The sequence below is a fragment of the Telluria sp. BA11 genome, from assembly GCF_056680305.1.
In genome coordinates this window covers 115,344-173,014 of the sequence record NZ_JBWXQA010000002.1, presented here as the reverse complement: position 1 = coordinate 173,014, position 57,671 = coordinate 115,344, and the positions used below count along the sequence as shown (strand labels likewise).

Sequence of the window (57,671 nt, the reverse complement as noted above, 5' to 3'; positions counted from 1 at the left end):
CTTAATCGACCGAACATTGGACTGAAAAGGCGCATTAGAGCGCATGCTCCCGAGACTGATCACGCGACCTTGCAGCCAACCCTACTGCCAACGAAAACGCATACCAGAACGTCATGACCAAATCAAAAAAGAAACACGTTGCTAACGCAGTCAGAGCCATGACTGCCCAAGAACTTGCAGAGTGTGTAAAAGAGGTAATCACCTGGCAGGACAAAGGGATGTTATCCGAAGGCGCACTTTACAAGCTGGCATCCCAGTTTATGACTGCGATGGGTATCGTAAAAATTTCGTCTATAGAAAAGGCTGGTTCAGCGGTTCTCCGAGAAGCGTCGCTTCGATTTACCGAGGTCCAGACCGGTCATCGCGTTGACTAGAACCGCCCCAGAAAACCTACACAGCCGCATCCCCGGCCCGCGTGTCGGGCCTGGCGCAGTAAGATCCGGCACGGTGCCAGCGGTCGAGGAGCGCCACGTGCGCCCGTTCGAGCTGGCGCGCCCGTGGGACTTACCTCCGGAGGTAAGTCCTATCATCAATCTGAGCCACGCCACGAAGAGTGACACGATTGCCGTCGCCATGTCGGCCATGGAGTGCGAACTTGACATGGTTATGCGCTAAAAAGCAAAAGCCCGCTATTTAGCGGGCGTTCTTCAAACGAGCAAAAGCGCAAAAGGCTGCCAGTGCAGTACGTTACGTCGACGCCATCGATTGTTCAAAGGCGTAAAGATAGCGGCCTGCCGTTGGCTTCATCCAGGCTCGGTCATGCCCAAGGTCCCCCGGTGTCAGAATAGTTGTCGCGTCACCTGATTAAGTGAAGTCATACCGGGGACGGGCAAGAGAGAATGTGTGAAGCAGTATCCAGCAGAACGAAAAGAGGCGATGTTGCGGCAGATGATGCCGCCCCAGAACCGGTTGGTGTCGGAATTGGCGCGGGAGAGCGGGATCACCGAGCAGACGCTTTATACTTGGCGCCGTCAACTTCGTGATCAAGGAACACCGGTGCCAGGTAGTGGGAAAAATGCTGAGGAATGGACCTCGGAGGACAAGTTCGCGGTGGTGCTGGAAACGGCAGCGTTAAACGAGAGCGAACTGTCGGAGTATTGTCGCCGGAAGGGACTATTTGCAGAGCAGATCGCCACGTGGCGAGCCGCATGCATGGCCGCCAACGTGAGCATGGTGCAGCAGACGCGGGCGCAACAGGTCCAGTCGAAGGAAGACAAGAAGCGGATTCGGCAGTTGGAGAAAGACTTGCAGCGCAAGGAGAAGGCGCTGGCTGAAGCCGCAGCGTTGCTGATCCTGCGAAAAAAAGCCCAGGCGATCTGGGGGGACAAAGAGGAAGACTGATCAGCGTCCCAGATCGCCTGTCATGTGTAGGGTTGATCCGTGAAGCCGAAGCTGCAGGCAGCCGGTTGTCACCGGCCTGCCGCGAGCTCGGCATCACCCTACGGACGTTTCAACGCTGGGTGCGGGCTGGGGATGATGCTGTAGCCGTCGACAGCCGCCCGACCTGCATCAGGCCTGAGCCGGCCAACAAGCTCACTGACAACGAGCGTACCGAGATTCTGGCTGTCGCCAACAGCGAGGAATTCGCCAGTCTGCCACCGAGTCAGATCGTGCCGACGCTGGCTGATCGAGGCATCTATGTAGCCTCGGAATCGAGCTTCTACCGCGTCTTGAAGTCGGCCTCGCAACAGCACCATCGCGGCAAGGCAAAGAAGCCGAGTGAACGCGTCGTCACGAGCCATTGCGCCATGGCGCCGAACCAGGTTTGGAGTTGGGACATTACGTGGCTGCCGGCCGCGATCAAGGGCAAGTACCACTACTGGTACATGGTGCTCGACATCTACAGCCGCAAGATCATCGGTCACGAAGTTCATGAGGCCGAGTCGGCGGAATCGGCGTCACGGCTGATGCGGCGGGCCAGTCTGGCCGAGGGATTGGCAGGCAGGCCGCTCGTACTGCACTCGGATAACGGCAGTGCAATGAAAGGCTCGACCATGCTGGCCACATTGGAGCAACTCGGCGTTGCCCCGTCGTTCAGCAGGCCGCGTGTGAGCAACGACAATGCCTACGCTGAGTCCTTGTTCAGGACCTGCAAATATCGGCCGGATTACCCAAGTAAGCCGTTCGCGACGCTCGAACAAGCGCGGGCATGGACGCAGAAATTTGTGCGCTGGTACAACCAGGATCACAAACACAGCGGCCTGAAATTCGTGACGCCGGCACAGCGCCATGGCGGCCAGGCTGAAGCGATTCTCGAGCATCGCGAACAGGTATATCGAGAAGCGAAAAGCCGCAATCCTCGGCGCTGGTCGCGCAATGTCAGGAACTGGACTTTGGATGGTCAAGTCTGGTTGAATCCGGAACGGATTCGACCAGAGAAACTACAGCAGGTCGTGTGAGGTGACGCGACAACTACGTTGACAAACACCGAGGTTGATACTCGAAACCGTTCCCGATAATCGTTGCGACCTGCGCTTGGTTTTCTGGACTCTCGCTAAATTCAACCACAATAGCCTCGATCAGTGATGGATTCGCTTTGAGGTGATTATTCCAGAAATCGAAACCGGATTGATCTGGTTGACGGTGCAACACATTTTCGTACAACCTAGTTACTACGGCCTCGCTGCTTGGCGCAGAACCGTAGATGGTCCGAAACTCATTCGACTTGGCAAATTCGTCAGCGACGGCTTCGAGGCTAGTTCCCTTGTCCATTGCATTCATCCAGAAGCCAAGGCCCTGCTTATCTGGAGTGCGGCCAAAGACTGCTTGATAGAGACGGTACACTTGGCCGCCATTGCCTTCGATGTCCACGGCAAGCGCCGAATCGGAGAACTTAACGCGTTCGATGCTGTCCAGGGTATGCGAAATTCCCTTGGCGCCGTCGGTGAGCACAAATTTTCCACCTACCCAGCTTGCCGACATGGAACTGCGAGACTGGTCGATAAAGAGGCTGTCCAAACCTGCCGTCCCCTGTATTTGATCAAAACCAACTTTGCCGCTACCAGCGATGAACGTATGACCATCAGCGGAGACCAGTACGGGCTTCGTTGTCCAGCCAATGTCCTTGAGCATCGCGATATCGAGCTGCGAGTAGGGCGCATATGGGCTGGTAGCGTCGTAGTCTGGGTTGTCGAGCCAAACTCCTCCTGACCCCATCAAGTCATGATTTCCGACGAGGTGCGAAAGGCTGCTATCGAGGGGGACAGCCCCACCATTAAGCATGACGGAGTTTGGACCGACAAAGTAAACCTTGTCGCCTTCGACTTTTACGTATTTCTGGAAATTCGGGACATAATAATTAAAGCCCAACACGTGCATCATCTCGTGCGCGAACAGGTAGGGGCCCGAATAGTCTGTCTTCGTGTACGAGTCCGCATACTGTGACCCCAGATTCAACAACGCAGAATCGATCCGCGGCGTGCCGTGCGAGTCGACGCCTAGCCACCTCGCAGCTGCAGAACCAGATGCTCCGCCCAAATCTTTTACGCTGACAGTCAGGCCAATTGTAAGGTCAGCATCAACGAACTCACTGAGCCGAGCGCCCGTATCGTCCAGCATATTTTGGAGATACGTTCTGTCTGCGCTGACCCCGTCAGCGAACAATGATGCGATGGAGAACTTCAATCCGCCGCTGGAAACGTTCACAGCGGCTTTGACGGTCTCACTCATCAAGGTACCGGCCGAGTTTTCCTGCGATACGGAGAAAGAGTGAAGCCCGCTTGACAGCGTATCAGTAAGAATTGCCCAGTTCCCAACGTCGTCAACGCGTCCAGTCCCAACTACTTTGCCATCGGCAAAAACCGTTATTAAGCTTTTTGGCGCCCCTTGTCCGACGATAACGGGGTTGTCGACGCGCAAAAAGCTTTGACGGTCAACTGGCAGTACGAAAGTTGGTACGTTCGAGGTCTGGCTTACTTGGGCTGATGATTGTCCACTGTGGAAAATGGCAGAGTTGTAGTCGGGCGCGTAGGTGTTTTTCACTGGTTTGATCTCGTTCATGGTGAGGCGGAATGTCAGGATGTCTTTACAGTAACCGTGCGACATTTCATTTCTAGGTTGAAACTATCGCAGCTTTGTTTATTAGGGACAACAGTTTATTATTGGCACGCAATTTGTTCGGCCAGATTCGCATCGGATTCGATACATAAAGGGTACCTCGACGTTGCATAGACGCAAGTCGATACTTCCCATGCCGCCAACCTACTAACTTTCGTCATGCAAAAAAGTCTAGCCAACGTCGTCCTCAACGGCATTCCATCACTCGTTCTCACGTCCTCCACAGATACCGGCGTTGTTGTCATCACTGACAAAAAGCGTACGGGAGCGCCGGAATCGATAGAGAAGGGCGTGCTTTTCACTGTGTATCCATTCGGGAAAGAGTGCGGCGTGATGATCAGCCATGCCGCCATCAACCGTAAGGCTGTGCAGTGCGCTGGCGCCCCGACCCTGGAGGCGCAAACCGAATGTCTGGCTGACGAAGAATTCCTATTGCGAGCCGCTCAGCATTATCTTGCGCAAGCTCGGGTTACCTGCGCTGAATTTGATCCCGATCTGATGGAAGGGGGAGGCGCGCAACAGCTGAACGGCGATGGGGATGATGGCGCTGCGCGGTTGGCGGGTGCTCGAGAGTTCAACCGCATGGCGGGAGAGAGGCTATACCAAGAAATGATTTCTGCAGAGGCGAGACACAAGGAAAGGGTTAGCGTAACTGCACAACGTAAGGCCGCGACGGCGACGTCACAAAGACTGAACCGCGAACGGAAGCTGGCCAGAGCAATCGCAGGGTTCCGACGGATGCCTGGTGGCCCTAGCTACCACAACTACCTGCGCCTGCAGGTGCGTGGCACAGGCGACATGTTTGCCATGATGGACGACGCAACCATCCTGCGGCGCTCAGGTCCTCTGCATGTGCTTGAAGTACGCCGCTGGCTTACCGAGCCTAGCTCGATCACTGAGGCGCTTCGCTGGATCCTTCGCGGCCTCTCACCAAATATGGCCATCCGGAAGGTCATCGCTGACATTCAAGAGCGAACCCTAGCCACAACTTTTGTGAACTTGCCGAGGCCGACGACGGCTACCTTCGCTTATGTACGAGTACGTTGATTACACGGACACACGGTTCGAGCTTGGGAGACGAAATTATCTCCCGACACGGTCGAAATTCGTTGAGTTAAGGTCCCGACCCTTCGATGATAAGTCGTATTATCATCGTTGGATTTATGCTTGTTTTCGCCGTGAAACACGATTAGGATGGGGTATTTCGGCGGTAATCATTGCCGACAATAAACTTCGACAAAACCAATACGGTCTGACACCGCCCATCTGAATGCACGCCACGATCGAACACGACACCACCGCAGGCGTACAGCCTCTGCACCGAGCCATCGCACACCAGGTGGCCAGATGACCCAACACACCGTCGTCGTCCGTTGCAGCAAAAATGCCCCACCTTACAAAGCTACTGTGGGAGCACCGCACTACGTTCCGGGCCCCCAACGTGGCATCCTTAGTCGTCCTGTTGAGTGAAGAAAAAACCCCACTTCGCGGAAGTGTGAAGCAATCATGCCACTTCACGGCTTTTGCGTATGAAAATCGATCCAGCTTAGCCCTTTCTCACAAAGGGACTTAATTTCGATGAGATGAAATGGTTCGGCTTCCATCCGCCAGACACCTTATCTGCAAGGAACACTGACGAGACGATTGAATTGGGGTGAAGTCTGTAGTGGTCTAATGTCTCCGGACACCTCGATAGGTGGATAATTCACCTTCGAAGGAGTTTACATGACCAGGCAGCGCCGCAATTTTGACCCTAGCTTCAAGCTTGAGGTCGTTCGAATGATCACAGAACAAGGCCTCAGCATTTCGCACGTCAGCCAGACGATGGACATTGGCGTTACCGCGATCCGTCGCTGGATGGAACAGTACGAGGCCGAGCAACAAGGCCAGCCAGGCATTGGCAAACCGTTGACGGCTGAGCAGCAGCGAATCTGTCAGTTGGAGCAGGAAAACCGTCAACTTCGTAGTGATGTGGACGTCTTAAAAAAGGCATCGGCCTTCTTTGCCCGCGAGCTCAAATGAGCTATCGGCTCATCGATGAGCTGCAAACGAAGGCCGTACCTGTCGCACAAACCTGTCGTCTCCTTGGTGTTAGCCGGGCTGGATTTTACGAAGCCAAGCGTCGTGCAACTGCGCCGATGTTTTGCAAAGCGAGCGTGCATTTGCGTGCCGCGTTCATGAGCAGCGGCCAAAGTTACGGCAGCCGTCGGCTTGTCACGGCACTGGCCAACAGAGGCCTGCAGGTCGGGCGTTACAAGGTGCGCCGCCTGATGCAACAGGCCTGCCTGAAGCCAGTCTGGAAGCGCAAATTCGTACACACAACCGACAGTAAGCATGCCCTGCCGGTTGCGCCGAACGTCCTTGCCCGACAGTTCAACCCGGCAGCGCCGAATCAGGCTTATGCCTCGGATATCACGTACATCCGTACTGGCGCAGGCTGGCTCTACTTGGCTGTCGTGCTCGACCTGTTCTCGCGCAGAGTCGTGGGCTGGGCAATGGCGCCGAGCATGCCAGCTGCCTTGGTTTGCGATGCCTTGCGTATGGCGATCCAAGCTCGGCGACCAGCGGCCGGACTGGTCGTCCACTCCGACCGCGGCAGCCAATATGCAAGCGACCAGTACCAAGCGTTGTTGACCGAGCATGGCTTCGTTTGCAGCATGAGCCGCAAAGGCAACTGCTGGGATACTCAGTTTAATATGGTCTAGAACGCCTGCCGAATCTGACCCGTGCTGGGATTGGCCAGTTTGCCTTTGCGTTGACCTGTCGATTTGGTCAGAGCGTTCCCCGAGCGTTGCCGGGCCCAGTGCTTGTGACCTAATAGGAGCTTTGTACTGCACCGTGAGTGTCCTGTCCGGCAAGTGGGGTTGGTGATGCGCCCACCTAGGAATGAGGAGCGCGAGATGGACGGTCATGCAAAACAAGACGAAGTAATCTTGGGTGTTGATACACATCTGGACACCCACGTCGGCGTGGCAATCAGCCAAAGCGGCAAGTTTCTTGGAACGTACGCGGCACCAACGACCCAGTCAGGATATTTATCGTTGCTAACATGGGCCCGATCATTCGGCTGCGTTTGTAGAGCCGGTGTTGAAGGAACTGGGACGTATGGTGCCGGCCTTGCTCGCGTTTTACGCGAGCAAGGGATAGAAGTGTTGGAGGTAAATCGCCCTGACCGTAGTAAGCGCAGATTGAAGGGAAAGTCCGATCCTACCGACGCCGAGAGCGCTGCGCGCTCTGTTCTCTCGGGAGTGGCAACTGCCATCCCAAAAATCCAGTCTGGTGCGGCTGAAGCCTTGCGGACCATTTCCGTCGCCAGGCGTAGTGCAGTCAAGGCCAAGACACAAGCAATTAACCAGCTGCGTGCGATTCTAATCAGTGCACCCCAGGATATCCGAGAACGTCTGTGGAAACCAAAAGCCGAACATTGCGTGGCGGCCTGCGCGCATTTGCGCAATCTGGGACCGACCTTACTTCTACAGACATTGACCACTGCGTTGCGACTTCTCGCAAAACGCTGGCTTGCACTGGCTGCTGAATTGAAGGAGCTCGATGCGAGCTTGGAGACTTTGACCAATGTTTCAGCGCCACATCTGAGAGCACAGTTTGGCATTGGCCCGCAAACTGCTGCTGTGTTGATTGCAACGGCCGGGGACAATCCAGAGCGCTTGCGTAGCGAGGCGGCGCTTGCAGCCCTTTGTGGCGTAAATCCTCTCCCCGCGTCGTCGGGTAAAACTGTACGACACCGGTTGAATCGCGGCGGAGATCGCCAGGCCAACAATGCGCTCTGGACCATCGCGATGGTTCGAATGAGAAGTGAACCAAGAACCCGCGCGTACGTTGCCCGGAGATCGGCAGAAGGCATGTCAAACAAGGAGATTCATCGCTGCTTGAAGCGCTACATTGTGCGGGAACTTTATCCGCTGATCATGGCGGATCTCGCCTCTGTAGCAGAGGTTTCTTGACATAGGAGCGTCAACGCCGTCGCTGAACGCTTCTTCTTAAATTTAAAGATGGAGCGTGTCTGGCAGCGCAATTATGCGAACCAAGCCGAAGCCAAGCTTGATGTGGCCAACTACATCGTCGGCTTCTACAACTGCGAGCGCTTGCATTCTGTATTGGGCAATCTGCCGCCCAGCGTCTATGAACGCGCAATGGCAGAGAAAGAACTTATCGTTGTGTCCGAAATTACTTGACCACTACATATATCTGCACACTTTTGATGAGAAGGTCTTGCGCTTCGGTGTGCCTTTCCTGCCTGTCGAGTAGACTCGCGTAGTCATTTAGGGCGCGCGCCACTTCGAGGTGAACAGGACCGTGGGCTCTCACGACCAGCTCATGCGCACGCTTTGATGCAAGCAAGGCTCCCTCATCGTCGCCCAGGTTAAAGCACACCTCGGCAAGATTCCTCAGGGTGTTTCCTAAATCATTGTGGACTTGCTCGCCAAGACGTTCGAAGATGCTGATCGATAGCGTTAGCAGCTCGTAAGCTTCCCGGTTGTTGCCGCTTGCCTCCGCGTGCATCGCCATATTGTTGATCACAAACGGGTCAATTACCGTTTCACTATCGTGTTCCCTGTAGATCCAGCGAATCTCGCGAAACAACTGACCTGCTTCATCGAGCTGATATTGTTCCAAGAGAGCGCCACCAAGATTCGATATACATTGAATCAGTAAATTGTAGTCCCGTATCGGGGCTTGTCGTAGCAGCGCTAGCGCTTTACGGTGATACTCAAGCGACTTGTCATGTTCGCCCAAGTAATCCCAGGTATGGCCGAGATTCGTGAACACACCCACAACGTATTCTGTCTCAGCCTGATTCGCGTCAAAAACTTCCTGCGCCGCGTTCCACAGTCCGATAGCCTCGCGGTACGCGCCCGTACGGACCAGGAAGTATGCCAGCTTGGATTTGACGAGTGCCGCTTCGATACTGGCTTCCCCGGTTGCACAAATTTTCAACGCAAGCTGCTGGCGTGCCAAGTACGCGGCGTTGTCGAACAAAAGATGGTTGGCATACCACGCTGCGAGCTCGCTCAGAGCAGGCAGCGAGTGCCATTCTGACGTGTACGGTAAAAGAGCAGGCAGCCAGTGACGCACTTCATGTTTCCACGGGGTTTCGTCAAAACTGCGCTGTTGCATTAACAAATAATTGCCCAGCTCGCACTCGCCGCCTGGTTCAATTAAGTAGGGGCCGCTGCGCGTCGGATTTATCAGCCAGTCGATTAGCGACTTATGAAATAGTACTAATCCACCATTTATATCTTCAAGGAAACCGCCCATTGGCTCAACGATGTTGCGCCGCACCTGTCCTGCCGTCCACCCCAGCATTTGCTGTGCTAACTGTGGCGCCAGCGGACCGGGTGCAGCCGCCATAAGACGCAGGAATGGCTCCTGTGAGGTTCTATAGACTTGAGTATCGGCAAAATACCGCTTGAAACTGGTCGTATAGAACCCGTCGAGGCCACGGGGCACATTGGCGATATTTCGCCAATCTGGGGCCGAGTCTATCAAGAGGCGAGCGTATAGAAACACGCCTTCAGATCGTTCTACCACCGTCCCGATGATGTACTGACGCTCATCGCTGTCAATCTCCCGGGGAATGACGCTATCCAAATAAACACGTATGTCTTCGAGATTATTTTCGGTGTCGCTCAACACTTCGTATTGAGTGAACTGGGATAATTGCCGCTCGAGATAAGGTTCTGATCGTGAAGTAACCACAAGGCCAAGCCAGCTAGGCAAATCATTTGCGTGTTTACTGATGAGATCAACGAGGACATTAGTGCCGTCGCTCCGTCCCGCTTCGTCCAGCCCGTCGATCACTAAGCTCATCCTGAACGCTTCCGGAATTTTTGCGCTTTCGCCTAAAGGTTCGGTAATCAAATATCGAAAAAGGTCATCCGCGGTTTTCTTTTGAACCTTGTCTTGGTCTACGCGCTGACCATACAGGAGCTTAGTCCGATAGTCTGGAAGTCGGCTCGCCATTTGATAGGCCAACGTGAGAATCGCTTCTTTTGCGGCCTCCTCTGGTAACTTCTTAGTCTGATAATTGCAAAAATAGCTAGCGATGACCACCGTTTTAGCCTGCTGTGCTAAAACGGCGGCAAACGCACTTTTACCCACGCCAGGTTTTCCCTTGATCCAAAATATCTTTGATTGGTCGCTCGCCAACCACCGCTGGTACTCGTCAAACAGCCAAGCTCTCCCAAGAAATCCAAGGGTTTTTCGGGCAATCAAAGTTTCAAAGGTTTGAGGTTCTAGAACGTCACGTAGTCTTTGTAACTCACCGGTGGTCCGCACTTCCGCACCGTCAGCGAGGATGCGGCGCACCTCGCTCATCTGCGCCGCGAACCAATCGTTCCAACCGTCTCCGTTTCTCTTCGTCGACCATTCTTGCATGTCCATCCATTGGATATGGGTGACAGTTAACGGTGGTCGAGCCTGTTCTTCCGACTCTAACAAAAACGTCTGAACACGTTTCCCATTCCCGATCGCGATGTTGATTTCGTTCAAGCATACTCCTGGATCGCGAACCGAACGCCTCGACAGGAAAGAAAAGAAATAGTCGTGCTGCAAAATCGCTTCCGTGATCTTCGCGCGCCAATCGTTACCGCTACGGATACCCGTCCGATCGAAAAAAACCTGATGCCCATCGCGCACGAGTTCATCATGAATAAGTCGAACCAGTTCTTCGCTTTGGTCAAATTCTTCGGCGTCTGCATTCTTGTGTGCGTAACTCAAAAAGATTGTCTGCAGTCGGGCTTTTTTAAAGCGCTGTTCGCATGCCAGACATTCGTATTCGGCGGCCTTGGCTTTGAAAATAACATTCGCTGAGCGGCAATGTGAACAAAAAATACCTACGTTTTCCATGGAAGAGTGCCTTAATCTGTACTCGTGAATATTCAATAGCCGTCAATCGCAAGCGGTCCAGCTAATCCAGTGCGTTTATTTACTGTTGACATCACACCAGCTTAAGGTCAACGATTTCCTCGATGCGTCTGGTTTTGGCATGCTCCTGCCCAAATATTTTGCGATAGGTCGGTAGGTATTTATTAGCCCAGCGCTGGGCTTCGACGTTGCGGTTCTCGCGCATCAGAGAAGTGATGATCGACATCAGGGAAGTGCTCAGCAATTGTTGTAATTGCTGGACTGCTTCTTTTCCAAACGTCGCCATGTCAGCGTCCTGAACTAGCGCGCACAGCGTCAACGATTGTGGCGCGGCTCCACCATCAGTGTGCTTGAGCCAATAGGGCAAAAACTGAACTAACTGGGTGTCACGCAGTTGCGAGTCAGAAACGTCCGTCAATGAGACGAAAAATGCTAGCAGTACTTCATTAATGCTTTGGTGACCGACTGGCTTCGCTCCGTCCATCCATTCCAATGCAAGCCGAAGCTGCTCAAAGGCTAATGAGAAATCGCCTTTTGATCCTAAGATACCTGCGAAGTTTACTCGTGCACGTGCAAGCGGCTCTGGGAATTCATTGCTGTCTCGCAAACGTTCGACAACCTTGCGATATAGGGAGATCGCTCGCTCATCTTCATTAAGAATAAATAAGCATTGCGCCGCCGCTTCAAACGTAAACAAATCTACGGGTCCATCGTCGGATACTTCATCATTCGCGATGATCACCGGAGCAATCTCATCGATAAAGTCTTGTACGAAAGCGCGTTCAGACTTTAGTTGTTTTCCCAGCTCAATCAGCTTATCGCCGTCCTCTCTTTCTATGAACCCATCATTTTCAAAGGCGACTTTGATCGAGCGCATCAGTCTTGCGACATGGATTGCGGTATTAAACAATGCAAAGATTCTAAGAAATGGACGGAGAAACGTTTCGATGTTAGGATTGACGTGATCATATGACGGAATGCTGATTTCCTGCTCTCCGAGACCAAGTAGAATCCGGTTAGCGTCAGTTAAATGAACGCCGGTTATCAATGCCGCGATATCAAACTGTTGGGCAGGCGCAGTGGAATCGGAGATAACCTCAGTTGAATGTATATCTAACAAATCAACTTCTTCACCGACTTTTTCGATCATGCGTGAATAGTAATCGCGTGGAACGTACCCATGCTTTCTGAGTTCGGACCAATAAAAAACAATATCCGTGGAGAGGCTGTGAATAATCAGTCCATTTTCGCCGATGAAGTAGCGTTCGCTTATTGCCCGGGATATGCTTGGTGTAGTGAGCGCGATCGCTAGTTCGTTGTAAGCTTGCGCTTTGAGCAACTGCCAAGGAAACTCGAACAGTCCGCGTTGGAGTCGCGGCGAAAATGCTTTGACCGTTTCCTTGTCATCGTGCGTGCGTTTTTGGAAATAGTTAGCCAGTAGCATATGCACTTGGCTGCCTGCTGCGCCTTGTAGGTAGTTCTGATCCGAAACTTCGTAGAACTGTCGGTGGAAGTAGCGAAGTACGCGGTAGTCTTGCGAGGTCGACTCAGTGAGGAACGGCGCTAGATCAAAGTACAACCGTGACCAGATGATGTCGGGTAAGCGTGCGATATCTGGCGATTTCGGGTGCAGTCGACGGAACTCGTTCATGACCGCTTCATTCGCTGAGAGCATCGCCAGCAGCTCTTCCTCGGTGAGTCCAGAACGGCTGGCCGCGAGTAATGACAGCGTTTGCTGCACCAACAGGCTGCCATGGCCCCACTGCGTCGTTAGATGCTCGTAATAGGCGGAAATCAGGCCTTGTGTGCTTGTAGGCAAGATAGGCAGTGGCGTTGCGGACGTCCATCGCCGCGCCAACGTCACAGCGATCCGCAAATACAATGGACACGACTGCGCAGCCTGCCACGCAGATAACAAGTGATTCCGCTGCTCTTGCGTAAGGGCGCGCGATGGTGCTTCACGCAACCAAGCGGTTATTAATTGTTCGCCGTCTTCGACGGGAAGCGGCGTCAACGCGAGTATGTCGGGTGAGGTACCAGTGAGACCATATGCGACGATCTTATCATCAATACAACTCAAGAGAATGCGCGATGGTGCTGGCACTTGTTCAGGCAGACAGTCAAGAAGGAAGCGTGCGTCCTGCACTGGTAGCTGGTCGATTGCATCGAGCACCAACAGGATTGATTCCTCGCTTAAGGCCCGGGTATAGGCGGCACGCACTGATGATGCCTGCTCTGGCATTGAGCCGTGACAGCCGATGCTATCCCACAGATGGGCAACCAATGTACGGGCGCTCGACACCCTCGAAGTGATCCCGATGTACAACGCGACGACACGATAAGCCTGCTGGTTGTGCTGCAGGCGATGTACCACTGACGCTAAGAACGCGCTTTTGCCCGAACCTGATGCTCCGGTAATGATGAGGGGCTTATCCGTATGCGCCTGCGACAGATATCCGTTCACAACGCTATGCTCGTGCGCACGCCCGACAAATTCGCGACTACGTTCTTGTCCGAAGCGGGTATGTTGTTGTGCCTCACGCGTTACTAGATTGACCTGCGCGACACTCGCGATTTGTTCGTCGATTGCCTTGGCTAGCACATGATAGATCTGCAGCGCAAACTGCTCGAACCCACCGTGGCTAATCTCAGAGTTCAACATGTCGCTAAGCTGTTCACTTCCAAGCCAGGTTTCTTCATATCTTTGGTAATGCTCGGGACCAAGCTGCGCCGATAAACGCGTTTTGAGCTGTTCCAATGCCGCCGTGCTGTCAGGATCAATGGCGCCGCTTTGCATGTCTCGGTACCCTGCAGCTGCCGCGTTCTGTGGCAGGCCGGAAATTACTCGTTCAAAAACGCTAACTTGTCCAGCCTCGTCGCCGACCGTGTTGGGATCGAGGGCTGCGACAAATAGTTCGAGCCCCGTCGCGGACAAATCAAACCACTCGTGCGTCATAGGGTCATCGGCAAACACGTTTTTGCAGTGCGCGAGGATGCGCCACAGATCACCTTCGTCTTGCGCAGACGCCGAGCTGAAGGCCGCCTTCAGCAACCGTTGGGGAGGAACGGCATTGTGATCGATGTGCTGCTCGGGATAACACGCTTCAACGAAGGCACTGTCATCCGCACTTGTAATGACGGCCAGGAGTTTGTCGAAGGTCGAAGTTGAGATACGCGCAGGAGCAGGACGCCAACCGAATCGATTACCCAGCAACGCGATGAAGTTGGGTTTAGGCGAAACCTGCTGGCAGCGCCTGACCTCATCTAAACAGATGTCCATCGTTTTGTGATCCTTGCCCGCCTGTTCGCTGACACCCCAACGTAGGTCTACAGCTTGAAACTGAAGCCCATGTTGCTCGCATCGTTCGCGCAACCTTGGAAAGACGGTGTCCTGCAATATCGCTCGCTCTGCTTGAAAATCGGAGAACGTCGAAGAAACGAACACTCGAATGGTTGAAGTATTCAATTGTATGCTTTCAAATTGAGTAGAAAAGTAGCGTAAAAAAAGAGCGTACATGGGATTTCGTGATGCTGGGCGCCGCAAACTGCGCAATGTCGCGGCATTCATCGGCAATCGGCAACGTGTCTGTAAGCGCGATTAGCACCGAACATTACCCTCCTTCAGGATCTTACCTTGCCAAATTCAAAATATTATCACTAATAATCATGGGATCATGAAATCGCGCAATCCTTCAGTTCGCACATATTTCATTCGCGTCTTTTAGTAATGCGAATGCGCTGCGATCAGATCGCACCGATGTGACAATCTGATAGAAATAGTACGTTTTCTCTGCAGTACACTCCCCTGTGCGATTTCTTGTGCAGCAGCAGCAGCGCCCTGCGACCACATCCGCTATTGCATGTGGCAGCACGGGCGTGTAGTCAATGCACAGCGGCAGTGAAGCCTTCCGCAAACACCGCTAGCAGTTGAACGCACTGACTGATTTATACCCACTTCCTTGCTAGGAGAGTCTGAATGAATAGTGTCGGGGAGCGTGGTGGTGGTGCCGGGCCTATGGCTATTCCATTGGCAAGGATTGGCTTTACTGGAACACATCGAGGGATGACCTACTTGCAGAAGGCAGCGTTACGTCTGTTGTTGGATATGCTGCAACCTAACGAATTCCATCACGGCGACTGCATTGGGGCGGATGCCGAAGCCCATCACTTGGTGAAAGAAGGCGTACCCGGCTGCAGGATTGTCGTTCATCCTCCGCTACGCACTGATAGCAGGGCAGCGTGTAACGCAGATATCGAATGGCCTCCGACAACGTATATCAAGCGCAATCGCCATATCGTCGTCTGCACTGAATTACTGATTGCAACACCGTTCGAGCGTAGCGAACAACGACGTGGCGGAACCTGGTCGACGGTGCGCTTTGCTCTGCATAATAAGCGGCCCGTCCTGTTGATTAGACCAGATGGGAACCAGGTCTGTTGGAACGTACGGTCAGTCGAAAAAAAGAATGTCTGTTGCGATTCGATTGTCGAATGATATCATTCTTGCGTTTGCTATTGATGCAGCGGCCCATCAACTGCCCAATTTTCATAAAAACGCGTGAGGATTATGCACCTACTTAATTTGTTTTACCGATACTGGTTTCGGTGGCTTTCAGGCTCGCTGCTCGTGGCAGCCATTCTTTTATCTCAGCTTGGCCAACATTGGACGGAGGCACTTTTTCATGCGCTGCAGATCATCGTCCTGAACTACGACCACGAGGCCGATCAAGGCAGCGAATATTTTTGGAGCATGAAAGCACTCCAGTTGGTAATCCCTGCCTTTGCGTCTGTTGGCTTGCTCAAAAATCTGTTTCACGAACAAATCAGTCCTTTGTTTGTCCAGATACAGTCGCGGTTTCAGCCACCCGAGGTGCTGGTGATTGGCGGCGGTTCGGTAGGACGATCGATTGCGGAAACATTGGCAACCCAGGGAAACCGGGTGCTGATCGTTGATCTGCATGGAGCAGCCGTTGCTTATAACGCAACGGCCGAGGCGGCGCATACGCAGGCTCGTCACCAGGAAAGGACGAAGGCCTCGTCGTACCGCGCGCCCGCCTGGCTGCGCGGCGACGGTCGGGACCACGAAATCCTTGCTGGCGCCAACGCCGCACGCGCGCGCAAAGTCTACATCTGCACGGGGGACGATGAGACCAATCTACAGATTACGCGGCAATTATTTGCATTTTTCGAAGTGCAACCGAGGGAGAGAGGGCCCACATCGGTGCGGGTCCACCTGCTGTCAGACGATGCACGTCGCGCGGTGCGCGACTGGCTTGGCTGGTACAGCTTAGTTGGCCATAAAGCTGTCGATGTTGAGTCCTTCGATATTTACGAGATCGCGGCTCGTGAATTGCTCATCCGGTATAGCCCTGATCGCTTCATGCCCACTGACCACGTTGGCGCCATGTCGCAAGTCGTCGTCGTCTCAGGCGCCGGTCGGATGGCGCAAGAATTAATCCGCCGTGCTGCACGCATAGGCCACTTCAGCGCCAATGGACGCTTACACATTTTCTGGGTAGACCCAGACGTCGATACGGCATCGCGACACTTGCAGACCATGACGCCACACATCGATTGGCAGCCCCTTTCGAATGAGATTCCGGCAGACTGGACGACGCAGTCGATCGAACATCTCGTGAAGGTTGTACTCGTTCCAAATTACTTGACGGAAGCATTGACCAAAAAGCTCATCGAGAATGCTGCCGCTGGTCGTGTCCCAGCGGTGATGTGGGCCTGTCATGAGGATTCGGCCCGCAATGCGGCTGAGGTGCGTGATTTTTGTGCCTGCTATAACCGCTACCCCGCCACCGGGGGCACAAGCAGCCGTGCGGTTGCAGTGCAGTTCAGTCAGACGCTCGGACTGTCAGATGCCACTGAGAATACAAAGCTATTCGCTGGCTTCTCTTGCGTTCCAGCAGAAGCAACAGTCATGGAATACGCGGTCGACGTACTGTGCGACGGGCAGCGCGACGAGCTCGCCAAATACATCAACACCGTCATCTATCACGGCCGGAGCTATAGTGAATACGCAGAAAAGGATTGGGCCGCTCTGCCGGAATTCATCCGTGATTCGAACCGCGAGGCCGCTGACCATACCTACATTAAGCTGCGCTACAGTGGAGTTGCGGAAAGTAAGGTCGACCGCTTGTTGGCAGCACCAGGTCAGCGATTGTCGACCATAGCGGACCCACCCGCCGTACCCGTGGATTTAGCCCGCAAAGTCTGGAATGCCCTTAAAGCATCCCTCTCGGTCGTAGAGCATCGACGCTACTGCGCATTCATGTTTGCGGCGGGGTTCGCGCAGCTTGAGAAGCGGCCAGAAGACATGTCAAGTCTGACAGGTGTACAAAGCCTTTCAGCGGCAAATGTCTTCGGCGTCGACAAACCCGAGAAACACTGGGAACGAATGGTGCGGCTTAATGCAAGCTTGCAGCCTTTCGATGTGCTCACTGAGAAAGAAAAGAAGAAGGACGACGAGATCGTCCGCCATATGTTCAGCCTGACTAGGGAAAACCTCGAGGTTCGTACCGCCCGTAAACGCATCGGTCAGGTCCAAGTCAGCTTCGCCCGCCGCCCAGGTGAAATGCAAACGCTCGAGGGGACAGTACAATACGGAGCGAACAGCGCCATCATTACAGGCGTGGCGGGCGAGCAATGGCCGGTAGAGCGTCCGGCTTTTGAAAACAAGTACGAGCCCAGCGAGGGTCTGCAAATGGGCAGTGATGGGATATACGTCAGCCGCGCGCGATCTGTAAAAGCTGTACAGCTTCCTGCTCCCTGTACTTTCACGCTGGAAGGTAATCGTGGTGACCTGTCTGGACGGAGGGGCGATTGGGTTGTCGAGGATGATACTGGAGAGCTTGGCGTTGTTGCCCGTGATATCTTCGAGAAGACTTATGAACTTTGCAGCGCCCCACATGCGCGCCACACTTTGCCTGCTCACGCCTAAATTATGCGCGATCTCGCACGCTTCTAAGGACGACCAGCGGCTTTCCCTGCTGACGTGATATACCCAGTAGAGGCGGCAGCGGCCGCCCTACACACTGCATGCGCGCTCACGGCAAACACCATAATCAGCCCAGCCGACGCCTTCGCGGCCGTTGCATCCCAGTATGAGAACATACCGGTCCCGTGAGAATTTGACGTGAAGCACTGCAGATGCTCAGCTGCCGGCAATTCGTAAAACGAGCTTTCCTTTTATCGACAGGCTCTGTGCCTGCTCAGCAGTGTATTCCTCATCGGGATATCGTCCTTTATCTTGGTTATCGTTGCGAAGCACAACTCGCCCATCAGCGCGTCTGTTGATTCGTTTCATGCGCGGTCCGTCAGGCGTATCGATGAGATAAACATTACCGTCGCTAATGGCACGCGCGCCCGTATTGAAAACGAGTATGTCTCCCGTCATGATGAAGTTCGACATTGAATTGCCCTCCTCGTATGTCGCGATCAGTTGACCAACCGGCGTGACGTGACATTTCGAAAGCAGATCTGTCCATATACAAATCGGCGAATAGTCGAGTTTTGCACCCAGGCACGTGCTGCCACAGTTCCCTTCTGATGGGAGGAACGGCACAACGACGGTATCCAAATCACTCGGTACCTGCGCGATAGATAACTCCATCTCACCCAGCCCGGTCTCGAGCCAAAACGCGTTGACTTGTAATGCCTGTGCGATGGAGGCGAAGCTACCGCTGGTGTGTGCCCGGTTTTTCTCCAACGCCGATATGGTCGGCTGGGTTAGGCCTGCAAGCTGGCCTAGTTTTTCCTGGGAGAGCCCTAGTTCAAAGCGGCGCATCTTCACCCGCTCTCCCGTTGTTCTACGTGTCACGACCTCGCTGGGTAACTGGCCTGTAGTCGCCTGGTCCTGACGCTCGAGTTGACGCTTTTTGTCGATGGGGTGTCGATCGTCGAACTCAAGTCCGCCGGCCTGTACTCGCACGATGACGTCATCTGTCCAAGCAGCTCGCCGAAAGCCCTCATCGAGTGCGTTAAGGCCCGCTTCTTGTTCGCTGGAGCCCCATACTGTGATGGTCGACTTCCGCCACGGCTGAGCTGCCCCATTCTTAAAATAAAGGTCCCGCTCCGAACTACGCAAATCCGCGGCCGGATAGGATCCGCCAATGGTTCGGTTCGCGCCGTTTAAAACAGCATCTATCCTCGGCTTCAAATGGTAGTCTCGGCCGCCTACAGTCCAGACAAGTTTTATCAACTCGCGCGGTCTCATGTTTGTCCCAAGAGTTTCGCCGGTGTGCCGATTGGTTAGTAGATAGCGTCGACCATCTTCACGACTTACGTCCGCTGTCGTGTTCTTGTCCTGCCTAGGATTAGGGATTCGTAACTGTGTCACCAAACTTCTCTCAAAACGGGGATCGATCATCCTAAGGATTCCTTAGTGTGACGTCGATCGATTCCTAGAACGTCGTGGCCGTAGAGCTAACTGATTTCGCTGATCTGGAAGAGGGTGGCGAACTGCATTCCTTGATATTTAGCGCTCAGAAAACTCGGCCGCTATTCAAGCGCCGCCTCAGACCAGCAGAACTCAACAAAAACTCTACAAAGAATTTACAAACACTTGATAAATACTTAACAAACACTTTACAAAAACTCTGAAAAAAACTGGACGAAAACACTACAAGACGGAAACGAGCTAAAAAATTTGAAAACCCGGCGGCAACCACGGTTTCCGGATCGTTCACTCTTGCACCAGTCACACTCCACTTGGCGGTATTTAGATTTCGATACGAAACAACACGGCATGCTAAAACACAGTCAAGGCTCCTCCGACAATTGCGAGCACCCATAAATACTCTAAGAGACGGTTTAAAAACTCACCGGAAACGCATCCTTTGTAATAACGATGAGCCGAGGGCGATGTAAATCATGGCTTCGGATACGTCGAGCCGTTGCTCGTAGTCGCGGACTAGGCGCCGGTATCGCATCAGCCATGCAAACGTACGCTCGACGACCCAGCGCCGCGGTTGCATCTGAAAGCCGTCCTAGCCCTGCAGACCGCACACCACTTTGACGGTAAAGTCGAGATGAGCGGCTTTGTCCAGCAGAGTGTGTCGGTCATAAGGAGCATCGCCAAACAAGTACTTGACCCAAGGCCAACGCTTGACGATAGCATCAAGTACCAACTGCGCACCTGTCGAGTCGGCGACATTGGCCGGCGTCAGATTCATCGCCAACAGTCGCCCGCCGGTATCGACTGCGATGTGCCGCTTGCGCCCACTGATTTTCTTGTGTGCGTCATAGCCGCGCTCACGTGCGCCTGGCGCCTTGACGGATTGACTGTCGGCGATGCCGGCCGAGGGAACAACTTCGCGCTGCTCGCACATCCCGTCAAGCATCAAGGCCGAGTCGTGGATCGTCCGGAAAAGGAAGCGTCGTATCAAGCGACGGAACCAGTAGTAAACCGTTTGGTACGGAGGAAAATCGTGCGGCAACATGCGCCATTCACAGCCGGAACGCACTAGATAACGGAGCGCATTGATCACCTGACGAAGTTCTGTCTTGCGAGGCCGACCGGTACGGGCTACACCCGGCAGTAATGGCTCGACGAGCTTCCACTCCTGATCGCTGATATCGGTTGGATAGCCCTTGCGCTCCTTAGGTACCCGAACTTTATGCCGTGTTCGCTGCTCTGCTGTCCACATAGGGTCCCCCCGTCGCCCAGAACCATTTAGACATCAAAGTTGCTTCCGAGTTTTTAAACCGTCTCTAAGGCCTCCTTGGAGGTCAAGTACACAATAAACGCCAAAATCGCAGAGTTCACACTTAAAAATAGGTGTTTGCCGTAGTCCTCCACTGACTTACCCTGCCGTCCATCTCCACATAAAGCTTATAATGGTCGACAAGATACGCATGCCATTTCTCGTGAGGCGGATAAACCGCGCCCGGCTGAACTTCGTTCTATAAACTTGACTGATCTACCTGCGCCATTATGACCTCCTAAATAAGATTCTTAAACTTGTAGAGCTCGCCGCACCTTCTGCCTGCACACGAAACCGTGATTTTCACCATTGCGCCGCTCACTCAAAACGTCAATACCAGAACGAACTTTAAGTCTACGTATCCACATTTATTTTACTCAAGAATAAAACCGTCGGATCACCAGTTTGCGGCAGCAATCCAACGCCGTAAAAGTCAGCCCACACAGTTGTTCCATCCTCATGCCCTGTTAAATTCTGAAAAGCACGACGTTCACCACGTATTAACCACACGAGGGAACATTGCGAAGAATTTAAAAGTTCAAGCAGCGGTCGAACCTTCGCAAAAAGAACTCCTCTTCCCTCGGGTCCACTGGTTAGACCAAACACGATCTCATTTTCGTGCCGAATCACACCATTTTTAAAATCTAACTGTAAGTTCAATTCTTTGAAAAGTGACGGCACAGGTAGTACGGACGGCGCATTTTCGTCCCGGCGATCCGGATGCCCGCACTCAGCCACGAACGGTCGTGATGCACATGGAAGCCAATTATTTCTTCGGTCATTATCCGAGGACTTATCAAATCCCACATCCCAGTCCAGCTGGGAATTTGGCCAATGCGCCAAGGGGACGTTCCAATTTTGGTTCGGATCGATCCTTCCACTTCCACAAAGAGCAGCACGGACGTCTGCCGTTTCTATACTCGCCAACAGCGATGGAAGATCTTTGTTCTCGATAAGGACCGGCCAAAGCTGCCACCACAAATCTGCGCGAAAATCTCGGCCTAGCGCCCAATGTCCCGGCGCGAAATCGGTTTCCCAACTATGCTCTGCAAAAACCCGAATCCAAGGACCATCTCCCCAACTCGGTGGTAATTGTGGAATAGATGTCACCATATGCATGGGCGGTAAGTCGAAACTTGTTGACCTTATCCACTGGCGCATCTCATCAATTTCGGGTCGAGGCCAGTTCGGCGGAATAGGGAGCTTCCAAAACTGGTCTATACCATCGGAATCTAAGGACTTCGTTGTGACTTTAAGCCATCTGATTGGATCATACAACTGTAGGCTTAATTGATCGGGACCGTCATATGCTTTAACTGTTTTATCCCAATCTGGACGCATCTCATAATTGTCCGCCAAAAAAGCCAAAAGGGTATGCCAGCTGATCCATTGGTATTTCTTACCGATTCGTTCAGTTCTTCCCTCTTCACTTACTCGGCTACGCTCTCTGGTCAAATAACCTGTATCGAAATCTTCAAATCGTTCAGACGTCCATCCAAGTGAAAGGGTATTCCAGGCAATAAATCGCCCTGCCAAAGCTAAATCAAACACATCAGGTTGCGCATTCCCTGATATGAAATTTTCTGAGCGGGTAAATGGTCGGCTTGGCTCTTGAGAAGAGGCCAAGGGAGTGCATGAAAATGGTATTGACGCTGAATTTCCGCCCATGACGTACCGGTAGAAATCCCACCCGGTGCTCGAGGAAACAATCGCAAGAAAGCCACGAGAGGAATCAAGACCCTCAAGTACTGCTTTACTTGGCACTTGATTGAGGGGTAAAACGCTGTGATATGGGGGCGAGATTAGTCGATGGTCAGCACTAGTCCTGCTCAGCAGCCCCCTCTTATCTGCCTCCTCTATAATGATACGCACGTAATGTCGAATAATTACGTGACACCAACGAGGGGCTCCTTCAATAAACTGCGTCTGATATACCAATTGTGCTGCAGTGGCTGAGACTTCTGGATCGCGTCCGTCTAAAATAACACCCCAGGTAGCGACGAGCACGGCCTCAAGAATGTACGGATCGTTAACCTCAAGAAAATCAGGCAGAAACTCGGGGACTACTGTAGGGCGTGCAACTAAAACGCGAGTAAGGCCCTTGATCGCGGACTCTCTGAGTGCGCGCTGGGAAGTCGAGCAGATCCACGCCAAGAGACGCGCCGACGGTAGGGCTATTTCTGGGTGGATATTCGATAGATCCGAATCGCGCGCCCACTCGACGAGTTGCCGCAAGCTTGACGTTTCCGATTCCCATAGGGAGACCAGCTTAGTCGACCAGATCGCATCTCTTTCGCCAGGAGATCCTTGAGAAACCAGCTGCGGATGAATAATTTCGTCCATGCCAAGGGGATGACCCGGAATCATGCTGAACCGTATTAGGTCGTCCAATATCGCATCTTCACTCATTTCAAGTGAATTGGACTGCCACAGGCGTCTCAATTCCGTTAGGTCAGCACAGAAATCTCGTGGATTCGAGCGCCATCGAAGGCTGTCAACGAAAGAAGCAGCGAGCTCCCAGTCATCGTTGCTACTGCTACCGATCAGAACAGGTAGCTCTACCCCTGTGGATCGCGGCGTAGCTAGGCACAAGGCTTCGAGAAGCCCGGCACGTCTTTTATATAACGGGTGATCTGACCATTCTATTGTCGCCAGCGGTTGCAGAAGCCCACCGACTTCGAAGGCAGCCTTAAGTGCGCCGAGCTTTTCTGCAGACGTTTGCAGATTTTTGAAAATTTGCGCCAGAATTTGATCCACAACGAACGTATCAGAGAGACGCTCGAATCCGAACTCTATAACATCCTCGTCTGCTTCGTCGATCCGGTCTATTAGGGCTCCTGCTGAACAAAGAAAACTTATCGTCTTTGTGTTGCCGCTGATCTGGGCCGCAATCGCGTCTGCTTCACTACGCGGAATTGTAAATTTCCCGCACTCAACCATTGCTTTAGCAAGGCGCTTCATAATACGTCGTACAGGCTGAGGTCTCGAAGGATCGTCAAGTCCTAATACATCTTTGGCATCGCTCTCGATGCGTTCCATCCAGGCATTCCAAACATCTAACCAAGACGGCTGCCAATGATTGAGTTCCCGCTTTGTCAAGCTTTTTGCAAGAAGCTGAACATATAGTGGATTATTAAATTCGCCAAACGGCGGTGCGCCGGGAACGGTTACGCCATAAAATTCAAAATATTTCGAAAGCGCTTCCGGCTCAATACCAATAAAACCAGGGTGTCCCCAGGATATCCACGGTTCTACGCTGGATTCAGACACCACGGGCAGCATTTGCCGTGCATAATCGGAACGCACGGAAATTGCGAGCGCTAAATGCGGACGCCGCTGTACCGCTTCGATCATTGCAAGAAGCTCTCTGCGCCAACGGAGTCGGTCTGGCGTCTCGTTGATTGCATCAAATACTATAAGAGCCCGCTGATTCGCGTTGGCCGCTTCGTTTTCGAGTGAATCTAACAGCTCGTCGGTGCTGCCGCTCCAATCGAGTCGTTCGCAAAAAGCTTGCCAGAGGCCTCCTGACGCGTTCAACATCTGTCCAAGTACGCCAACCGCTAGGCCGCCATCCTGAAGCGTTTTGTTCATTTCGTGAACGAGGGTGTGCGTTTTTCCCTGACCAGCGGGTCCTTTCAATAGCAAGACACGCCGTTCCGCCAGAGCTGCATACTTTTTTAGTAGGGAATGCGCATCACGCGCGCGCTCAACCGTTTCCCGGAGCTCACGAAGAGTTCGCTGTTGCTTTTCCGAGGCAGCGCGGTCTGCGGCGCCCTTAGATTCTGCAGATTTTTTCTCGTATTCTGAAGAAGCATAATCTCTGAGCTTCTTAAGCATTTCACTCGTCTTCGAGAAATCTGGAAGCGTCATCCATGCATAATTTTCCCGCAAACTGGCAGCGGCGTTTTCCAACTCTTGACGGTACTCCGAAAAATCAGGAGTAGTTGGAACGGCCTTGTAAACGAGTGCGAGTGCCGAGTCGAATGATGAGATTGCTGACCTACGGACCAATAGCCAGTCAAAGACGTCAGAGATTACGGTCGCAACGTGCGCTGCTTTAGTGTAGCGTGGCCCCGCATTAGTCGTAAGTATGCTTGCTTGGCGGCAGGCCCACTCGCTGAGCTTCAACTGAGTCCCTGGATAGCGCTGGCTTAAGAGTGTTCGTAGATGCGCCTCGACCTGATTCACAAAGTCATCAGTATCTTTGAAATTCCCGCATGACCCTGACCATTTTCCGTCTTCTTGGAAGGGCGCTCGCTTAAAAAAAGCTTCTTGGTTTTGGTACTGCTCATCATCTGGACAGCTACTACCGGCATCAGGCTTCCATCGATAAATAAGCACTTCTGGCAACTCTGCGCCTTTTCGGCGGGCTTCCCAAGCACGGTAGAATTCGTATTCAGTCCCTGAAAGGTATTGAGTTCCGTCAGGTTTTCGGAAATCGCTTAAAGGCATTGGTGTCCCAAACCTACAGCGGAAAATCCCAAGAAATAGATTACACTGCTCTGGGACAGGTAATAGCGTGTTAACTGACACCTGTGGTGATCTTAACGCCTCGAACGGAATGCCAGCGTTCCAATCCCAAGCTATCACGCTCACGTGAGCGAAAGACCTTACGATCGGGTCGTCGTTTAGACGCTTGACAACCCGATGCACAGATTGGCGTTCATCTTCGCAATCTCCGGGCGATGACAAAAATATGCGGTAGTCAATCATTTTTTCTCACGCCTTTAGCTCTCTCACGTCGATGCATCGTTAACAGGATATAACCGTGCCAGGCACGGTTCATTAATTCTATCTCCACAACGATTCCGGTGTAAGGTCAGCCGTCAAATATTCTGGGTACTTAATTTCAGCGCCGTAGGGGCAGGTCACGTCACGAATGCGCGACGGACAAGATCTACGTGGGTAACGTACCTTGGGTATGGAAATTTGCCGTTGTGCGGCGTAGCTGTTGCGTGCGCCGTATGGCTACTGAACCAATCATGGCAGACAAGCCGTTAAACGGTTAGACACGCAGCTCAAAAGAAAATTTGCTGCCGAAGTACACGGTGTGGCGCTCAATCGCCCCTAACGGCGCACGATTGATCCCAGTTCGGGCCTACATGACTAGGCGGATAGTAAGGAAGCGTCTAGATGCCCGCTACCGGCAATGTATACCCAAAGGTAAGGCGAAATTTGATGGTTGAAGTGATAGTTGCTAAATAATATACTGAAATAAACCATTTATAGTCAAGGGCTTATGACTTAATTCTGGCGGAAGCGGTGCGCCATTTCGGGAGTCATGAACACTGCGGGCAAGGGCTTGTTCTCACTGGTTCTGGTGCAACCCTGTTGAGATAGTGAAGAAGGTTCGGCAGCTCCCGACCGCCAGCTCAGTCCGCCTTCAGCTCTTGCGCATGCCGATCATGTTGAGCCCGCCTCAGCTGTCCGGCCTCGCTTCACAATGCTTGGGACCGTCGCACGTGTGACGCCGTAAAGGCTCGCCAGTGCACTTATGCTCTGCTTGTTCGCGTATCGCTGAATCGTCGCCGCGCGCTGTTCAGTCGCGACTAGCTCTTAGAGAAATGGCTTGTAGTAAGGATCCTTATTTGCGCCATGTAGGAAACAAGAGTTGAACCGTTGGCCGATCCCGTATCTTGAATGATGTCCGTATATGGACTCCTCCTCGTTTGCAAACAATCCGTCTTCAGGCCGTGAGGTACGACTGCTCACGTATATCCGGTCTCGTACTACTGCACCTGTCCCAGGTGCTGGACCCTGATGGGCTATTCGCGCACTGACTCCCTATCGCTTCGACGGGCTCGGAGGCCTCAGACGTTATCGGGTTTCATCAGCGCCGGTTCGACCTCTTGGCCATCATGCGGCTTGTCATTCAATCGTGGTTCGGCTACTTCTTCAGTGATCTCTACCGCTGCTGTGCTTAGGCTGTTTGAGGTCGATAATCGGTTCCTTTGGTCAGCATTGCCCAAGCTATGCGCGCAGTTTTGTTCGCTAACGCTACCGAGGCGATATTCGGATGTCGCGTCGTTGCGATGCGCATTACCCAGGTGCTCAGTCGATCTGTTTTGGCCTGAGCCGTTCGGATGACAGCTCGGGCGCCATGCACGAGCAAACTGCATAGGTAAGCATCGCCTCGCTTGCTAATACCTAGCAATCGCTCCCTTCCACCCGAGCTGTTTTGTTTGGGCGTAAGCCCAAATGAAGCAGCCATCTCTCGACCGTTGGAAAACTGACTCGCGTCGCCAACCGTTGCCAGCAATGCCGTCGCGGTAAGCGGCCCGATGCCACGCACTTGCTGCAAACGTACAGCCACTGGGTCTTGCCGAGCAAGCTGTTCGATCTCCCGGTCGAGTTCTTCGATACGCTCGTCGAAAGCCAGCAGATCAAGCCACAGTCCACGCAACAGCCGACGAAGCGTTCGCTTAACCCGTTTTCCTGATCCTCAAGCCAGCGCGGGATTGCCGACCTCAAGTGCAGCAGTTCTTTCGGCGCCACCAATCCATATTCGGATGCCAGACCGCGCAGCTGGTTGGCCTTCGCCTTGCGCTGATCCATCAGACCCGAGCGCACCCGGTGTACGGCCTAGATATCCTGCTGCTCGACGGTTTTAACTGCGACAAAACGCATGCTCGGCCGGCTCATCGCTTCACAAATCGCTTCAGCATCGTTCGCGTCGTTCTTGTTGCTCTTGACGTAGGGCTTAACGAACTGCGGAGCGATCAACTTCACCGTGTATCCCTTTGCTTGTAATAGCCGGGCCCAGTGGTGCGCGCCGCTACACGCTTCCATTCCGATCTCGCAGCCTGGCTGGATCCTGTCGAGCAGTGCCTTTATCCAGTCACCACGCACTAGCTTGCGCCGCCAGACCGTCTTTTCTGAGCGGTCTACGCCGTGCAGTTGAAATACATTCTTTGCCAAATCGACTCCAACGCGGATAAGCTTCATGGTGGACTCCTTCTTTCCAAACCGGTTGTGTGGAAACTCCAGTTTGGCACTTACGTGCCCTCAGGGGGAGGAGGAGTCCATCCCATTGCTTCGGGTCGTTGATAGCGGGCCTCACAGGGGCTCATGTACGGATTCGTTACTTTATAACAAGCGAGGTTTCTCAAGCGCTCTAGGTAGCACAAGGTTACGCCTCTGGCTTTTTCAGGACGAGTTTTACTCTTGATAAAATACATTATTATTAAGAGCAAAGCGCTTAGTCGAACGCGTAGATCTAGTCGGGTCGGCTGTGGCCCACGACCTGGTATGGCTCAAGGACCTCGAGAGGCCATCTAGTCGTAGCATCCGTCCGCCGCAAGTTGGGGGCACTGTCGTCATCAAATCCCTAGACAAAGCGTACGCCCCAACGGCTTTCAGGCATTCTCCGATCCGCCCTCACTACGGACGCGGGAACACGCCGTCGCCTAGCTGACGTTCTCGCTTGCGCTAGGGACAGGCTCTGCGCCGCTCGGCGCGCTGTAGCGCGGAGACACCTGACGAGCCGTAGTAGGGTTAAAATCTTGCGAACATTTAATCGTTTGGTCAGGCTCTAGCAACGCTGGCGAATTTTCAAGGGGTTTGCTGATGTTTAATTTTCTAGTCACCGGTATGACCGTCACCGAGCCACGTGGGACTTTGGAACTTGGCCACGATCGCGTATTCCAGTACACCGATGAGGATTTGGAGAGGCGCTTCGCGCCGGACGGTATACCTGACGAGGCCGCTCTGATGTCGATGCCGGCAGTGATCACGAACGAGTCCAGCTGGGATCCGACCCGCTCCGTACTGGCCAGGATTGGAAGGATCACTAAGGTACGCCGTGGCTCGCGCGTTTTCAACATTGAATATACACTCGACCCAGACGTTCCACCTATCCCCAACGCCGTACTTGAACGACTGGCGCCTCAGTTGCACTTCTCTGTGAACAAACGGGGCTTCGGCGACTTCGGCACGAATCACTGGGCCGTGAAAGACGCGGACCTGTTCCGTGTGCTCTTCACAGAAGGAGTCGGACGCATCAAGCCGACCGCGTTCGATCTTCCAGATGAGCCGGTAGCAGAAGACTTGGTGAGCGTGATGATGCCGTTCAACACTGGATTTAATCGGGTCTACGCCGCTTTGCAACGAGCTGCTACAGATGCTGGTATGCAATGCTCACGCGCTGACGATATCTGGGATCACGACACCATCATCCAGGATGTTGTGAAGCTAATCAGCACGGCAGGAGTAGTCATTTGCGACCTATCTGGAAAAAATGCTAACGTGTTTTACGAAGCTGGCATTGCACATACGTTGGGCAAAGACGTGATCCTCATCGCCCAACATGATTCCGATGTCCCATTCGACCTGCGGCATATCCGCCACGTCAGGTATTTGCCGAATGAAGAGGGACTCGCGGATCTGGTGCCGAAGGTAGCCGTTCGTTTGCGAGAGTTGGCCTCAAGGCGAGCCGCCTGATGTGCGAGTATCTGACGCGGACAGACCAGTGCTTCGTCGAAAAAGAACGGGTGATCGCTAATGTGTGCAGAGGCTACTACAAGCAACCCCAGCTGAGTCCCGCGATTTACCGAAGGATTCGCTTTCGCAGTCGGGGGGGGGGGGGCGCGCCCCCGGTCCGGCTACGACCTGGCCCATGGGCATTGATGGATACGGCTAGAGCTGTATACGGGCGTCGGCATACGGGGGGACCTTCAAACAGCGGCATAAGCACGACGTCGTCGAGGCTAATCTAGCAAGAAGGCGACTTGGAAACCGTCCAGCTCACACTCGGGCACGCTGAGCTTATTTTGTGCAGGTCGATGGACTGTCCTGGTATGTCAGTAGATACAGACCGAGGAAATCGAACATCCACCTGACGATTACGAAACATTAGGTGACGCCACTTGGATAGCCAAGTCCTGATCACCGTCTTTTCCGTATTCCCGGATCTGGTCGAGAGCGCTCTGCCGGGTGTAGGCCATCGTCGTCGTCACGCTGGCATGGCCCAGTGACTCAGCCACCACCCGGATATCCCGTCCCCGTACGATCAGGGCCTTGGCAAAGGTGTGACGCAGCCAATGCGGGGAGACATCACGCAGCTGAACCGCCTCGGCGCCGCGTTCCTGTCGCCCGAGTTCCGCCGCCACCTCATCCACTGGCCCTTGCGGATCATGTGCATCAGTTCGATGCCGGCGAGCACGGAGCTGGCGGACCGGAACGATTTGAAGTTGAGCATCAGCATGGTCACCCGCTTGATGGCGCGGTGATCCTGCTCGACAATGTTGTTGAGGTATTTAACCTGGCGCACAAGGATCGGCACGTCGCGGCCGGCGTTGAGCGCATCCATGGCCGCCTTGTTGGCGCCGCTCTTGTCCATCGCGACTTTAATTGGATCGCCGTTCTCTCCCATAGCTTTGTCAAAGAAGCGCTTCGCCGCGGCCATGTCGCGCTTCGCCGTCAGCAGGAAGTCGACGGTCTTGCCATGCTTATCGACGGCGCGGTAAAGGTCGTCCACCGATTGATCGACGAATGGTCGACCGACACGCCGCGCTCTTCCATGATCTCCTCGATGTGCCGGTAGCTCAGCGGGTAGGATGCATACCAGCGGATGCAGATCAAGATCACATCGATCGGAAAGCGCATCCCTTTGAAGTTGAGCATGCCGATTCGTCCTGGATTCGGCACCGCAGTTTACTCGACCGGCCCGCCCCGTTCACTAATGCGACAGAACCCGATGGTCCTGCTCGACAATGTTGTTGAGGTATTTAACTTGGCGCACAAGGATCGGCACGTCGCAAGCAGCGTTGATCGCATCCATGGCCGCTTTGTTGGCGCCGCTCTTGTCTATCGCGACTTTGTTTGGATCGCCGTCTGCTTCCGTAGCTTTGTCGAAGAAGCGCTTCGCCGCCGCCACGTCGTGCTTTGCCGTCAGCAGGAAGTCGACGGTCTTGCCCTGCTTATCGACAGCGCGGTAGAGGTATTTCCAGACGACCTCAACCTTGATGTACGTCTCATCCATGCGCCAGCTCCCCCCGACCGGGCGCTTCTGTTTCCGCGCCATCTTCTCTACGAGCGGCAGGAAACGAATCGCCCACCGGTTGATCGATGAATGGTCGACCGACACGCCGCGCTCTTCCATTATTTCCTCGAGGTGCCGGTAGCTCAGCGGGTAAGCTGCATATCAGCGGATGCAGACCAGGATCACATCGATCGGAAAGCGCATCCCTTTGAAGTTGAGCATTTCGATTCGTCCTGGATTCGGCACCGCAGTTTACCCGACCGGCCCGCCGGCGTTCGCTAATGCGACGGAGCCCGGAGCGGTGCTAGGTGCTGCCTAGCTGATTCCGAAATCAGTCTTGCTGCGAGAAGGCTCCGGCCGATGCTGCGAGAAAGCCTAGATGAGCCAGGGTCGCCGACAACGACGTATCACCCGCCTGCTCGGCCGCAGCCCTAGCAGCAGGATAGAGCGAACTGGGAAGGAATTCAGCAATCGTCTGAAGCTGCGCCCGACTCGCAACCGGCAAGCGTGCGACAGTTTGCCTGCTGGCACCAACGTATGGTCCGACCCTGCGTGCGATGGCCGAGGCCAAGGCGTCAAGGTTGAAGCCGGTCGCTCCAGCAATGGGAATGATGTCGTCAGTACCGATACCGAACATGACTGACAGGTAATCAATTTTTTCACGAAGCGCTTCGAGTTGCGCGCGGTTGGGTGCGAACGGTAGCCTGCGGTTGAGCGGCTCGATCTTGTCGATGGCGTTGACCACAAGAATGACCTTGTTCTTCACATCAGATTTGCCGATTAGCTCATCAAAGACGCGCTGGTCGATACTGAAGTCTCGCTGGTCGGCTCGGACAAAATACAGCACGACTTGCGCCGTTCCGAGCGCCTCGCGGTAGAGCGCCATGTATTCCCGATCCAGCTTTAGATTCTCGCCAATGCCAGGCAGATCAGAGAACGAGAAATAATGCGCCGTGTTGGTCCCAGCAAACCGGTACTCGACGGACTGCATCGTCCGCGTGCAGCCGCTCGTGTCGCTGGTGGCGAACGCACGTACGCCGAGCAATGCGTTCAGGCTAGTCGACTTGCCATAGCCAGTTTTACCGACAGCAACTACGCCAATGTCTACCGAGGTTGTGTCCCCACGGTTCCAGGCAGTCGCATGCGCCGGACTCGGCACGCAGTCGCGCAGGAAACCGAAGGCGCTGCGTGATGATGCAAGTTTTTCAACCGGCCGCTCAAACCGTATTTCGCAACGTAGCATGGGTACTTACCACCAGGCGAATAGGCCACCGATCGCGCCAATAACGGCGCCTGCAATGGCGCCGGGCTTGCCAAGGTATTTAGCGCCAATCGCTGCGCCTGTTGCGCCACCCTTGACGATTCCTTCGATCCTACGCAAGAGCGAGCCCTTAACGTTTTCAGTCGCCTCAGCGGAGATATTTTCCTTCGGGATTTCCTTAAACACCGAAACCTTCTTGTCGTCCGGCAAGGAGAAGATCAGTTCATCTACTAAACGACTAAGACCGTATTTTTCTTCTGCCGACACTGGGATGATCTGCGATTGTTTCAGTCCGAAGCTAGCAGCCACGTCCATCACCTTGGCATCGATGTTTTTCGCTTGCGCGGAACCTGGACGGCGCTCGTTGACGTTCCACTCCCTAAAGGGCTCGATTTTGTCAGCCTGGTTCAGCACGACGATGAACGGAATGCCGCGCTCTAGGGAGACGCTGATTAATTCGGCCGCTCCGGTTCCCGCCGGTGCCACAACCTGAGACAATGACGCTACGTTCCTCGCCCGCCATCGATCATGCAAAAGAGCTTCTCCGACCTCGAATACGCCGCCAAGAAAAAGCTCACGCGGCGCGACCTTTTTCTCGCTGAGATCGATAGCGTGACACCGTGGAGCAAGCTGCACAAACTGGTCGAGCCGTTCTATCCGAAGGTCGAAGGCGCTGGCCGTCCACCGATCGGGCTGGCGCGAATGCTGCGGATGTATGTGGCCCAACAATGCTTCGGTTTGTCGGACGAGGGCATTGAAGATGCGATCTACGACAGCCAGTCCATTCGCGCTTTCGTCGGCATCGATCTGGGCCGCGAGTCGGCGCCAGACGCGACGACGCTGCTCAAGTTTCGTCACCTGCTCGAAGCAAAAGATCTGACGCGCCAGATCTTCGATACGATCAACCGACACCTCGCCGAAAAGGGTTTGATGATGCGCGAGGGGACCATTGTTGACGCCACGCTGATCGCCGCGCCACCGTCGACGAAGAACAAGGATGGCAAGCGTGATCCGGAGATGCACCAATCGAAGAAGGGCAATGACTGGCACTTCGGGATGAAAGCGCACATCGGCGTTGATGCTGCGTCTGGCTTGGTGCACACCGTCGTGGGCACGGCTGGCAATGTCTCCGACGTGACGCAAGCACATGCGCTTTTGCATGGAGACGAGACCGCTGCGATCGGCGACGCCGGCTATCAGGGCGTGGAGAAGCGCCCGGAAAATGTTGGCAAAGCGGTGACCTGGCATGTCGCCATGAAGCGCTCCAAACGCAAGGCGCTGCCCAAAAACAAACTGGGCCGCATGACGGAAAAACTGGAGCATCTGAAGGCCAGCGTGCGCGCGAAAGTCGAGCATCCGTTCCATGTCATCAAGAACCTGTTCCGTCATCGAAAGACGCGCTACCGCGGCCTGGCGAAGAACACTGCGCAACTGTTTACATTGTTTGGCTTCGCCAATTTAGTGCTGGCTGGGCGACGATTTAGGGTCACTGAAACCCGAGTTGCGTCCTGAGCGCCAAAAGGCGCAAGGAATACCGCTATAACGCATAAAAACAGGCTGTAGTGATCTCTAAAAAACGAGATCGCAGCTGGAGCGCGACCGCGTCGCCAAAAAACCTCGGAGACGCCAAAATCGTCAATTGATCAGCGTTTCCCTAGATACGGTTTCACGAGATTGTTATAAAACTCGATGTCGACCGAATACGCACGATCGTCTGCCTTAAGCACCCACAGCACCGCATCAAGCTTCGGCAGCAATTTACGATACAGGGCGCCATACTCCTCATCACGCTCACGGCTCTCGCCGACGCCGGGTACATCCACCAACGTAATGCCTTCGCCACTTCCAATTTCAATTAAGACTTCTTGTGGGCTCCGGGTACACGCAGCGACGTTTGATACTTCGCAGATCTGCTGGCCGAACAGCGCATTGCACAGCGACGACTTTCCGGCTCCTGTTTTACCAAGCACGCCAATCTTCGCCTTGTACTCAAGCATTTCGCCAAGCTTGGCTTCGATCTGGCGCTTTTGCTGCTCACTGAGCCCTAAGCCCTGCTCGTTAAGGACATTAAAAATAGACATCGAATCGTAACCCTTGTAAAGTGATGTGCTAGTTGAAGCTGCGGCAGCGTACGCGCTACGAAGCCAGTAAATAGTCAGCCCACGCGTACCAATGACTTGTAAGCAAAAAAAATTACTGTTTCGTTGAATTATAAACCAAGTATTTCTTCATGGAAATTTTATTATCACTGTGAAATAACCGCTTAACCTCTACTTTTAGATCGCTCTAAAATGGGGGATTACCGGCGGCTCGGAAATTATTGCAGAGAATGCAATTCTTTCGGTTCTGTCGCGTTGTTGGTCAAACAGCGGAATTTACCCCGATCCGGCCTGCACCGCTCAAGCTGCACGGATCATTCCTGCCACCGTAGTAAATTGGTCGGCGAACGACATGGCCGCGGCACCGTCGATTGCGAACTGGCCTTTGCGGATCATGTGGATCAGCTCGATGCCGGCAAGCACAGAGCCGGCTGCGCGGAATGATTTGAAGTTGAGCATCGGCCTGGTCACCCGCTTGATGGCGCGATGGTTCTGCTCGACAATGTTGTTGAGGTATTTAACCTGGCGGATAAGGATCGGCACGTTGCGGCCGGCGTTGACCGCATCTATGGCCGCCCTGTTGGCGCAGCTCTTGTCCAGCGCGACATTGTCTGAAACGCCGTTCGCTCCTATGGCTTGTCGAAGAAGCGCTTCACCGCAGCCATGTCCCGCTTCGCCGTCAGCAAGAAGTCGACGGTTTTGCCCTGCTTGTCGACGGAGCGGTAGAGGTATTTCCAGACGCCCTTGACCTTGATGTAGGTCTCATCCATGCGCCAGCAGCCGCCGACAGTTAACAACGATCTCGAAACCATGACAAGCTCTGCCTTAATTCCCACGACCGTCCTGACCCCACAGCAGCAGCTAGTGCGCCGTAAGGTAAAAGAGGACATGACCAAGATCCTCAACCGACGCCCAAAGTATGCGCAAGACCACTATGCGCATATCGTAGCGACGACGGCCGATTGGGTGATTGCCGAACAGCCTGTCAGGCAACTGCCGCTGGCGCTGTCGCAGTTGATCTCATTAGAGCTGCGTGACAGCGGCATCGCCCTGCTGGAGGAAACCCGCAACCTGAACAACCAATACATTGGTTACAGCTTCCGCACAGCTGAGGTCATCCTGACGGGTGATCCAGATTGTCTCGACTTGCATGCTCGTGCGCTGGCCTGGGGAGCGGAGGTAGCGCGGCAAGTCAACTTTAAACTGCGCCATCAGGCACGCAACGATCCATATCGTACTTTTCTGAATGCTTACGACACGATCGTGGCGCCGATCGACCAACAGATCGTGCATGGCGGTGACCGCCTGCACTCGCTCATCTGGGAAGCCATCGTCGACCTCCTGCCTTTCCAACTGCTCGACGTCATGGTATTTAAGCCGGGACACTGTACCTTGTCGCATGATGCATCGCCAGCTCACCAGCCTGAGCTCACGGTGGCGCGCGAGATGTCGTCGCCCAGAGACCAAGAGCGCTTCAGTTCGATACTCAGTCTTTACGCGGTAGAACCAGTAGCGTATATGGACAACGTTATCGTGAGACCGCTATTGACGGCGCTGCGCAGCAACTCGACACTGCCAGATCTCGAGCGACAGCGTCAGCAGTACCAGCACATGTTTGACGACCTGAAGGAGGCCTATCCCTATCTGCTGTCGAGCGATCGCACCGAACGCTATATGTTCAGCATTCCAGGGACGAGCTGCATGGCAGCGTTTTCCTTTCTAGCGCCGAATGGCTGCGGGCGCATCATGGTGTGCGACGATGCCGAGGGCTTGCGCCGCGGTATCCACACGAATTTCATGCGCGGCGCTTTGAACGTCGGGTACGACGGGCGCATAAGCTGGTGGATGCATCCTTGGCGCACGCTCGACAATGTATTCGATTACGAAGCAGCAGTGACCCTGTCGTGGTGGTTCCTCAAGCAAGTCCACGGTCAGCTGGTGCAGGATTACCTTAGTATTCAGCGTTACTACCTAGACCAGGCCATTTCTCAGCCTGCTGAAGCCGAAGCGAACGGTGTTTCGGACGACGTCCTACTGTACGTAACCCTCGCCAAAGCGTCGGAAGGGCAGCAGTCTAGCGCTGAGGTCGATGCGACCGAGCCGAAGGATGCGGCGGATCCAAACAAGAATCGACTGGCACAGCTGCGAAGGCGCTACTTCTTCAAACTGCTCGAACGCTGTGGCGTCGAGATCGCGCAAGGGAAGGGGTCAGAAATCAAACTGCTGCGCAAAGCGAAGCGGCCTTTTCGCCTCGGTAACCATTATGGTGTCAATCCGACCATCCCAGCGTTCTTAGCGGCCAACATCCTCAAACGTTTGGAAATCACCAGTGAGGACTGGATAAACGCGATCGCAGCAGACTAAGAGCGCATAGCGGCGCCTGTGACTTGCTCTGAAGGCAACCAGTTCCATACACGGAGATATATCGGACGTCCGCTATCGGCCCAGGCTGTGTAAAAACGGGTTGTGTCGCGTTAGCGATTTGAGGCTCAGATTTGCTGGCGAGGATTTTGCCGCCTTCAAACTGGACGGATTTGTCCTGCCAACGCATAAAATTGGTCGGCGAACGATGTGGGAGCAACGCCTTCAATCCTGAACTGGCCCTTGCGGATCATGTGCATGAGCTCGATGCCGGCGAGCACGTTGGCCGCTGCACGAAAGGACTTGAAGCCCAGCATTGGCCTGATCACGCGCTTGATTGCGCGGTGGTCCTGCTCCACTATATTGTTGAGGTACTTGACCTGCCGTATGGTGACCGGGACAGCCATCGCGCCGTTAATTTCGTCGATCGCGGCCTTGTTGGCTCCGCTCTTGTCCATCGCGATCTTCTCCGGCACACCGTTCTCCCGCATGGCTTTCTCAAAGAAACGCTTGGCAGCGGCCGTGTCACGATGTGCTGTCAGCAGGAAATCGACGGTCTTTCCTTCCTTGTCGACTGCACGGTAGAGATACATCCAGACGCCCTTGACCTTGACGTACGTCTCGTCCATTCGCCAGCTAGCGCCGACCCGCCGCTTTTGCTTTCGTGACTGTGTTTCAATCAACGGCAGGAAACGAATCGCCCAACGGTTGATCGTCGAATGGTCGACCGACACGCCCCGCTCTTCCATGAGTTCTTCGATGTGCCGGTAGCTGAGCGGGTAGGCCACGTACCATCGTATGCAGACCAGGACAACGTCAATCGGGAAACGCATTCCTTTGAAGCTGAGCATGTTGGACCGTCAATGTGCGGCGTTGTAGTCTACCCGATCGGGGCAACCGCTCGGCTAACGCGACAAAACCAACTAGTGCTAGGGCCGTGATGGAGTCAGCCGACATAATGGTAATAATGTCAGAATTACGGAAGAGGGCGACAGAATAGATATGGTTTACGTAGTATTACTCGACACCTATGGAGGCCTTCATGCCCGACAATTCCCAGATAGCGGTTGCCGTGCAGGCCGACATCGACGCTCTTCGTGAACGCTTTCCGCGAACCTCGGATCTGTATCGGGAAGCCTGCAGCATCATGTTTTTCAGATACGGCCTAACGCCGACCACGAATGCGCTCTACCAGTTCGTCCGCAAGGGAAGCATGTCTGTGCCTAACGAAGCACTAAGGCGGTTCTGGAGCGATCTCAGGGAACGGGCCAGGGTGGACCTGCAGCACGCGGACTTGCCGGACCAGGTCAAGCATTCAGCCGGCCAACTGGTCGGGGAAATCTGGTCGTTGGCCCGCCAGGCGGCTGACGAATCAATCGCAGCCTTGCAGCAGAGCGTGGTCGTCGAGCGCGAAGCGGCACTGGCCGAGAAGGCGACACTGGAAAACCAATTCGCCCAACTGTTATCACAGTTCGAGAACGCTCGCGCCCAGATTGCATCGGCTGAGGCGACAGTTGCGCAACAGCGAGAAGAACTAGGCGCGAGGGCAGCAGTCGAGCGGGAGACGGGGAAGCGGCTTGTCGAATCGCTGGCAGAAATCGAACGGCTGCAAGGCCTCATCGATTCAATGTCCGCAGCACACGTGACCGAGATCGACAAAATAACGGGGCGCGTTGTCCAAGCCGAAAGACGCTACACCGACTTGGAAAAACGTACACTGCTTGACCTGGACCGTGAGCGAACGACGACGTCTAGGTTACAGAAGCAGCTCGATGCAGAACGCAAGGCGTCCGCCTGCCGAATTGAAGGGATACAGGGCCAGGTTCAAACGGCCCAGTTCCAGCTTGCGAGGCAAAGTCAAGAGCTCGGCGGCTATATAGCAAAGACCGAACTACTGGCCGACGAACGCGACCGAGCCGCCCGCCAGGCTGCGGAAAGCGCGCACCAGAGTGCGGAGCTGGGTAGCCAGCTTGCCGCCGAGCGCGCCAGGGTGACTGAGCTTCGCGGACGGCTTGAGCGAACAGCGCCGAAATCGGAATCGGCCAGCGAGGAGTTGGGTTTGGCACGGGCAGCGCGTCGTCAGCGGCGACCCTCACGAAGCAAGCCAGACAAATAGGCCAGGCCTGACGCCAGCGGCCCGAGTCCCACACGCCGATCCGCGAGCTGCAGCCAGTTGTCTCGTCTGTCATCACTGAACATCCGACGCGATTCCGTATCCATAAATACTTCCGTTGTACCTAAAGCTATTGACGTGATGAGTAGGCCATGAAGATTTACCTAAACATATAGACTCGACGGGGAAAACGGGGCTTTGACGCCGAGTCGGTAGATTAAGGTGCCCCGAGTACGGAGTTTTAGGTACGGGGCGAATAGGGAAAACGGAAAAAATCGGGCGCTAAGCCCTTCTGGCTACCGTCGAACCGCGTAAGCCGTTGATTTCAAATGCGGCCATTCCCCTTGGGGTGTGACGCTGTCAGCCGGTGGCCAGAGGCCGGCATGGGTAAAGTTACGATACCTGTATAGTAAGTTTACGCATCCCAGCGGAGATCAGCCGCCGGCGCGCAGCCAGTTCAGCCGCTGGTCCTGGTGCGCGAACGCAACAAACTACCCGCCGCATTCTCCTCGAACAACCCCGCTTCTTCAATATAGCCCTGAACCGTGCCGTCGTGGCGCCAACCACCTTGCTTCTTTATGTCGCGAAACTCGGCGCCGGCGCGATGCGCGCTGGTGGCCATGCCGCGCCGCAGGCTGTGGCTGGACAGTTCCGGCACGTAGCCGAGCTTGGCCAGCTGGGCGGCGCCGGCCAAGATGGTGTTGACGCTGGCCGGATTCAGGCGATCGGCGCCCACCACGCCCCACTTGCTGATCGACCGGAAGACCGGGCCGCTGGCCACGCCGGCAGCGTCCAGCCATGTCCGCAACGCCGTCGCTGGGCAGCACGGCCCAGCGCTGTAGGGGATCGCCTTGGCCACGCCCTCGCCGGTCTGATCCGTCTTCGAGCGTGGCAGCGTGAGCGTGATCCCCTGCGCTTCCCAGGTGATGTGGTCGACCTTGATGCCCACCAGCTCGCTGCGCCGGAATCCCCCGAAGAAGCCCACCTGCAGCAGCGCGTTATCGCGCGCCGCCTTCAGCGTGCCCAGGCTGGCCAGGTTCGCCACGATCAGCTCCAGATCTTCGATCGGCAGCGCCTTGGCCTTCTTCTTCGGGCGGCCATTGGTGCGCGCGATCCCGGCCAAGGTCTTGCGCACAGTCGGCGTGGCGGCCGGATCGGCGAAGCCCTGGTGGACGTGCCATTGCGAGAGCGCCGTCAGGCGCAGCGCCAGGGTGCGTGGGTTGAGCGTGTCGGCGTAGCGCACCAGATAGCGGATAACGGCTGGCTCGTTTGCCGGCAGCACGCCGCCCCAGTCCAGGTAGTGCTTAACTGCGGAGCGGTACGCCTGGCGCGTGTTGTCGGACGTGGCGGCAGCCAGAAAGACGCGGTGCCGCGCGGCGTGGTTGTGGTCGTCCTGCGGCGTAACAGCGGTACGGATAGCCGGTGCCGACCCGGTATCGGGCATATCGGTGACGGCGGGCGTGGTGGCCATGGCGGGCGTCGCGCAATTGCGCGCTCATAACGGGATTACGGCCAGCATAGCACGCCGCCGGTGGTATAGCCTGCTGTAACGAACATTATCGAAGCGTAAATTGGCGCGTGACGGCGAAAAACACACAGCGTAATATATCGTGATATTACGTATTATGGAATACGTTACTTAATTTCGCGAAAGGCCCACCATGGCGCGCGCAGGCATTCTTTTCTCCCAGGTGGTCAAGGCCGCCACCCAGCTGGCGGCCGCCGGCACCAACCCCACCGTGGACACCGTCCGCGCCGCGCTTGGCGACACCGGCAGCAAGGGCACCATCGCGCCCATGCTCAAGCAGTGGAAAGCGCAGCACCAAGGCGAGACGGCCGCCGCCGGCGCCGGCCTGCCCGCCGACCTGCTGGAAGCCGTCAAGGGTGTGTATCAGCGTCTGGAGGCCGGCGCGCAGGCGCAGGTTGAGCAGTTGCGCGCCGCGCACGACAAGGCCCGTCAAGAAGACGGTCAGCAGCTGGAGATGGAACGCGCCGGCGGCCGCCAGCTGCGCGCCGAGCGGGACACGCTCCTTGCCGAAGTGGCCGAGGTGAAGGCGGCGCTCGCGCACGAGCGCGACGAGCGGCAGCACGGCGCTGTAGCGATCGCGGCCCTGCGGGCAGAGAACGACGGCCTCACCCAGCGCCTGGCGGACCGGGCGGCCGAGGTCCGGCTGCTGACCGACCAGCTGGCGCAGGCCCGGCACCAGTTCGATCACTTCCAGGAGAAGGCGGCCGCGCAGCGGCAGAGTGACCGGCAGGGCTTCGAAGCGCGCATCGGCACGCTGGAGCACGACGCCCAGCAGCTGCGCACCTACCTGCAGGAGCACCAGCAGGCGGTGGCCGTCCTACGCGCGGAGAAGCAGGGATTGCAGATTCAGGTCGAGCGCACCAATGGCGAGGCGAAGGAGCACCTGGGCGAGGTCTACACCTTGCGCGAGCAGCTGGGCGCCGCGCGTGAGATGGCCAGCCGCGAGCACATGGACGCCGCGATGGGGGCCGATCTGCTGGACAAGGCCGAGCACGAGAACGTGCGCCTCGACACGCGTGTCACCGAGCTGGAAGACGAAAACGCCCAGCTACGGAAGCAAATCGAAGGCTCTGCGGGCAAGAACGCCGGCGGCAGGCGCAAGAAGCCGTAGCGCCGGGCCGGCTTGAATATTTTTGGGAATAATTTGGTGTCGAAAATGGCGGGCGTCAGGACCGGCCGATCGAGCGCAGGGCGGTATCACCTTCGCCAGCAACCGGACATTTTGACCTGAGCCGGGTGCGCTGTGCAAAGCGGCACTCCCGAGATTGAAAACTTTCCCATTTTGGAACAATGGGTTGGGCATGTTTTTGCGAAAAATCGTAATCCTGGCAACCCTCGTATCAGCCATCGTCATAAAGTTTGTAGAGTATAAGTCTTTATTGATTTATACTCTACGTCATGCAACTAATTGCCTTAATTCTCTCCCTACCCACCGAGAATGCCACTGTCCGCCAGCGTGCCTGGCGGGCACTCAAAGCGGCCGGCGCCACCGTGCTACGTGACGGCGTGTACTTGATGCCGCACTGCCAAGCCTGCCATTCGACGCTGGCGGCAGTGGCTGCCGAGGTGGTCTCCGGTGGAGGTTCGGCATATGTATTGAATGCCGAAGCCGCCGATGACACGGACTACGCTCGGCTGTTTGACCGTAGCCAGGATTACGCCGCCTTGTTACCCGAGATCACACAGAGGCGAAGCGAGCTGGACTCCGCTAACGTGCAGGAGACGCTCAAGCAGACGCGCAAGCTGCGCAAGTCCTTTGCAGCTCTGGTCGCGATCGATTTCTTTCCCGACGAGCCACAGCGACAGGTCGATTGCGCACTACGCGAGCTTGAACTCGCCTGTGCCCGAACCCTGTCGCCGGATGAACCGCAGTCGGCTGAAGGAGAGATCGGCCGACTGCGGTGTGAGGACTACCAAGGGCGCATCTGGGCGACGCGGCAGCGGCCGTGGGTGGATCGCCTAGCTAGCGCCTGGCTGATCCGGCGCTTCATCGACCGCCGCGCCTACTTCCAATGGCTGGCCAGCCCTGGAGACTGCCCATCGGACGCCATCGGCTTCGATTTCGATGGGGCGGCATTCAGCCATATCGGCAACCGCGTCACCTTCGAGGTGCTGGCCGAAAGCTTTGGACTGGATCAACCTGCCATCCGGCGGATCGGCCAGTTGGTGCATTACCTCGATGTCGGGGGTGTGCAGCCGCCAGAGGCCGCCGGCATCGAAAGCGTGCTGGCCGGGATGCGCGAAAGCCTTGCCCAGGACGACGCACTGCTGGACGCGGCCTCGACCGTGTTCGACGGTTTGATGGCCAGCTTTGGCAACGGAACCGCCACGACCTGAATGTACTGATCGCCAAGACGTCGGAGCTCAAATATTGTGCGCCTGACTGCCGAGGAGGACATCCAGCGTATTCGACCTACTTATACTGAACTGCAAGGAGAACACCTTTGAACGTCCCGAATGATGCATCGTACCGCCCGAACGAGGCGCCAGATGCCGCGATTGAAGCCGTTCCTCCAGCCATGAGCTACTTCCAGCTTTTCGTGCGATTCCTCAAGTTCGGCCTGCTCGCTTGGGGCGGTCCTGTGGCTCAGATCGCTATGCTGCGCCGCGAACTCGTGGATGAGGAACGCTGGATCTCGAGCAAACGCTTCAACAAACTGCTTGCGGTGATGCAGGTGCTGCCCGGTCCTGAAGCGCACGAGATCTGCGTTCATCTGGGTATCCGAGCAAAGGGGCGGCTGGGCGGCTTGCTGGCGGGACTTGGGTTCATGCTCCCGGGATTCTTGCTGATGTTTGCGCTGTCCTGGCTGTACTTCGAGATCGACATTGTCGGCACTTCGCTGGGTGCCGCATTCCTTGGTGTACAAGCGGCCGTAATCGCGCTGATCGTGCGCGCCGTGCACCGCATCGGAGAGCACATCCTACTTAGTCGCTGGCTGTGGGTCATTGCCATCGTTTGCGCGCTGGCAGCCAGTGGCGGGGTCGACTTTTGGATCACCCTGCCGGCGAGTGGCCTTGTGTACGCTTTGCTCGTGTTGAATCGTCGGGCGTTTGCGCTTCTGGTGACACTTGGGGCGATGGCGTTGGCTACGGCCGTTGCTATGTCGGCCGCGCCCACCGCGAAGCTTGTGGAAACGGTCATTCAAGGCCAAGCCTCCGTGCTCCTCATTTTCGTGGCTGGACTAAAAGCCGGCTTACTCACATTCGGCGGCGCCTATACCGCGATTCCGTTCGTTCGCAACGACGCTGTCGGGCGCGGGTGGATGACGGATGGGCAGTTCCTGGATGGGCTGGCGCTTTCCGGTGTATTACCGGCGCCGCTCATCATCTTCGCAACGTTCGTCGGCTATGTGGCGGGCGGTCCGGTTGGAGCGATGGCCATGACGGTCGGTGTCTTTCTGCCGGCCTTTGCGTTCTCGCTGATCTTCTATGACCGGCTGGAGGCGGTTGTGGAGAACAAGCAGCTGCACGCCTTTTTGGATGGTGTCGCGGCCGGGGTCGTCGGCCTGATTGGCGCCACCACCGTCGACCTGGCGCATGTCACCGCCGAGCGTGTGCCGTCGTTGACGGCGGGTATATCGATCTTCGCCGCGGCCTTGGCATTCCTTTATGCTTGGAAGAACAAACTCAACGTAGTCGTCGTGATCCTCGCGGCTGGACTGGTCGGGTGGCTGGTGTTCTAGGGGGAATGCCTGAGTCTGCTGGAGCTGACCTTCGTCGTGCCGTTCTGGTTTTGTCTTGGCATAGCACAAAGAAGCTTCTTAGTTAGAAAGTAAGAAAAGTACGTTCCTTAATTACTTTTTCGCTTCGTCCCATTACTGGCTTTATCCCGGCTTATCCTCGAAGGGTCCGATCGAATGCCGCGCCGCTCACTCCTCTCTGATACCGAACGCGACAGCCTGCTGGTGTTGCCAGAAAGTCAGGATGACCTAATCCAGCAATACAGTTTCACGGATGCCGACCTGGCGTTGATCCGGCAGCGCCGGGGCGCCGCCAATCGCCTCGGCTTCGCGGTTCAGATGTGCTTGCTGCGCTACCCTGGCCAGGCGCTGGCCAGCGACACTAGGCTGCCAGATCCGGTGATCCATTGGATTGCCAAGCAGGTGCGCAGCGACGCCGGCGCCTGGCCGGAATATGGCGAGCGCGAAAAAACGCGCAACGAGCACCTGCATGAGTTACGCGCCTACCTGGGGCTGTCCGTGTTCGGCTTGCCGGATTTCCGCAAGCTGGTGCACTGCCTGGCCGACCTCGCCATGCAGACCGACAAGGCAATGATCCTCGCCGCGCATTCCCTCGAAACACTGCGCCAGAAGCGCATCATCCTGCCGACGCTGACCGTCATCGAACGGGCCTGCGCCGAGGCTGTGACGAGGGCGAACCGGCGAATTTATCGCACGCTGATTGAGCCGTTGGAACGTCACCACAGGCGCTCCCTGGACAACCTGCTCAATGTGGCGCCCGACATGAGCATTACCTGGCTGGTATGGCTGCGCCAGTCGCCGCTCAAACCCAATTCCCGCTACATGCGCGAACACATCGAACGGCTCAAGGTGTTCCAGTCGCTGGCCCTGCCGGAAGGGCTTGGCCACCAGATCCACCAGAACCGGCTGCTGAAGATGGCCCGCGAGGGCGCGCAGATGACGCCGCGCGACCTGACCAAGTTCGAGGACGAGCGGCGCTATGCCACGCTGGCGGCGCTGGCCATCGAGGGCATGGCCACCGTGACGGACGAACTGGTCGATCTACATGACCGCATTATGATCAAGCTGTTCAGCGCAGCCAAGAACAAGCATCAGCAGGACTTCCAGAAGCAGGGCAAGGCCATAAACGACAAGGTGCGCCTGTACAGCCGAATCGGGCGCGCGCTGGTCGAGGCCAAGGAATCCGGCAGGGACCCGTATGCCGCGATCGAGGCCGTGCTGCCGTGGACAGACTTCACTCAAAGCGTGACCGAGGCGGCAGAACTGGCCCAGCCCGAAACGTTCGACCACCTGCACCTGGTGGGCGAGCAGTACAGCACCCTGCGGCGCTATTCGCCCGAGTTTCTGGACGTGCTTCGGCTTAAAGCTGCGCCGGCGGCGCAAGCGGTTCTGGACGCGATCGACGTCCTGCGCGAGATGAACATGACCGGGACGCGCAAGGTGCCGGACGACGCGCCGATCGCATTCGTGAAGGCGCGGTGGAAGCCGCTGGTCATCACCGACGAAGGTCTTGACCGCCGTTTCTACGAGATTTGCGTCTTGTCGGAGCTGAAGAATTCGCTGCGGTCGGGGGACATCTGGGTGCAGGGTTCGCGCCAGTTCCGCGACTTCGAGGAATACCTGCTACCCACGGAAAAGTTCGGGGCGATGAAATCAGCGCGCGAGCTGCCGATCGCGGTCAACCAGGACTGCGACCAGTACCTGCACGACCGCTTGCTCTTGCTCGAACAGCAGCTGGTCACCGTCAACCGGCTCGCGCTGACGAACGAACTGCCCGATGCGATCATTACTGAGACAGGACTGAGGATCAGCCCACAGGACGCGGTGGTGCCGGACGAGGCCCAGGCGCTGATTGACTTCGCCAGCGGCATGCTTCCTCGGATCAAGATCACCGAACTGCTGATGGACGTGGACGACTGGACCGGTTTCACGCGCCACTTTGTCCATCTCAAGAGCGGGGAGCAGGCCAAGGACCGGACGTTCCTCATGTCCGCGATCCTGGCCGACGCCATCAACCTCGGCCTGACCAAGATGGCGGAATCGAGTCCCGGCGCCACTTACGCGAAACTGTCCTGGTTGCAGGCCTGGCACATCCGGGACGAAACCTATTCGGCCGGCCTGGCTGAACTGATCAACGCCCAGTTCAAGCACACCTTCGCTGCGCACTGGGGCGACGGCACAACGTCGTCGTCGGACGGCCAGCGCTTCCGCGCGGGCGGCCGGGCCGAGAGCACGGGCCACATCAACCCCAAGTACGGCGCCGAGCCCGGCAAGCTGTTCTACACCCATATTTCCGACCAGTACGCGCCGTTCAGCACCAAGGTGGTCAACGTCGGCGTGCGCGACTCGACCTATGTGCTCGACGGCCTGCTGTACCACGAATCGGACCTTCGCATCGAGGAGCACTACACCGACACCGCCGGCTTCACCGACCACGTGTTCGCGCTGATGCACCTGCTGGGTTTCCGCTTCGCGCCGCGCATCCGCGATCTGGGCGACACCAAGCTGTACGTGCCGGGCAAGGTGGGCGATCACCCGGCCTTGCGCTCGATGATCGGCGGCAGCTTGAACATCAAGCACCTGCGCGCACACTGGGACGACGTGCTGCGATTGGCCGCCTCGATCAAGCACGGCACCGTCACCGCGTCGCTCATGCTGCGCAAGCTAGGCAGCTACCCGCGCCAGAACGGCCTGGCGATCGCGCTGCGCGAGCTGGGGCGGATCGAGCGCACGCTGTTTATCCTGGACTGGCTTCAGAACGTCGAGCTGCGCCGGCGCGTGCACGCCGGATTGAACAAGGGGGAGGCGCGCAATGCGCTGGCCAGGGCGGTATTCATCCACCGGCTGGGCGAGATCCGCGACAGGTCGTTCGAGCTGCAGCGGTACCGCGCCAGCGGCCTCAATTTGGTGACGGCCGCAATCGTACTGTGGAATACGGTCTACCTGGAGCGGGCGACGCAGGCCTTGCGTGAGAAAGGCAAGTTGCCCGACGACGGCATGCTGCAATTTTTGTCGCCGCTGGGCTGGGAGCACATCAACCTGACCGGGGACTATGTGTGGCGCCAGCAGCGTATAGCCGAAGGCGGGTTCAGGGAGCTGCGTAAGCCCCAAGAGTAGGAAATAATCTAGAAGAGGGAGGATTCAGTTCGCGGCTGCGTGAATCGATTCCCACGACCCTCACGCAAGATTCTTAGCTTCTCTAAATAAACCAAGCCCTGCCAGCCTGGTGTGGCCAGATTGAGCCCTGGGTATTGCCGGCGGCAGTTTTCCAGGGCAAGCGACTGAGCATTGCGTTCTTCGTCACGCAGCGCATCCGACGCGCCTCTGATAATTCGGGCAGCTTCCTCGCGCTCGCGCTGTTCTTCTAGTCTAGCGCGTAAATCCAGGGCTCGGGCATGTTCCAGTTGAAGCCGCTGCGCTTCAAGCATTGCAATGAAGCGGTCAGTATTATCGATTAGCACCTGACGCTCGGCGTCGGTAAGAAGCTGGCCAGCGCTTGATCCATAAAGGGGCACCGCCCCGGTGTCATCGGAGCCGTATAGGAGCTTGAAGCACTCGGAGCCGAGAACGGTGAAGCGCCCGTTCTCCCGCACGATGTGGATGCGTTTGTACACGCTGTGGCCACAGCCGTCGCGCTGACAAATTATCCGATCTTCTTTGTCTACCTCGACTACTGCCATCAGCTGCGCGTTCGACATCTTTTATCTTTCCAAGCAAAGACCGCCCCCGGTCATAAATGACGACTATACAGCATGGACTCAGGGCGTTTGCAAGTCGGCCGCGCGGAATGGTTTGCGGGCGATATGGTCGGCCAAATCGCCTTAGCGCCCGATTTTTTCCGTTTTCCCTATTCGCCCCGGTACGAGCGCTGCACTACTTAGCATTTCTCGCAATAGCTAACACTTCCCTTACGTGATTATTGTTATAATCACGTAAGCGCTTTTGACCCAAAATTTCACGTGAAACAGTTCTTGGTTACGTGCGCTTGCCGTAAGTGACTGATAACTATGAAGAAAAAATTCGTGAAACAATGACACTGCGGACAACCTGCGCGGAGCGTCGGCATGCGTTGACAACACAACCGACATAGCTTTCAAACAGAGAGCGCTGCTGGCCAGACGGTCATAACCCTCGACGCACATACCAAGATTCAGATGGCACAGCACAGCAAAATCGCGCTTCCCGACATTGACTACAACCGCACCGACTACGCCGCATTGCGCGCCTATTGCAGCGGAATCCCGGTTGCGCGTATCGGCGACCTGTATTACGTGTCCGATAGCCCCGAGGTCGAAAACGGATTGGAACGCCATCTAAAGCGGATGCGTGACCACATCGTCGAGCGCTCGATCGAGCGCAACCCTGAATTCGCGAAGACCTTGCAGACAGCACGTTTGACCCGCGATATCTCGACCTCCCAACTGGGCATTTTGGTGCAGGCAGCCGAAGCAACCAACCCGGGACCGAATCTGGACCACCGTCTTGGGCAGTGGTTCCGGCCGACGATCTCAAGGCTGCTACGGGAAGAAGGCATCACGACGATCGGCGAGCTAGTCAATCGCATCGAACGCCGCGGCGCCGGCTGGTGGCGCGCCTTGCCGCGGATCGGTGCCCGTCGCGCAGACGCGATCGTGCGATGGTTGAGCAAGTGGCCCGAGCATCTTGGGCAGATCGACGCATACCAGTTGCGAGCGCCGGCGAACGCCGTGTCCGCAGTGCGCCCAGTTCTGGACCCGCGCGCACCAAACCCGATCGCTCCGCTGGGCACGTTCCAGCTGCCCCCGTACCTGGCTGGCGTAGACGGCATCAATCGCGCGCCGGCGTTTTGCTTCATCGCCGCCCGCGACGACCTAGAAGCCGTCGACACCTTTCTGGCTCGCTACGACGACTCCCCAGAAACTAAGCGCTCCTACCGCAAGGAGCTCGAGCGCCTGCTCCTTTGGTGCGCGCTCGTTGCCCGCAAGCCCCTCTCTTCAATGCTAGCGGAGGACTGCTTGGCCTATCGAACGTTCCTGGCGGTTCCCGATCCCCGGTTTTGCGGCCCTCGTGCGCCCAGGAACACCGAGCGCTGGCGGCCGTTCGACGAAAAGCCCATGAAGCCGCAATCACAACGCCTGGCAGTCGTTATCCTACGCAGCGCATTCGACTGGTTAATCAAAGTGCGCTACCTGGGCGGCAATCCGTGGGTGACTGTGAAAGATCCTGCAGTCACGAAGCGAAAACACATGATGAAGATCGACCGGGCGTTGCGCCGTGATACTTGGGAAACCGTGGTCGAGATTTTGCAGAGACTTGGAGAGGTCGAAGCGAACCGGCAAGACCGGGTCGCGCTGGCGGCGTTGCTGCTGATGGGCGATTCTGGCTTGCGCAGAGCAGAAGTCGTCAGCGCCCTGCGTGCCAACTTCATCCCCAGTCCGGATGCGGCCGGCGTGTGGATGCTAACTGTAGAAGGCAAGAGGAAGGTCGAGCGCGACGTCCCGGTCAATAGCCGCACCGAAGAGGCTCTGCGCGCGCATTGGCGCGACCGAGACCTTGACTTCGACGAGCCGACCAGACGCGGCTACCTGATTGCACCGATCATAACGCCCGTAGCGAAGGCAGAGGCAAAGAGGCAGGCACGCGAACAACGCGCCAATGAGATGGGAACCGAAGAAGCCTTGGCCGAGCTCGAGCAGGGCAACAGCTATCACGTCAACTCGCTTTATTATGTAGTCGACGCCGCATTGCGCCGTGTACGCACATTCGCTGCTGCGCTGTCGTTATACGAAATGCCTACATTTTCCCAAGACGAAATCATTCAGCTGCAACGAACGTCGGCGCATGCTTTCCGGCACACTTACGCCACCAACGCCGTCGAAGACAACGTGCCGATGGAAGTGGTCCAGGACGTTCTCGGACACGTCAATATCATGACTACGAAAGTGTATGCGAAGACGCGCCAGCGCCGCATTGCACAGGAAGCAGCGAAGCAGTTTGCACGAAACGAGGATGCAGCGGAGAAGCGGCGACGGGAGAGAACGTGACTGCTGTTCCATCGAACCTTGGCCTAGAAGTGCCAAGCAACGCAACAACTTAGGCTTACTGGTGGCCGAAACTACTCTAATCGACAATAGGTTTGCTAATGTCGAGTAGAGGCAAGGTAGTTTACTGGCTCTCGTATCAAACGCGACGGTTGGCACTATCAGACATGAGCGAGATCTGTGCGTCGATCTGAACGCGTTGGGTTGCGCCTAGCAGCACCTTGGTCCGCGGAATGTATGACTGTGACAACATACTGGCCTAGAAGCCGTTCACCTAAGCACCCTGCCCGTTTCGCAGGCATTCCGACAACATCCCCATGCAGAGCGCCTTGTGCCCTTCACGAACCTAAGTTGTCCACAGAAAATGTGGATAACTATACCGCACACCCATCCCCTACTCTCGTTCCTCCATTTTCGATTCTTTGCCAAGGCCTTGCCGAACAGCTAACGACACTCGTACACTGCATCGGGTGAAGGTCCGAGTTCGGCCAAAACCGGACATAGCGGTCATCTAATCGAACGACTCCAGGGAATCGCATGGGCGGAACTATCTTAGTGTCGAAGGGGAAAGGATTTGCTACGAGCACGGTCGATTTTGACTACTTGACCGAACGGATACGTGCAGAACTAATGTCCAAAGACCCGTCGGTTCTTACGGCAGCTTATGAGCCGCTCGATGACGGCGGCATGACGTTTTTATCTCTCGAGGCGTTTGATGGTGAGTCCTACCGCATCTTTGTGGAAGCAACGAAACAGGCCGAATTGAAAGCATCAACCGATGCCTCGTTCTCCACGCGATCCGTGCTGTGGCGTCAGCTCCACGAAATGCTCCAGAGGGATGCAAGGCTGACGGGCTCACGCTGAACCCTAAGGCGCTTGGCTACGTCCGGTTTGGGTCGACACCGGCCTCACGCTATGCGGCCAGAACGCCATATGAACGCGGCTGCGGCTACGCCTGCATTCAGCACTGGGTGACACGCCACCCAGGACCTGTGGCGCCGTCAGGCGCAGCCAGTCGGGCGGTGTGTACGGCGTCCCGCTGCCGCAGTCGGGCATAACGCTGTGGATACCGCGCTTCGTGCTCGATCCGCCACTTGGCGCGTCGAAGGGTGCGCTGCTCAATGCGCAGGCGCCGTGGGATCGCCGCTCCGCGCCAGTATGTCGGGCCCTGTGACTGCGCGGGGCGGCGATGGGCGAACGGCCCGCAGCGCCCGCTCGATCTGGCGGTTGTGCCTGGCCGCGCCCACGACCATGGCGCACGCGCCCAGTACCATCAGGCCGAATGTCCCCAGGGCCGCCCACGGGCCGCCCAACACCAGTGCCAGCGCGGGGATTGGAATGAGGACGAAATAAAAATCGAACAGCAGGTCGATTGCAATAGCCCAGGCGCTGCGCTTGAGCCCCACTCTGGCGGTGGAAAGATCGCGCCAGCCAGCTACCGTTTGCCAGTTGCCCGGTTCGTCCAGGACAACGGCAAAGGTCGATCCCGCATCAGGCACACTCTTGTGATCGAAGATGACGCCGAACTCGCGCTTGCCACCCGCTTCAAAACTGAATGTCCCCGACTGGACGTCAAATATCCGCTCGAAGCGGACCGTCTCGATGTGCATCTGCTCTCCCCCATGGTGGCTTGACCGGTGCACCGTAGCGCAGACCGGGTAGCCTGTCCAGCGAGCGGGACGATTCATGCGCCCTGCATCAATCGGGAATCCGGTCGACGAGCGGCTCGCCGCGCTCGAGTGCGCTGATGCTGTCGAGGGTCGTGCGTATGATCTGGCCGATCGTGTGACTTTCCGAAATAGATGCGACGTTTTGGAAGTTGCTGCGACGACCGCAGGCGTGAAGTAGCGAAGTCCGCCGCTTCTTGCTGAGTTACACTGAGCGCGAAGAACTTCCGGTTTCGGCCAAGAGCAGCCATGTGAGATCTTGAACAATGCACGAGTTGACGCTACTACTAGACCTTCCTGATTCGGATTACTGGTATGACGATGGTTCCGTACGTGCACGTGCCATCATTGATGAGAACCCCCAGGCAGTGTTGCAGTATCTGTCCGTCGAGTGGCCTAACCTGAATACAAACCAGCAGGAACATTTGGCTTATACCCTTGATGGCGAACCAGGATCAGTGGAGCACGAGATTCTGATGCAATTGTCCAACTCTAAACATGAAAACGTCGCTTGGAGAGCCCGAGAGGCGCTCAGCTACTATCGACAAGCTAGATCATGACTCCCATTCCGTGACAGTCCGGTTTGGGTCGTTTGCGGTCTGTGGCGGCGTCCCTGATCTTGAACCCGGCCATCTGCTGTTCTGGCTCAAACGGCAAGGTTCGGCAATATTTTACGTACTTAACTTTCCCCGCGAGGGAGAATTTCTGTTGGGCAACATGCTATCCTGACTCAACAGGTCGTCGTACCAATTTGCCTGTGGTAAAGGGAGCAAGGATGATTCGATGTGCAATGACCGGCCAGCCAATGGGTGTTGGTGACGGTATCTACGATGACGGAGAATGGATCAGTTGGGATTGGATAAATGGCCAGTTACATAAGCAAGAGATTCAACATGAGTACCCAGCGGTCGATCCTGAACTAGCTATGCTTTTCGAAGAACTAGTTCACAACGCGGCATCCTATTTTGCGATGACAGGTCGTTACTTGCAAATATGGGGAGAGCTTGGAGAATTGTTTGCAGAAGTTAAGTACGGAATTAAACGTCATCGGCCGCACACCCAGGGCTCAGACGGTAAGCTAGGTAACGACTTCGTTGAAGTGAAGACCATTTCTCCAGAAAAGGCAGGAGGGAAGGTGCATGTAAAGCGAGCGGGAAATTTCAACAAGCTACTCGTCATCAAAATCGACCAGAATTTTGAATTTGAAGGCCGCTTTGTGGAGCGCAGAAAACTTGGCAAAGGGAACGGCACCCACGCAAGCATATCCTGGTCAACTCTCAGTCCCGTAGATCGGCCGCTTAGCGCGGGCGGGTAGGCAGACCGCTGTCGGGGCAACCCCAGAAGGGATGCGGAAGCGGCCGTCAAACTGGAGTCCGCCCGAAGCAGATGATCTGGGGAATTTCGTCGAATTATAAGGTCATGGGTCAAGGCAGGTGACAGTCCGCTTCGGGTCGGTACCTGCCTGTCGCGATCACCGCTGGATTTTCAACCTGGCGACCTACTATGCTGGCCTGAACGGCCGGCTTCGGCAACATCAGCCACTCGGAACTTCTCATTTTTAGGGGATATGCAAGTGAAAACTTTACTGGCACTATGTCTCTTGACGGCCGGCGCTTCAACCTTTGCGCAAGCTAACCAGACTGTTTCGTGCAAGCAATTGGTTCGGAATGCTTTTGCAGACAAAGTCGGTAGGACGGTGAAAACTGAAACGCGCGAGCGCGAATTATGTTTCCCTGGAGATCAAGACTGCTTGAATCAAGGCGGGCTAGCCGCAGAAGATATATGGTTGAGCGCGAATGAACCTGATGAGGTAAAGACCGTTCTATTGAACTACGCAGATTACAGGGGGCAAGTATCAGAAGTGGATATGCCGAGTAAAAGCGGAAAGATTGTCCGCATCGGAAGATTCGTAGGCAGTGCCAGTTGCGTACGCGATACGTATTTTCTATATAAAAACGGTACTTACCGCTTGATCGATAGTCCTTCGCTAGAAGAATTATCCGCCGAAGCAGCGAACTGTGGCGATGCCAAAATAAAACTCGAAGCGATCAGCGGGCCACTGCTCGTTACCAAGGTTTACGGCGTTTTGGCTGCGTACCGATTCGGCGACGATTTTGAGCTCAGAAAGGTATGCAGCCAAAGATATCGAGCATCGCGGCTTGCACAATGATCCCTTGAGGTCACCTGTGCAATTCAAGCACAATGTAGAGTCGGTGATGTCTATGGTCAACGTCTGCTCTGGGTCAAAAGGGGCATTAGATGAAGCCTCTTCTTGGCCAACGGAGGATCAGCTGCTGACCTTGGCACTCATCAGGTTTTTACCAGAAGCCAGAAGTTCTTTGACCCAAACCGGTTGGCGACCACGACCGGTCCACTCTTGCGAAGCATCTTGTGGGTTGCGGTATTGCACAGCCACCTTACCGGTTTGCTTGCGAACGTTACCTTTTGACTCACCCGCACTAAGCAGGTCTTTCAGCGACAAACCCAAGCTCTTTGCAATTGCGTTGATGTCGTTACGAGCCTTTTCAATGTCCGACTTCTCGCGGCTCTTCATCTCTGCCCCTATCTGCGCCTGTAAATCTTTCAATTCGGCCAAATTCAGTTTCGACAAATCCATTCAAATTCTCCAAAATCATGTAAAAACGTAATGATGTCATGTTTCGGACTTTGTGGTTGTCTCTCTATGTGTATAAATCGCTCTAATCTTCCTGGATCGTTAGGAAAATCGCTTTCTGACCAGCGATTGAGCCCTGTCGCGGTCGCCATTGATCTTAGTCTTGGCAAATTGCTACGCTGTCCTGAGCGGCCGAGTTCGGCCAAAAGCGGACAGTTTGAAGTCCATCGTAAGGAAAGGAAACTCATGCCCAGCTTGACCAAATTCATCTGGATAAGTGTCGCTTTTATCTCAGCAATCACCCTGGCGTTCTTGTCGGTACATGTCGAGCGCGTAGGTCCTGAACTGGCCGTATATGGAAATATGTGTGGTCCAAGCGGTTACGATTTCTGCTACAAGCCGGTATTAAAGGGGGGCTTTCCGGTCGCTTACTTATTCGACTCGCCAGGCGTTTCTAGAGAGCGAGTGCTTGCGTTCGGCGAAGACAAGCTGTCCATGGGCGCTCTGGTTCTCGACATTGCCATCTATTTCGCAATTGTTGTGCTCGTCATGCTAGGTGTCTCGCGTTTCTGGTTAGCTCGTGTGCAGGCTACAAGCCGCGCCAGAACGTAACGTAACGTTACCCGTCCGTTCTAGATATGTCCGCTTCGGGTCGAGACCGGCCTTTCAACTGGCCGACGTGGCCCGCCGGTAACTGCACGACATGTGGCAACTTTGCTGCACAAGCCGTGGCATTTTTGCTTCAACGGACGCCACCGCAAACCACAAGGTTGCGAGAACCGGTCAGACGGCAGCAACTATCCTATCGCCGTAAGACAGTGCTACGACAGGTTTATCAGATTCCAGCAAAAAGGACTTGGCGAGCCGCAAGAAGTCAGGTGAGACGCTACGGGGACTCGCAACGCTGCGACGTTACGCTCCGTATATCTTGCTGAGGTGACTGATGGATGAGGGCATTTTCGTTCAATTTGCCTTCAGTACTAACTCGACATTACCAAAGATATTGTCGAGTTAGCGATGGGTAGGGTGGCCGGTCAGGCATGAGTCGCAAACGATGGCTATCAGGTCGAGGCCGTGGCCCCGACCTAGTCAGGCTTAGTCCTCGAACGCTCGGTTTTTAAACTTCAACTGGTCGCAGTTTTCACGCACTGCACGCTGGACGCTTTCATCGAAGCCATTCGGCGACTCGGCTTCAATCTCGACAGCGATGCGCAGTTTAACGCCGGGCTTGTTCAACAGCATTAAGACCTCTTCGGCCACATCGGAGAACTGCAATTTCGCCTGATTCGGATTGAGCTCGACTGATCCAAAGAACATGCGCTTCTTAGCCGTTGCGCTGGATCCGTTCGATCCCGACCCAGCGGCATCCGAAGTCGAACTGGACCCAGAGGATACCTCGGCCTTCGACGTCGCGCCCTGCGGGACGCCGCCGCTCGGTTTGGCTTCACCCGCGCCGCTAGCCGCTCCAGCCGCTTCGCCTTTGGCCTTGGCCTCGCGCTCGGCCGCTTCCTCCGCAAGGCGCGCGGCGAAGGTCGACGCCGCCTTGGGATCGATCAGCAAAAGCGACTCGTCGAAGATCGGGGTCGTGTTTTCAGCAAAGTGGAACCCCTGATAGCGCTCTTCATCGACTCCATACGCGATGCCGAAGAAATCGCGGGATGAGAGGCCGGCGGCAATCGTCCCGCGGATCGTGTCCGAGTCGCGCAGGCGCGGCAGATACAGATAGCAGCATGTCTTCTGCCACACATCCAGTACGCCGGCGGCCGGCGTGTCGTCTTTCCAGAACCAGGTCTGGAGCATTTTGGCCAGGTGAATCGGCGCCCATTCAGTGATGAGCAGCTCGTTCTCTTTGAGCACGCGCTCGATCTCTTCAACGCGGTTGATCACGGCTGGATTGATCTGGAAGTGATCCCATTGGAGCTCGCCAATTCCCTTGCCCGGCTTCGCCTCTTGCAGCGGAGTCAGGAGCCATTTAAAGGTTTCGCGAATCATGCGGCCCAGCGCGTCGTTGGCCAGGTCGAGGCTGCTCGAGGCCTGTTTAGTCTGATGGCCGTCGAGATTCAGCCGGCCCTCACGCACATCCTCAACGATGGACCTCCACGCCAGAGACGAGGTGACCTGGTCTTTCAAGCGCGCCAGGCTATCGGTGTCCGGCGCCAGGAAGACCAAACGATTTTGCTTCTGTCGCGGCTGATCGCCCCGGTTTTTCAGAATAGCGGTGGCCGCGTCGATCGCCGCGGATTGAGCGCCCTTGCTAAAGGTCGCTTCGGGCGGAAGCACGACCAAACGCAGCTGCCAGTCGTCGGGCACATCGGCCGAGGGCGTGAACACATGGACGCCCCCAAAGACGCCATTGGCGAACCGAAGCTTGTCCTTGATAAACGGGTAGACATCCTCTCGCAAATTGAAGCGGCGCTTGCGCTCCTCCATTTCGCGGCGCAGGTTCGGCCGCGTGTCGAACCAGAAGCGGTTGTTCGCGCTGTTGAGGTATTGCAGGCGGTCGACCAGGGCGCGAGCGCCATCCTTGTAATGCCCCAAAACTTGACCCGGCTGCGCGCAGCCCAGCAGCACCCGCTCGAGCTCGATGCCTCGATGATGCTTGGCGCCGCCCACCGCGCCGGCGTCAGGCGCCGAGCCCAGAAACACCGTACGCGCGATCCGGCGACAGGCGTGAATTGCCCCGAACAAGGGCCGAGCGTTGTCGAGCTCCGTGGTCGCCGCCCGCTCGCCGTCAATGTCGCGCTCTAGAACAGGATCCCAGCCTTGCGGAAGGTAGTAGATCGCTTCGTTGCGCGTGGCGGAGTCAAACAGCGGAAGGCTTCCGGGCTGGATCAGCAGATCGTTGTTCCCTGTGGTCCAGAGCCGGTGGATGACCGTCGCCATCATTTTCAGCACGCCGCGCGTGCGCTGGAAGTTGTCAAGCGACGACCAATCTTCATAAAGTCGATCGAACACTTCGGGATGGATGGGGTAGGCGTGCTTTAATCGCTCGAGGTAGCCGCTGCCTTGGACGTCTTGGGGAAGATCCCCGGCGTTGGCGGTGTAATAGTCCGCATAGGCCCTGCACACCTCCTCAGCCGCGAGCTCGTCGGTGACCTTGGCGAACAGGCGCCGGCGGACAATCTCGAACGCCTCCTCGGTGGCCACGGGCTTCCATAACGCTTGCACGCGTCCAAAGTAATGCTCCAGGGCCCGCAGCGCCTTAACGCCCTGCTGGCTTCCCGCCTCCCGGTCGGAGAACGGGAGCGAGGCCAGAAGGATGGCGTTTGGCACGGCCTTCAACGCCTCGGTCAGCGCCTGAACAAAGGAGAGCTGGGTGTCGTAGGTTCCGCCCGAAAGGGTCTTGCCCTCCTCGAACTGGGACACATAGCGCACCAGCTCGTCCATCAGGATGATGCAAGGCGCGCTACCTCCAATGATCTCCGCCAGGACCGTTTTGCCCGGGGCGGTTCCGTCGCGGTCGGACTCCATGATCTTGGCGTAGGCCGCCTCGCCGCCCAGCTGCCAAGCGAGCTCACCCCAAATGGTTTTGACCGTCACGCTCCCATGCGCGCGCGGCTTGCTCGCCAGATCGAGCAGATCGACGCCATCCAAAACAGCAACCCGAGCTTTCGGAAGCTCCGTGATGTCGGCTGCGTCGAGAATCGGCGATATGCCTAGCATTTTGCTCGCGG

The 57,671-nt window shown here is 55.9% G+C and carries 37 protein-coding genes and 7 pseudogenes (2 of these 44 cut by a window edge); 23 read left to right on the top strand and 21 right to left on the bottom strand.

Annotation, left to right across the window (positions count from 1 at the left end; genetic code table 11):
* The 3 genes from AC1MGT_RS23850 to AC1MGT_RS23840 all read left to right on the top strand — a co-directional run.
* Positions 1-25, top strand: the 3' portion of a protein-coding gene (locus AC1MGT_RS23850; RefSeq protein WP_499504482.1) for a hypothetical protein. It extends 254 nt beyond the left edge of the window; only the last 25 of its 279 coding nucleotides appear in the window; the start codon falls outside the window, past its left edge; it ends in the stop codon at positions 23-25.
* Between the two features lie 88 nt (positions 26-113).
* Positions 114-374: a hypothetical protein gene (locus tag AC1MGT_RS23845; RefSeq protein ID WP_499504481.1), complete on the top strand. Its 261-nt coding sequence runs from the start codon at positions 114-116 to the stop codon at positions 372-374.
* A 469-nt stretch (positions 375-843) separates the two neighbouring features.
* A protein-coding gene (locus tag AC1MGT_RS23840; protein ID WP_499501569.1) for an IS3 family transposase occupies positions 844-2,399 on the top strand; the annotation gives its coding sequence in 2 pieces (ribosomal slippage) (positions 844-1,306 and positions 1,306-2,399; 1,557 coding nt in all).
* 13 nt (positions 2,400-2,412) lie between these two features.
* Here the strand turns inward: AC1MGT_RS23840 and AC1MGT_RS23835 are convergent.
* Positions 2,413-4,044 carry a DUF4214 domain-containing protein gene (locus tag AC1MGT_RS23835; protein ID WP_499504480.1) on the bottom strand — a complete coding sequence of 544 codons (1,632 nt, stop codon included), beginning with the start codon at positions 4,042-4,044 and terminating at the stop codon, positions 2,413-2,415.
* A gap of 171 nt (positions 4,045-4,215) precedes the next feature.
* Between AC1MGT_RS23835 and AC1MGT_RS23830 the strand changes: the two genes are divergently transcribed.
* From AC1MGT_RS23830 to AC1MGT_RS23810, 5 genes and pseudogenes are all read left to right on the top strand, one after another.
* Positions 4,216-5,103, top strand: coding sequence for a hypothetical protein (locus AC1MGT_RS23830; protein WP_499504479.1), 888 nt, complete (start codon positions 4,216-4,218; stop codon positions 5,101-5,103).
* 678 nt (positions 5,104-5,781) lie between these two features.
* Complete coding sequence (locus AC1MGT_RS23825) at positions 5,782-6,078, top strand: transposase (RefSeq protein WP_499504478.1); 297 nt, start codon at positions 5,782-5,784, stop codon at positions 6,076-6,078.
* Positions 6,075-6,761: an IS3 family transposase gene (locus AC1MGT_RS23820; RefSeq protein WP_499504477.1), complete on the top strand. Its 687-nt coding sequence runs from the start codon at positions 6,075-6,077 to the stop codon at positions 6,759-6,761. The genes AC1MGT_RS23825 and AC1MGT_RS23820 overlap by 4 nt, the downstream gene beginning before the upstream one ends.
* A 195-nt stretch (positions 6,762-6,956) precedes the next feature.
* Complete coding sequence (locus AC1MGT_RS23815; protein ID WP_499504476.1) at positions 6,957-8,018, top strand: IS110 family RNA-guided transposase; 1,062 nt, start codon at positions 6,957-6,959, stop codon at positions 8,016-8,018.
* 12 nt (positions 8,019-8,030) lie between these two features.
* Positions 8,031-8,249 (top strand): annotated as a pseudogene (locus AC1MGT_RS23810) (IS3 family transposase); the annotation flags it as partial.
* On the opposite strand, the gene AC1MGT_RS23805 reads toward AC1MGT_RS23810, so the two are convergent.
* Entirely contained in the window at positions 8,242-10,923 is a 2,682-nt protein-coding gene (locus AC1MGT_RS23805; RefSeq protein WP_499504475.1) for a P-loop domain-containing protein, read from the bottom strand. The pseudogene AC1MGT_RS23810 and the gene AC1MGT_RS23805 overlap by 8 nt on opposite strands.
* Positions 10,924-11,014: 91 nt before the next feature.
* Positions 11,015-14,458 carry a DUF4062 domain-containing protein gene (locus AC1MGT_RS23800; protein WP_499504474.1) on the bottom strand — a complete coding sequence of 1,148 codons (3,444 nt, stop codon included), beginning with the start codon at positions 14,456-14,458 and terminating at the stop codon, positions 11,015-11,017.
* Positions 14,459-14,917: 459 nt separating this feature from the next.
* On the opposite strand from AC1MGT_RS23800, the gene AC1MGT_RS23795 reads away from it, so the two are divergent.
* Together AC1MGT_RS23795 and AC1MGT_RS23790 are read left to right on the top strand one after the other, a co-directional pair.
* On the top strand, positions 14,918-15,436 hold the full coding sequence (locus tag AC1MGT_RS23795) for a hypothetical protein (RefSeq protein ID WP_499504473.1): 519 nt from the start codon (positions 14,918-14,920) through the stop codon (positions 15,434-15,436).
* Positions 15,437-15,568: 132 nt separating this feature from the next.
* Positions 15,569-17,890 (top strand): NAD-binding protein, encoded by a 2,322-nt coding sequence (locus AC1MGT_RS23790; protein WP_499504472.1) that lies wholly within the window; start codon positions 15,569-15,571, stop codon positions 17,888-17,890.
* 213 nt (positions 17,891-18,103) lie between these two features.
* On the opposite strand, the gene AC1MGT_RS23785 is transcribed toward AC1MGT_RS23790, so the two are convergent.
* From AC1MGT_RS23785 to AC1MGT_RS23765, 5 genes and pseudogenes are all read right to left on the bottom strand, one after another.
* Complete coding sequence (locus AC1MGT_RS23785) at positions 18,104-19,318, bottom strand: XRE family transcriptional regulator (protein ID WP_499504471.1); 1,215 nt, start codon at positions 19,316-19,318, stop codon at positions 18,104-18,106.
* A 451-nt stretch (positions 19,319-19,769) separates the two neighbouring features.
* Positions 19,770-20,597 (bottom strand): annotated as a pseudogene (locus AC1MGT_RS23780) (IS5 family transposase).
* Positions 20,598-21,008: 411 nt separating this feature from the next.
* Entirely contained in the window at positions 21,009-25,367 is a 4,359-nt protein-coding gene (locus AC1MGT_RS23775) for a DUF4062 domain-containing protein (protein WP_499504470.1), read from the bottom strand.
* A 690-nt stretch (positions 25,368-26,057) separates the two neighbouring features.
* Positions 26,058-26,180 (bottom strand): annotated as a pseudogene (locus tag AC1MGT_RS23770) (hypothetical protein); the annotation flags it as partial.
* A gap of 394 nt (positions 26,181-26,574) precedes the next feature.
* Positions 26,575-27,599 (bottom strand): annotated as a pseudogene (locus AC1MGT_RS23765) (IS110 family RNA-guided transposase).
* Between the two features lie 621 nt (positions 27,600-28,220).
* On the opposite strand from AC1MGT_RS23765, the gene AC1MGT_RS23760 reads away from it, so the two are divergent.
* On the top strand, positions 28,221-29,093 hold the full coding sequence (locus AC1MGT_RS23760; protein WP_499504469.1) for a hypothetical protein: 873 nt from the start codon (positions 28,221-28,223) through the stop codon (positions 29,091-29,093).
* A 401-nt stretch (positions 29,094-29,494) separates the two neighbouring features.
* Here AC1MGT_RS23760 and AC1MGT_RS23755 read toward each other — a convergent pair whose 3' ends face one another.
* From AC1MGT_RS23755 to AC1MGT_RS23735, 5 genes and pseudogenes are all read right to left on the bottom strand, one after another.
* Positions 29,495-29,761, bottom strand: a complete 267-nt coding sequence (locus tag AC1MGT_RS23755; RefSeq protein WP_499504468.1) for a tyrosine-type recombinase/integrase — start codon at positions 29,759-29,761, stop codon at positions 29,495-29,497.
* Positions 29,662-30,275: pseudogene (locus AC1MGT_RS23750) on the bottom strand (IS6 family transposase). The gene AC1MGT_RS23755 and the pseudogene AC1MGT_RS23750 overlap by 100 nt, the downstream one beginning before the upstream one ends.
* Before the next feature lie 64 nt (positions 30,276-30,339).
* A pseudogene (locus AC1MGT_RS23745) lies at positions 30,340-30,855 on the bottom strand (IS6 family transposase); the annotation flags it as partial.
* A gap of 109 nt (positions 30,856-30,964) precedes the next feature.
* Positions 30,965-31,876 carry a GTPase gene (locus AC1MGT_RS23740; protein WP_499504467.1) on the bottom strand — a complete coding sequence of 304 codons (912 nt, stop codon included), beginning with the start codon at positions 31,874-31,876 and terminating at the stop codon, positions 30,965-30,967.
* A gap of 6 nt (positions 31,877-31,882) precedes the next feature.
* Positions 31,883-32,392, bottom strand: a complete 510-nt coding sequence (locus AC1MGT_RS23735) for a hypothetical protein (RefSeq protein ID WP_499504466.1) — start codon at positions 32,390-32,392, stop codon at positions 31,883-31,885.
* A 30-nt stretch (positions 32,393-32,422) separates the two neighbouring features.
* Between AC1MGT_RS23735 and AC1MGT_RS23730 the strand changes: the two genes are divergently transcribed.
* The gene (locus AC1MGT_RS23730) at positions 32,423-33,406 is read left to right on the top strand and encodes an IS5 family transposase (RefSeq protein WP_499500361.1); all 984 of its coding nucleotides are present in this window, start codon (positions 32,423-32,425) and stop codon (positions 33,404-33,406) included.
* 131 nt (positions 33,407-33,537) lie between these two features.
* On the opposite strand, the gene AC1MGT_RS23725 is transcribed toward AC1MGT_RS23730, so the two are convergent.
* Together AC1MGT_RS23725 and AC1MGT_RS23720 are read right to left on the bottom strand one after the other, a co-directional pair.
* A complete protein-coding gene (locus AC1MGT_RS23725) occupies positions 33,538-33,975 on the bottom strand; it encodes a GTPase family protein (protein WP_499504465.1) in 438 nt (145 codons plus the stop codon).
* A 321-nt stretch (positions 33,976-34,296) separates the two neighbouring features.
* Positions 34,297-34,769 (bottom strand): annotated as a pseudogene (locus tag AC1MGT_RS23720) (DDE-type integrase/transposase/recombinase); the annotation flags it as partial.
* On the opposite strand from AC1MGT_RS23720, the gene AC1MGT_RS23715 reads away from it, so the two are divergent.
* Positions 34,762-36,357: a hypothetical protein gene (locus AC1MGT_RS23715; RefSeq protein WP_499504504.1), complete on the top strand. Its 1,596-nt coding sequence runs from the start codon at positions 34,762-34,764 to the stop codon at positions 36,355-36,357. The pseudogene AC1MGT_RS23720 and the gene AC1MGT_RS23715 overlap by 8 nt on opposite strands.
* A gap of 155 nt (positions 36,358-36,512) precedes the next feature.
* On the opposite strand, the gene AC1MGT_RS23710 is transcribed toward AC1MGT_RS23715, so the two are convergent.
* Positions 36,513-37,205, bottom strand: a complete 693-nt coding sequence (locus tag AC1MGT_RS23710; RefSeq protein ID WP_499504464.1) for an IS6 family transposase — start codon at positions 37,203-37,205, stop codon at positions 36,513-36,515.
* A gap of 191 nt (positions 37,206-37,396) precedes the next feature.
* On the opposite strand from AC1MGT_RS23710, the gene AC1MGT_RS23705 reads away from it, so the two are divergent.
* Entirely contained in the window at positions 37,397-38,470 is a 1,074-nt protein-coding gene (locus tag AC1MGT_RS23705; protein WP_162819649.1) for a DNA-binding protein, read from the top strand.
* 454 nt (positions 38,471-38,924) lie between these two features.
* Here AC1MGT_RS23705 and AC1MGT_RS23700 read toward each other — a convergent pair whose 3' ends face one another.
* Entirely contained in the window at positions 38,925-39,938 is a 1,014-nt protein-coding gene (locus AC1MGT_RS23700; protein WP_103243980.1) for a tyrosine-type recombinase/integrase, read from the bottom strand.
* A 190-nt stretch (positions 39,939-40,128) separates the two neighbouring features.
* On the opposite strand from AC1MGT_RS23700, the gene AC1MGT_RS23695 reads away from it, so the two are divergent.
* The 4 genes from AC1MGT_RS23695 to AC1MGT_RS23680 all read left to right on the top strand — a co-directional run bounded on the left by AC1MGT_RS23695 (position 40,129) and on the right by AC1MGT_RS23680 (position 46,813).
* Positions 40,129-41,106, top strand: coding sequence for a DNA-binding protein (locus tag AC1MGT_RS23695; protein WP_103243981.1), 978 nt, complete (start codon positions 40,129-40,131; stop codon positions 41,104-41,106).
* Positions 41,107-41,393: 287 nt separating this feature from the next.
* Positions 41,394-42,332 carry a chromate resistance protein ChrB domain-containing protein gene (locus AC1MGT_RS23690; RefSeq protein WP_103827480.1) on the top strand — a complete coding sequence of 313 codons (939 nt, stop codon included), beginning with the start codon at positions 41,394-41,396 and terminating at the stop codon, positions 42,330-42,332.
* 182 nt (positions 42,333-42,514) lie between these two features.
* Positions 42,515-43,678 carry a chromate transporter gene (locus tag AC1MGT_RS23685; protein ID WP_103244708.1) on the top strand — a complete coding sequence of 388 codons (1,164 nt, stop codon included), beginning with the start codon at positions 42,515-42,517 and terminating at the stop codon, positions 43,676-43,678.
* A gap of 174 nt (positions 43,679-43,852) precedes the next feature.
* On the top strand, positions 43,853-46,813 hold the full coding sequence (locus tag AC1MGT_RS23680; protein ID WP_103243983.1) for a Tn3 family transposase: 2,961 nt from the start codon (positions 43,853-43,855) through the stop codon (positions 46,811-46,813).
* An 8-nt stretch (positions 46,814-46,821) separates the two neighbouring features.
* On the opposite strand, the gene AC1MGT_RS23675 is transcribed toward AC1MGT_RS23680, so the two are convergent.
* Complete coding sequence (locus tag AC1MGT_RS23675) at positions 46,822-47,394, bottom strand: hypothetical protein (protein WP_499504463.1); 573 nt, start codon at positions 47,392-47,394, stop codon at positions 46,822-46,824.
* A 456-nt stretch (positions 47,395-47,850) separates the two neighbouring features.
* On the opposite strand from AC1MGT_RS23675, the gene AC1MGT_RS23670 reads away from it, so the two are divergent.
* Both AC1MGT_RS23670 and AC1MGT_RS23665 read left to right on the top strand, forming a co-directional pair.
* A complete protein-coding gene (locus AC1MGT_RS23670) occupies positions 47,851-49,719 on the top strand; it encodes a site-specific integrase (protein WP_499504462.1) in 1,869 nt (622 codons plus the stop codon).
* A 534-nt stretch (positions 49,720-50,253) separates the two neighbouring features.
* The gene (locus AC1MGT_RS23665) at positions 50,254-50,580 is read left to right on the top strand and encodes a hypothetical protein (protein ID WP_499504461.1); all 327 of its coding nucleotides are present in this window, start codon (positions 50,254-50,256) and stop codon (positions 50,578-50,580) included.
* A gap of 254 nt (positions 50,581-50,834) precedes the next feature.
* Here the strand turns inward: AC1MGT_RS23665 and AC1MGT_RS23660 are convergent, their stop codons facing one another.
* Positions 50,835-51,326, bottom strand: coding sequence for a hypothetical protein (locus AC1MGT_RS23660; protein WP_499504460.1), 492 nt, complete (start codon positions 51,324-51,326; stop codon positions 50,835-50,837).
* 847 nt (positions 51,327-52,173) lie between these two features.
* On the opposite strand from AC1MGT_RS23660, the gene AC1MGT_RS23655 reads away from it, so the two are divergent.
* Together AC1MGT_RS23655 and AC1MGT_RS23650 are read left to right on the top strand one after the other, a co-directional pair.
* Positions 52,174-52,698, top strand: a complete 525-nt coding sequence (locus AC1MGT_RS23655) for a hypothetical protein (RefSeq protein ID WP_499504459.1) — start codon at positions 52,174-52,176, stop codon at positions 52,696-52,698.
* A 258-nt stretch (positions 52,699-52,956) separates the two neighbouring features.
* Entirely contained in the window at positions 52,957-53,553 is a 597-nt protein-coding gene (locus AC1MGT_RS23650) for a hypothetical protein (RefSeq protein WP_499504458.1), read from the top strand.
* 117 nt (positions 53,554-53,670) lie between these two features.
* Here AC1MGT_RS23650 and AC1MGT_RS23645 read toward each other — a convergent pair whose 3' ends face one another.
* On the bottom strand, positions 53,671-54,000 hold the full coding sequence (locus tag AC1MGT_RS23645) for an H-NS histone family protein (protein WP_499504457.1): 330 nt from the start codon (positions 53,998-54,000) through the stop codon (positions 53,671-53,673).
* Between the two features lie 243 nt (positions 54,001-54,243).
* Here AC1MGT_RS23645 and AC1MGT_RS23640 point away from each other — a divergent pair, with 243 nt between their 5' ends.
* Entirely contained in the window at positions 54,244-54,609 is a 366-nt protein-coding gene (locus AC1MGT_RS23640) for a hypothetical protein (protein ID WP_499504456.1), read from the top strand.
* Between the two features lie 483 nt (positions 54,610-55,092).
* Here the strand turns inward: AC1MGT_RS23640 and AC1MGT_RS23635 are convergent, their stop codons facing one another.
* Positions 55,093-57,671, bottom strand: partial view of an ATP-binding protein gene (locus AC1MGT_RS23635; protein ID WP_499504455.1) — the 3' portion only. 310 nt of this gene lie beyond the right edge of the window; the window shows 2,579 of its 2,889 coding nt (coding positions 311-2,889); its start codon lies off the right edge, out of view; it ends in the stop codon at positions 55,093-55,095.

Bases quoted from the DNA above. Each gene is read 5' to 3' on its own strand.
- AC1MGT_RS23845 (WP_499504481.1), top strand. From the start codon at position 114: ATGACCAAATCAAAAAAGAAACACGTTGCTAACGCAGTCAGAGCCATG.
- AC1MGT_RS23835 (WP_499504480.1), bottom strand. From the start codon at position 4,044: ATGTCGCACGGTTACTGTAAAGACATCCTGACATTCCGCCTCACCATG.
- AC1MGT_RS23830 (WP_499504479.1), top strand. From the start codon at position 4,216: ATGCAAAAAAGTCTAGCCAACGTCGTCCTCAACGGCATTCCATCACTC.
- AC1MGT_RS23825 (WP_499504478.1), top strand. From the start codon at position 5,782: ATGACCAGGCAGCGCCGCAATTTTGACCCTAGCTTCAAGCTTGAGGTC.
- AC1MGT_RS23820 (WP_499504477.1), top strand. From the start codon at position 6,075: ATGAGCTATCGGCTCATCGATGAGCTGCAAACGAAGGCCGTACCTGTC.
- AC1MGT_RS23815 (WP_499504476.1), top strand. From the start codon at position 6,957: ATGGACGGTCATGCAAAACAAGACGAAGTAATCTTGGGTGTTGATACA.
- AC1MGT_RS23805 (WP_499504475.1), bottom strand. From the start codon at position 10,923: ATGGAAAACGTAGGTATTTTTTGTTCACATTGCCGCTCAGCGAATGTT.
- AC1MGT_RS23800 (WP_499504474.1), bottom strand. From the start codon at position 14,458: ATGTACGCTCTTTTTTTACGCTACTTTTCTACTCAATTTGAAAGCATA.
- AC1MGT_RS23795 (WP_499504473.1), top strand. From the start codon at position 14,918: ATGAATAGTGTCGGGGAGCGTGGTGGTGGTGCCGGGCCTATGGCTATT.
- AC1MGT_RS23785 (WP_499504471.1), bottom strand. From the start codon at position 19,318: ATGATCGATCCCCGTTTTGAGAGAAGTTTGGTGACACAGTTACGAATC.
- AC1MGT_RS23775 (WP_499504470.1), bottom strand. From the start codon at position 25,367: ATGATTGACTACCGCATATTTTTGTCATCGCCCGGAGATTGCGAAGAT.
- AC1MGT_RS23760 (WP_499504469.1), top strand. From the start codon at position 28,221: ATGTTTAATTTTCTAGTCACCGGTATGACCGTCACCGAGCCACGTGGG.
- AC1MGT_RS23740 (WP_499504467.1), bottom strand. From the start codon at position 31,876: ATGCTACGTTGCGAAATACGGTTTGAGCGGCCGGTTGAAAAACTTGCA.
- AC1MGT_RS23730 (WP_499500361.1), top strand. From the start codon at position 32,423: ATGCAAAAGAGCTTCTCCGACCTCGAATACGCCGCCAAGAAAAAGCTC.
- AC1MGT_RS23725 (WP_499504465.1), bottom strand. From the start codon at position 33,975: ATGTCTATTTTTAATGTCCTTAACGAGCAGGGCTTAGGGCTCAGTGAG.
- AC1MGT_RS23715 (WP_499504504.1), top strand. From the start codon at position 34,762: ATGCGCCAGCAGCCGCCGACAGTTAACAACGATCTCGAAACCATGACA.
- AC1MGT_RS23710 (WP_499504464.1), bottom strand. From the start codon at position 37,205: ATGCTCAGCTTCAAAGGAATGCGTTTCCCGATTGACGTTGTCCTGGTC.
- AC1MGT_RS23705 (WP_162819649.1), top strand. From the start codon at position 37,397: ATGCCCGACAATTCCCAGATAGCGGTTGCCGTGCAGGCCGACATCGAC.
- AC1MGT_RS23700 (WP_103243980.1), bottom strand. From the start codon at position 39,938: ATGGCCACCACGCCCGCCGTCACCGATATGCCCGATACCGGGTCGGCA.
- AC1MGT_RS23695 (WP_103243981.1), top strand. From the start codon at position 40,129: ATGGCGCGCGCAGGCATTCTTTTCTCCCAGGTGGTCAAGGCCGCCACC.
- AC1MGT_RS23690 (WP_103827480.1), top strand. From the start codon at position 41,394: ATGCAACTAATTGCCTTAATTCTCTCCCTACCCACCGAGAATGCCACT.
- AC1MGT_RS23685 (WP_103244708.1), top strand. From the start codon at position 42,515: ATGAGCTACTTCCAGCTTTTCGTGCGATTCCTCAAGTTCGGCCTGCTC.
- AC1MGT_RS23680 (WP_103243983.1), top strand. From the start codon at position 43,853: ATGCCGCGCCGCTCACTCCTCTCTGATACCGAACGCGACAGCCTGCTG.
- AC1MGT_RS23675 (WP_499504463.1), bottom strand. From the start codon at position 47,394: ATGTCGAACGCGCAGCTGATGGCAGTAGTCGAGGTAGACAAAGAAGAT.
- AC1MGT_RS23670 (WP_499504462.1), top strand. From the start codon at position 47,851: ATGGCACAGCACAGCAAAATCGCGCTTCCCGACATTGACTACAACCGC.
- AC1MGT_RS23665 (WP_499504461.1), top strand. From the start codon at position 50,254: ATGGGCGGAACTATCTTAGTGTCGAAGGGGAAAGGATTTGCTACGAGC.
- AC1MGT_RS23660 (WP_499504460.1), bottom strand. From the start codon at position 51,326: ATGCACATCGAGACGGTCCGCTTCGAGCGGATATTTGACGTCCAGTCG.
- AC1MGT_RS23655 (WP_499504459.1), top strand. From the start codon at position 52,174: ATGACCGGCCAGCCAATGGGTGTTGGTGACGGTATCTACGATGACGGA.
- AC1MGT_RS23645 (WP_499504457.1), bottom strand. From the start codon at position 54,000: ATGGATTTGTCGAAACTGAATTTGGCCGAATTGAAAGATTTACAGGCG.
- AC1MGT_RS23640 (WP_499504456.1), top strand. From the start codon at position 54,244: ATGCCCAGCTTGACCAAATTCATCTGGATAAGTGTCGCTTTTATCTCA.